We start from the raw sequence: 57671 nt of genomic DNA, 5'->3' as shown, positions 1-57671 counted from the left end.
GGCAGGATCTTGAAATTCTGGCCGTAGATAAGCTGAACTCTGGTGAGCAGATCGCTACCACCGATGACCGAGACAAGTGAACTCGCCTTCAGCATGCCAATGAATTGATTGCCGGTCGGCGGGATGATCACCCTGATGCTCTGCGGCAAAACGATCCGCCGCAATGCCTGGCCGCGTGTCAGCCCCATGCTCATGGCTGCATCGGTCTGCCCCGCCGGTACCGACATGAGGCCTGCACGGATGATCTCGGCCATATAGCCTGACTCAGCCAGGGAAAGGGCTATGAGGCCGGCCGTGAAACCGGAAATGAGCTTGTTGGTGTCGTATCCAAAGATCGTCGGGAAAAGGATGGCGAGATTGTACCAGAGCAGCACCTGCACCAGCATGGGCACGCCGCGGAAGAACCAGACGTATACGCGCCCGAGAACGCTTGCAACTTTGTTCTGGCTCTGGATCATCAAGGCGACGGCGAATGCGAGCACGATGGAGCAGAGCATCGCGATTATCGATAGCTGGATCGTCACGCCGATCCCGCCCATGACCACAGGGTGGAAGATATATTGAGCGGTAACGCCCCATTCTATCCGCGGGTTGTTCGCCTGCGATATGACGAACATCGACAGCAACGCGACAAAGGCAAGCGCAGTGACGATCTGACTATAACTTGTCCGCCGTTTCGCGCGGATCGGCGCCTCTTGTTTTGCTGGCTCCTCTCCTGGCCGCCGCACATAATGAGCGGCGGCCAGCTGGGGCCGGCGGGGATCTATCCCATCGCCGTGTAAGTCCGTCATGGGAGTCAGTCCTTCGCCAGATTGACGCCATAGGCATCGAGCTTGATGACCTTGACATCCCACTTGGCGAGAATCTTGTCATAGGTACCGTCTTCGTGGATTGCCTTCAGCGCAGCAACAAAGGCATCGCGAAGAGCCGGCTCATCCTTGCTGAACGTCATCCCCAGATACACTTTCGGTTCAAAATCGATCGGTGTGGAGTCGAGCACATCTCCGACCTGACGCTTGAGGACAGACATTGCCAGGTCCGGCCATATCATTGCGTCGGTGCGACCGGAGGTGAGAGCGAGAATCTTGTCGCCGCCCGTCGGGTATAAGACCAGCTTAGTGGGCTCCTTGCCTTTGGCGGTACAGGCTGCAACCATCTGGTCGACCAATCGCTGCGCGTCGCTACCCTTGACGTCGCCAACGGTTATGCCGCAGCCTCCATCCGGTGCGCCAGTTATCCCTTTTGGATTACCCTTGGCGACCATGAAGACCGAACCGGCCAGCTGATAGTCGATGAAGTCAACCTGCGCCTGGCGCGACTTACGATCCGTCATGCCCGCTATGGCGGCATCGAACTTCTTGCTCTGCATGCCGATCAGGATCTGATCGAAGGGTACTTTCTCCCATTGGACCGGCAGGCCGAGCTTCGCTGCCATAGCCTCCATGAGATCGACGTTGTAACCCTTGATGCCGGTCTCGCCGATCGGCGTGAAATTGGCCGGCTCGAAATCAGGCTGGGTGGCAACAGTGAGCACGCCCTTTTTTTGATATGGGTCCGGCACCAGCTTGGCGAGCGGAGCGGCACTGTTGAACCCGGCATTTGCCGCCTCACCGGAACCTGCCGCTGAACCGGCCTCCACCCTATACGTGCCGCCGCAAAATAGGGTCAAACCTGCCAGCATCGTACCAACTGCCATGTAAATCCGACGCTTGCCGGGATATTGCGATGACATCTTCTTCCTCCTCCTGAAGTGTCCCGGTTCGGCGAAGCGCGACCGAACCGTATGTTCATTGACAATTGGGGTTGCGCCTGCTCCCGCGGCGACCGATCGGGGATCGACGCAGCAAAGCATCGCATCGCTTTCCTGCTCCCACAGGTCAGCTGATCCATTGCCTTCGATCATAATCATCGATAATTGATCAGATCGTATATGATAAATAGCAGTTTCCTAAACGGTACGCAACAATTATATATACCCACATGGATCATATACGATTTGGAGGACGATATGGATACGAAGAGCGACTTGCCCGGCAAAGACACTGCGTCAACATCGAAGATGGAAGAGGCGTTCGCGCGCCTCAGGCGTGATATCCTCGACGCCCATCTTGCGCCCGAGCTGCCGTTGACCATTCCATCGCTTCGTGAGCGCTATGGCCTCGGAATGACGCCGCTTCGCGAGGCATTGTCTCGGCTTGAAGCGGAACGGCTCGTAACATTCTCGCACAACCGCGGTTATCGCGTTGCCAGCGTCTCACATGCCGAACTGCTCGACCTGCAGAAGGCTCGTGCGACGGTAGAGACCGATCTGTTGCGCGAAGCGATCCGACTTGGCGATGATAGCTGGGAGCAGCAGCTGGTCGCTGCTCATTATGGTTTTGCACAGGCAGAACCCCTACGCGCAAACATATCGGAAAAGGAACTTGCGCGATGGGAAGAACGGCATGACGCGTTTCATCTTGCGCTCTTGAACGGAAGCCCTTCGATCTGGCTGAAGCGCTTCCTCGTGCAGATCTACGTTCAGTTGCATCGCCATCAGCGGAATCTCTTTTTCTCGCCGAGCCTCGCTGGAAGAGGCCCCAAGCATCTCGACGAACAACAATATTCCGCGCTGCTCGAAAAAGCTTCGGACCTGGCACATCACACGTCCCTGATGGAGGCCGCCCTTGCCCGCGACGAAAGAAAGGCGATCGCTCTCCTTGTGGAGGACATAGGCCTGACGGTGAGCACCTATGAGACGGTACAACTAGAGACAGGGTTATAGACCCCACATTTCCTGCCTCCCAAGCGCAGGAACAGCCACCCGCTACGCCGATCACCGCACAGAACGACGAAGAAACAGAGATGCGGCCGGAAGCCTCAAGCTGACTTAATTGCCACCGACCAACGCATCTCGTTCCACAAGAACCGGGATGAACGCACCTGAGAACATTACAGCGCCTCGCCGCGCAACGCATTTTTTCGACGCGACTAGGCGTTTGCTGCCGGTAGCGACGAAAGTCGTCTGGGCGATTCCGAATATATATAAAGTCGGCATACAGCACTTAATATATATAGATCGATTGAAATCTAAATATTATATATTTTTATTTGACGATCGACTGACTGGAGCTATGATCTCTCTGCGACTGCCCCTTTGGAGATGGGGGCGACGCCTTTCGCACAAGGGAGGAAACCAAAGACCATGATCACATTACCCGATCTTGCAGCCATCGAAGCTATGGACGCGGGCGACCCATTGCGTGCTTTCCGGGCGCGTTTCGTCCTGCCGGAAGGAGTGACGTATCTCGACGGAAACTCGCTGGGCGCCGCAGCGCCTGCAGTCTTTTCCGAGTTGAGGAAGGCTGCGGAGGACGAGTGGGCACACGGCCTTATCCGGAGCTGGAACACCGCCGGTTGGTACGATTTGCCAACCAAGCTCGGCGACCGCATCGGACGCCTGATCGGTGCAGCGCCAGGTCAGACTGTGGTAACCGACACCACCTCCATCAACATATACAAAACGTTGCGTGCAGCGATTGCCATGCGTCCAGGCCGCAACGTTGTCGTCGCGGAAGGCTCCAGCTTTCCGACTGACCTCTATATGGCCGAAGGCGCAATTTCTTCGATCCCAGGTGCCAAGCTGCGTCTTGAAGGCATTGACGCAGCATCGATCGAAGACCTCATCGACACCGAGGTCGCGGTCGTTCTCGTCAACCATGTCAACTACAAGTCGGGTGAGATGCGCGACATGGCCGCGCTGACGAAGAAGGTCCAGGACGCCGGCGCGCTCGTGGTTTGGGATCTCTGCCATTCAGCAGGTGCGCTGGCGGTATCTCTTGATGAAGCGAACGCCGATTTCGCCGTCGGCTGCACTTACAAATATCTGAATGGCGGCCCAGGTTCGCCGGCTTTCGTCTATGCGGCAGCACGGCATCACGACACCATGAACCAGCCACTGAGCGGCTGGTTTGGCCATGCGCGACCTTTTGCTTTCGAGCACAGCTACGCGCCTGGTCAGGGGATCCGCCGCTTCTTGTGCGGCACACAGTCGGCATTGGCATTGCGGGCATTGAGCGGCGCCCTGACCATTTGGGACGACGTCGATATGCACGCCGTGCGCGCAAAAAGCGTCCGCCTGACGGAACTCTTCATTCAACTGGTGGAAGCGAAGTGCGGTCGTTACGGTGTCGTCTTGGAGGGACCACGAGATCCGGCGCGCCGCGGTAGCCAAGTATCCTTCACCCACGCTCACTCCTATGAGATCATGCAGGCACTGATCGAGCACGGCGTCATCGGCGATTTTCGCGCGCCGGCAACCATCCGCTTCGGGTTCACGCCGCTCTATGTTGGCTTCAAGGATGTCTTGATGGCGGCTGACATCCTGGAAGATGTGTTGCGAACGGAAGCCTTTCGAGAGCCACGTTTCGCACTGCGGACCGCCGTGACCTGATGGGGAATTACAGCTTAGAAAACAAGCATACTTCGCTTCCATGAGGGAAAACGGATTTAAGGATCGCGATTCTCGAAGAGTTGGGCGTCACTGCCCAATTCGGCACCATCGGGGCCAAACTGAACGATACATACACCCCCCGGTCAGCCATCTGCATTGGATCAGCGTAGAGGCATGTGCCCCTGGCACCAAATGGGGCATAAAATGCATGACCCTGTCTCTCTAGGCCTGGTAAGCGAGCTGGGCCTCGCGATCTTGATACTGCGCGGAACCAACGCGCTAAACTCAGGTCGAATTTGTCATTTGAGTTTCGAACGCACACCAGGTCCATACGTCTCGGCACAATAGATCCTGGTAGATCACCAGATACGCACATTAGATGCTTGTTTCACTCAAAAAGATCCCGGCAGGCACAAGCGATAATAACGCATACCCGATGACGACCGAGCTGTGCATCATGCATCGCGGTGAGGACGCATGCGCAAAAATCAATCGAGTAGCTTATAGGCGCTCATGCGGCCCACGGATCATAGCGGAATGAGTATCAGTAGCCATGCCCGCGCTTGGCGACAAAGCAGGTGTTTGGAATTCAATCATATCCTTGCGTTCTTTTTCCCGCTGGAATGTACGATTGGGTCGACGTGTCTGACCAGATTCGTATCGCCACAGTGTCGGGCCAGCGCAAGTACGCGGCTGTCAGCCAAAAGTCACGACATATGCATATGCGCTGTATACGCTATATTGTTTATATTTACCGAGCGACCAAGCAAACGGAAACCCAGCCGGCGTGCTTCGCTGTACAAATCCCCACAGGCGAATCTCCCCTGGCAGATAGTCGTTATATGTTTGTTTTATATATCGCTTTTCTGTTCTCCAACGACACCAACCCGAATAGGCGTCACTAGATTGCCGACATATAGGGACTAAGATCACCGAAATTCAAATCAAACTTGCTCATTGACTTATTGAAAGTACGCAGTACTGTTTGTTTATCGGCAATCAACAAGAGGGGAGAATGATGATGCCAATTCGCCTGAACAAACCGAAAGCAGCAAGGCGCCTCGCTGTCGTGCTCGGTCTTTCGACGCTCATGGCAGCGACCGCCCAAGCTGAAGACTTTCGGATGCCAGCCGAAAACACCGCACTTCATGCGCAGCTGCCCGAGGCGATACGAAACCGCAAGGTAATCCGTGTCGTCTCAACATTCGGCTACGCACCGCAGCAATTCTACGGCGAAGATGGGGTCACGCCTGAGGGCTTCTCGGTTGATTTGGCCAGAGCGCTGGGCGCGGTCACTGGCATTCAGGTCGAATTCACCAATGCCTCTTTCGATGCGCTGATCCCGGGGCTGGATGCCGGTCGCTTCGACATGGCCATCGCCGCCATGAGCGCCACGGCAGAACGTGGCGCCAAGGTCAATTTCGTCATCTACGAAAAGGCAGGCGCACGGCTTCTGGTTTCGGGTGGGAACCCCAAGAAGATCAACGGACTTCAAGATCTCTGCGGATTGACTGTGGCGTCGCTGAAAGGATCGCTCCACAACGACGTGATCGAACAGGTGTCTGCCAAGTGCGCCGCACTGGGTAAGAAACCCGTACGGCTCGACACCTACGACAACTCCGACTCGGTCTACCAATCTTTGCTGACCGGACGCACGGATGCGAATTATCGCGATGGCTCACCGCTCATATATGTCGCGAAAATGTCCGAAGGGCGGCTCGAGGTGGTCGGCCCAGAATATCCTGATCACCCTTATGGCATCGCCATTGCTGGCGAAAACAAGGATTTCGCCAAGGTGATCGCTGCGGCATTGGATGTCATTATCAGAAGCGGCACCTACCAGGCCATTCTGAATAAATGGGGTTTAGGCACTCTCAACGTCGATTCAGCAGTTCTGACACCAATCGGTTCACCTGCCTCCGCCTTTCCACAACCACCCTCACCTATCGGACTTGCATTCGGCAAGTAGATCAAATTCTCCGATCGGCGCGATGCGGAGTCCTAATACCAAGACATCGCATCGCAACCGATCTATCGGCATTTGAGAGTATCGGCCATGACTGGTATCGGAACAAGGACACGGCATGTCGACTGGGAGGCCATCACCGATGGATCTGCCATTTACGCCGCTGATCTTCATCTCCAAGGCGAACTTGCGGCCGCGGTCCTTCGAAGCCCGCATCCTCACGCAAGGATCATCTCTATCGATACATCCCGCGCCCGTGCCCTGCCAGGCGTTCACGCGGTGCTCACCGCGGCGGATCTTCCGGAGAGTCTCTACCTGGACTATCGTGTTCCCGACCGTGATCGCAGGATTTTGGCCGATGGCCTCGTTCGTCATGTTGGCGAGCCTGTTGCATTGATCGCGGCCGACGATGTGGCGATCGCGCGACATGCGCTTGAACTGATCGACATCCGCTATCAACATCTTCCTGTTGCGGACACGGTAACCAAGGCCCTCTCGCCCTTAGCACCTGCCATCCACCCCCATACCGATACAACCAATATTGCGTCCCACGTGCGCCGCACGTTCGGCCTGCCGATACAAGACATCCCCACTCCATCCCATTCTGTCACAGCGTCGTTCACCTCCGCGCGGCAAACCCACGCGACAATGGAGCCGCATACCGTAAAGGCGCATTGGATCGCCGAAGAAGGCTGCCTGCACGTTTGGGCGCCGTCACAGAATCCTCGACTGATACAGCGTGATCTCGCACAACTTTTCGGACTAGAACCGGCATCGGTGCGCTTGCATGAACTGGCCATAGGAGGCGACTTCGGCGGTCGAACCCAAATTTCCAGCACCGAAGCCCTCGTCTGCGCGCTCAGTTTAGCGACGGCGCGGCCAGTGGCGCTCCATCAATCACGGCCCGAGGAGTTCGCATTTACTAAATGGCGACTTTCCTGGGAAATCGATCTTGAGCTTGGCTGCGATGCCGCAGGAAAAGTCACTACACTCGCTGCGAAGTTCGATGTGGACAATGGCGCCTACAATCAAGCCGGACCGGGTGAGATGGCCTACGGCTCGATCGCGCTCGGATCATCCTATCGCTGGCTTGGCTATCAAGCCGAAGGACGATGCGTCTACACCAACAAGGTCCCGGCGTCCTCATTTCGTGGCGCGGGCGGCTACGCAATCAATTGGGCACTCGAATGTGCAATCGACGAATTAGCAGGAAAGGCCGGCATCGACCCCATAGATTTTCGGCTGGCCAATGCTGTCGGCGACGAAGACGAGATCTCCGTTACCGGTTGGCAGATCAAATCCTCCGGCCTGCGCCGGTGCCTTGAGGCCGTCCGCAAGGGAATAGACTGGGACGAGAAGCGCCAGCAGGGCGGCAAGGGTCGTGGTGTAGGTGTCGCCTGCACAATTCACGTCACAGCATTATCGCGCGACTATATGTTGCGTTCCTCCTGCGCGCTCGACATCGATAGGAATGGCCATGTGACGATCCGTTCGGGCTGTGGCGATTCCGGAACCGGGCAGAAGACGCTCATCTGCCAGACGGTTGCCACCATCCTCAATCTGCCGATGGACCAGATCTCCATCATCACAACCGACACTTTGGTAACCCCGCACGATGCGGGTGCGGGAGCCTCGCGCGGCAGCTTCGTCGCGGTCAATGCCGCACAGACACTTGCAGGCAAAGTTCGCTCCGATCTATCCGCTCTCGCCTCAGCCCATTTTGGCGGCGGCGAAGTCGAATGGACAAACGGCGAGATCCGCAAGGGAAACCATGTCATCCAGCTTGGGGAACTGGCACTGCTCGCCGGCGGGGCGGCCGAACTCTATTCAATGAAGACCGACTATGCCGGACAGTTCCACGACGCCGATCCTCACGGCTACGAGGATATCTCGCCGACCTATTCCTTTGCTGCTCATGCGGTTGAAGTCGAGGTCGATGAAAAGACGGGTTTGGTGAGAGTGTTGAAGGTGGTGGCGGCCCATGATTCCGGCACGATCCTGAACCCCATCAGCGCAAGGGGACAGGTTGAGGGCGGCGTCGTCATGGGGCTTGGCGCCGTGCTCGGTGAAAGTCTGATCTTCGAAGAGGGACGGGTCGTCAACTCTAGTTATGTCGACTACATGTTGCCTCGCTTCATCGAAGCGCCAGCGGTCGAGACTATTTTTGTCGATGTCACCGACAAGGTGGGGCCATATGGATCGAAAGGATTGGGGGAGATCCCATTAATCACGATCGGGCCGGCGGTCAGCAATGCGATCGCGCACGCGACGGGGCTTCGGCTTCGAAGCGCACCACATACGCCCGACCAGATCGTGATGGCAGCGCGGCAGCGCGACGGCAAGCCGTTGCGTGCGGGCTCGATTGCCACCCGACCTGGTCGGTGGTGGGTCGAGGGTGTACGGACGGCCTATCCGCGAGGCTTGCACAAAAGCCTGCGTCGGCTTGCAGAAAGGCTCGGTGGCCCCCGAGCCGCGCTTGCAATCGAGGGCGTCCGATCGGCTGACACGTTAGGCCAGGCGTTGGACCTGTTGAATCTCGAAGGTAATTCTGCGCCGATTGCCGGCGGGACCGATCTGCTCGCGCTCGAAACGCAGGGCTTGCCGTTGCCGGGAGAGCTACTCGTCGATGTATGCGGGCTCAGCGAATTAAGAGGGATTGAACTGCGAACCGAGGGCTCGCTGCGCATCGGATCTATGGTAACGCTTGCCGACCTTGCAACAAGCAAGTCCTGTGGCGCAGCACTAAACAGCACGGCGGCCTTGATCGCCACGCCGCAGATCCGCCGGATTGCGACAGTCGGCGGCAATTTGTGTCAGACAAAGCGCTGCTGGTTCTTTCGAAACGGCTTCGACTGTTACAAGCGAGGCGGCGCGACACGTCCCTGTTATGCCGTGATGGGCGACCATCGCTATTATCATGCCGTTCAGGATGCGCATCGGTGTCAGGCGGTTACACCGTCGGACCTTGCGACGACGTTGGTCGCGCTCGATGCAAGATTGGAAATCCGGCGAGCCGGCGAGATACGTCCTCTCGACGTTGATCGTCTCTATCGCGGACCGGGTGAAACCCGCCTGAAGCCGGGAGAATTGATTAGCGCCATCGAGATTCCGGCGGAGGCACTTCGCCGCCGTTCGGTCTATCGCAAGCTGGCTCTCGCGCAGGGTGCTTTTGCCGTCGCGACGGCCTGCGTTTCGGCAAACGTCGGCACCGAGGACCGCCTGTCGGATCTTCGAGTGGTGTTGGGCGGCGTGTCCTCGGTGCCTCAGCGTGTCCGCAGCATCGAGCGCAGCCTGAACGGACGTCGCCCGACCCGCGCGTTGATCAAAGAGAGCATCTGCAGGTGGCTCGGGAGCACGCATCCGTTGTCAGACAATCACTGGAAGGCGTTCGCTGTGGGCGACATGCTTGAGGATCTTCTGTCCAGAGACTTGGTCGGAATGGAGCTGGCATGATCATGCATTTGACGGTCAATGGACAGAACCGGGAGGTGGCCGTGACGGGCGCGACGCGCCTGATCGACGTCCTGCGCAACCAGCTTGCTCTAACCGGCACTAAACAAGGCTGCGGCGTCGGCGAATGTGGCTCTTGCACAGTCCTGGTCGGCGGTCAGCCGATGCAAGCCTGCATTCTGCTGGCAAGCCGGGTTCAGGCCCCGGTATGCACAATCGAGGGGCTGGACGACCGCTTTACCCCCCTTAGACAGGCATTCGCAGACCACGGCGGTTTCCAATGCGGCTTCTGCACGCCCGGACAAATAATGCGCGCCGCCGGCCTCCTGATCGAAGCACCGTTGGATAGGCTGAACGACGAGCATTGGCTGCGAGAGCAGATGAACGGAAACATATGCCGGTGCACTGGATACTGCGGCATCGCCGGCGCGCTGATGAGCGACGCGGTGCAGGCCCTTGCTCGAAGGCTCCGCCAAGCGCCGAGCGCGGTGATGACGGCGATGAGCGAGATTGAGAATTGAGTGCATCGTGGAGTTGGAGGTCCAAATTGATCGGGAGTGACGAGCCAATTCGATGATCCGGCGCTCCAGAAGACCTTACAAGACGCGCCGGAGCCAGCTCGCGACAGGGAAGAAATTCGGCAAGGAATGAGCTCGCTGCGGGGATTTCAGCACGACCCAAAGGAGCACTCGCAGACACGCGCCGCCGCAGCGGGGCGGATGATCAGCATATTCGTACGGTAGCGGTTTTCGGACCGCACGAGACAACCAAGCAGAGAAGGACAGTCAGCCTATGCTCGACGATACCAAAGCCGTCCGATACCTAGTGGCAACGGATGTAGGAGGCACATGCACGGATACCATCGTGTTCGGCAGCGATGGCGTCATTCATATCGGAAAGGCGCTATCGACCCCGCCTGATTTTGCGGATGGCGTGATGAACTCCATCGCAACCGCAGCCAAGCCCATGGGCCTGACGCTCGAACAACTTCTCGCGCAAACGCATCTTTTCATTCATGGCTCGACCGTTGTCGACAACGCGGTACTGACGCGAGACGGTTCGAAAACCGGCCTGCTCATCACCGAGGGTTTCGAGGACACGCTGCATGTCACTCGCGGCGCTTACGGCCGCTGGGCAGGCCTGACGGAAGAGAAGATAAAGCACCCGGTCAAGACCGAACGCGCCGATCCTCTGGTCTCGCGCGATGCGGTGGTAGGCATCCGGGAGCGTGTCGACAGCAGTGGCGACGTCGTGCTGCCTCTGGACGAAGCCGCCGTCGAGGCCGGCATCCGCAGCCTCGTCCAAGAAAAGGGCGTCGAGGCGATTGCAGTTGCTTTGCTGTGGTCCTTCCTTCATCCAGAGCACGAGACTCGCATCCGGGAGATCGCCGAGCGCGTAGCGCCAGGCACCTATGTGACCTTGTCCTCGGACATCGCGCCGGTTCCAGGCGAATACGAACGCTCGTCCACGGCCGTGATCAACGCTTATTCCGGCAAGATCGCCCATGCCTATCTGACGGATCTGCAGACCTTGTTGGGTAGCAAGGGCTACAACGGCCAAATCATGGTGATGCAGGGCTATGGCGGTCTACTCCCCGCCAGCGAGGCAGCCAATCGCGCCGTTGGGCTTGTTGAATCCGGCCCGGCCGCCGGCGTGATCGGCGCCCGCTTCCTGGGCGACCTGATGGGCGACGGCGACGTGATCGCCGCCGACATGGGTGGCACCACCTTCAAGGTCGGCGTCATCCAGAACGGTCAGCTGGAATATGCTCGCGAGCCAATGGTGGATCGCTTCCACTATGTGGCGCCGAAGATCGAGGTGGTTTCGATCGGCGCAGGCGGCGGCTCGATCATCTCGGTCGACCCGGCAACCCGGCTGCCGATGGTCGGTCCCCAAAGTGCCGGCTCACGCCCTGGCCCAATTTGCTATGGACTAGGCGGTGAGGAGCCAACGCTGACCGATGTCATGCTGCTGATCGGTTACATGGACCCTGGCCAGTTTTTAAGCGGCTCGATCACCTTGGACGGGGAAAAGGCCGAGCGGTTGTTCCGTCAAAAGGTCGCCGATCCATTGCGCATGTCGATTGATGAGGCTGCCATCGGCATCTACCGCATCGCCAGCGCACAGATCACCGACCTGATCCGCGAGATAACCGTGGAGCGGGGTCTCGATCCGCGTGACTTTGTACTACATTCCTTTGGCGGCACCTGCGGTATGCTGGCGGCAGCCTTCGGCGAAGAGCTTTCGGTCCGCAAGGTGGTGATCCCCTATACCGCTTCCGTCAACTGCGCCTTCGGGCTGGTGTCGGCAGACATCGCTCATGAATATACGGTGACGCAGACACTCGCCGGAAATGCCACGGCGGCCGAGATCAACACGATCTTCGCTCCGATGGAGGAACGGGCCTTCGCACAGCTCACTTCGGAAGGGGTACGGAAGGACCGCGTACAGCTCGATTGGGCGGTCGACCTGCGCTACAGCCGCCAGGTCCATCAGGTGACGACTCCGGTTTCAGCGCAAACGCCTCTGGATGACGCCGGCGTTGCCCGTCTGATTAATGACTTCGAGGCGCTTTACGAGCGCAAGTTCGGAAAGGGTTCGGCCTTCCGCGAAGCTGGGATCGAGATGACCCAGTTCCGGCTGACAGCACGCGGGCTGATGCCGCGCCCGACCTTGCCACGAGAGGAGGAAGGCCCCGCCGATCCTTCTAAGGCATTGATGGGCGAACGACGTATCTTCGACGCCACCTCGGGCCGGATGACCACCGGTCGGATTTATCGGTTCACCGAACTTAAGCCCGGCAACGAGCTTTTCGGTCCTGCCGTCATCCACACGCCAATCACCACCATTGCGCTGCACAAGGGTCACAAGGCGCGAATGGATTGCTGGCGAAACATCGTGGTGACCTATGAAGCCTGACGCAATCGCAATTTACGCTGAACATAAGGGAGGGATCTCGATGGATCCGATGACTTTCTCGATCATTCGGCACCGGCTGTTCCGGATCATCGACGAGGCGGTGATCACGCTGAAACACGTGTCGGGCACCGCTATCACCAACGAGGGCCATGACCTCATGGTCTCGCTCTACCGTGCGGACGGCACGCTCCTGATGGGGGGCGTTGGCTTCCTGCACCATCTGACTAGCGCCGCCGAGGCCTGCAAGGCGGTCATCCGCCGCTTCAAAGCAGACATCCATGAGGGCGACGTCTTCCTGCTGAACGACCCCTATACGGCGGCGTTGCATACCTCGGACGTCTACCTGGTCTCTCCCATCCACCACGCGGGCAAGCTGGTGGCCTGGTCGGCCTGCTTTGTCCATGTCAGCGACATCGGGGCAATGAACCCGGGCGGCTTCAGTCCGGACTCACGCGATATCTATACCGAAGGTTTCTCCAGCCCCGGCATCCGGCTGGTCAGCCGCGGCGAGATACAGCAGGACGTGCTGGACACAATCCTGAATATGGTCCGCTCTCCCGAAATGGTATCGCTCGACCTGCGTTCGATGATTGCCTGCAACAACGTCGCCCGCGAAAGGATGGGGGCGTTGATCGCCAAGTATGGTGCAGATCTGGTCGACGAGGCCGGTGCCGAATTGATCGAGCAGTCCGAGCGCCAGTTTCGCGCCCGCCTTACCGAATTGCCCGATGGCAGCTGGCAGTCGCGCCAATACATCGACGTCAATGGCGAAACGGCCTGCGTCCGGCTGACCATGACCAAGACGGGCGACGAGTTGCTATTCGATTTCTCCGGCTCCGACCCGCAAAGCCGCAACGCGATCAATTGCACGAAATGGGCTTCCCTTGGTGGCCTCTTCGCGCCGCTCTTTCCGCTGCTGTGCCATGATATAACGTGGAACGAGGGTGCGATCCGCCCGGTCAAGATGATCGCGCCCGAGGGCACGATCGTGAACTGCATCCGGCCTGCGCCTGTTTCCGTTGCCACGGTCGGGGCGATACAATCGGTCAACAATGCCGCCTGCGCCACCATCGGGAAGATGCTGTCGGCCTCTGAAAAATATCGTAGCGAGGCCAGCGCCATCTGGCATGCCAATCACTTTGCAATCTTCATGTTCGGCCGTAACCGCAAGGGCCAGTATGCCATCGACATCCTGACCGAAACTTTCGCCGGCTCAGGCGGCGCACGCAGCTTCGCCGATGGTGTGGATATCGGCGGCGAGATGCCGAACCCGATCTCACGCATGGCCAATGTCGAAACGACGGAAGGCTCCTTCCCGATCCTCTATCTGTTTCGCCGGCGCGCAAAAGACAGCGGCGGTCCGGGCGAATATCGCGGCGGGACCGGAGGCGAGATGGCGTTCGTTCCGCATCGTTCGCTCGACGGTGGCATGGGCTTCGTCATTTCCGGCAAGGGAGCGAGGCATCCGATGTCGGACGGTCTTGCCGGCGGCTATCCGGGGGTACCCAACCGCTACATTCGCATTGGCAAAGCTGAGCCCGGCGCGGCGGCGCATCTGACCGCGCGCAGTCTGGAAGAAATGGCAGGCGAGCGGCAGCCAATCTCCTGGGGCTTATCCCAGCTGAATGAAGGCGAAGCGATGTATCTGCGCTGGAATGGCGGCGGCGGCTATGGCGATCCGTTGCGACGCGACCCGTCCCTGGTCCATCGGGATGTCGAGACCGGCCAAATCAGCGACGAAGCTGCTCGCGACATCTACGGCGTGGTCAGTGCCGCTTCCGGTGTCGATTTGGTCGCCACCACGGCGCGGCGCTCGGAGCTCCGCAAAATCCGGTTGAGCAGTGGAGTTGCAAAATGAGCAGGAAATACAATAGTTTCATTCTGCCTACAGTGGCGATCGAGGCGTCGGGCGGGATCGGACAGGCATATTGCGTGGCATGTGACACTCCGCTCGGAGCGGCAGGCGCGCATTGGAAAACAGGCACTATCGTTGCCGAGGTGGCCTTAGCCGACATTCCTGGCGGTGGCTATGATACAGCGCTTCCTGGCGTGTTCCTCAGACATTTCTGCTGTCCAAACTGCGCCGAGCTGCTGGATACGGAAACAAGCGAGCGCGGCGAACAGATGCTGGTGGACGCGCTGGTCCTATCGTGAGCCATTCGGGGAAAACTCAGGCAGTCCCTTCGGCTTCAGCTGGACTAAGGCAAACCGCTCACGGCGCCCTCACGATTGCAAAGCTCGCTGCCTGGATATTCCCGGAAACGCAGTTCTTCAACACTCAGAGCTGCCTTTGTAGCAACCCCGTTAAATCAAATGCGCCGATCTGCCCTTCAGTGGACCTCACGAAAAGAGAAAACCACACACTACAGGCGTTCTCGGATGCTTTGGGTTTCTGATCTAATACCAAGGAGATAACATATGCACAGTGTCGGCATTCGTCAGGAGATCATAGATCGCGTCATAAAACGCCGCGGCAAGCTGCATGTATTCCAACATATGGTGCCATCGGAAACCGCGGTCGTCGTGATCGATATGCAGGGTACCTTCTGCGACGAAGGTGCACCCGCCGAAGTGCCGCTATCGCGCGGCATCATAGAGCCGATCAATCGCTTGAACGCCGGAATGCGCAAACTTGGAGGCGAGGTAATCTGGGTCACCCACGCCATCCGCAAATGGAACGGCGGCAGCGAATGGTCGAATTTCATCGACCATTTCGTTGCCGATCAAATCCAGATTCGTACGCTTGAATCCATGGCACCCGATGCTCCCGGCCAGCGCGTTGCGCAAGGGCTGATTGTCGAACCAGCAGACATACAGATGATCAAGAACCGCTATTCGGCTTTCACCCCCGGTAGCTCGCACCTGGAGCGAGTGCTGCGCAGCATCGGTATCCGCAACTTGCTGATCGTCGGCACGAAAACCAATATTTGCTGCGAGTCGACTGCTCGCGATGCGATGATGCTGGATTTCCGACCGGTGATTATTTCCGACGGCACCGCAGCGCTGTCGGATCGAGAACATCAGTCAGCACTGGAAAACATGATCCAGCAATTCGGCGACGTGTACAGCGTTGACGAGGTTTTGGCGCTGATTGAGGCGTCGAAGAGCGTCGCCTGAGGCTTGCCGTCCTCAAGTACGTGATCTTGGCACCGAAATTCCGAACTCGCTCCGTTTGGAGAGGCGCCAAGGTCGGATTCATTCACAGCGCCCAGCGCAATGACCGCCTGCGGTCCTGTCCCGGGCAACGCAGTTGTTGAAGCTGTTGGCACACGCCCCCATCCAATAAGCGTCGTATAATTTATATTAACTCAGATATACCCCTTCAAAATAAACATAATATTTGTATTTTGCGATGCGTACTACATATATTCAATACAGAAACATCATTTCCTTATTGACATGAAAACACAGGTGCAACACAATCTGATCAACAGACGGAGGCCGTTCCTTGACCATCCACCATCTCGCCGCAAGTCCAGAAACAATCCGCCGCGGCACGCTCGATGGCCGCTTCCCGCCCGTACTCACCGTTAGATCGGGAGATACGGTGAAGATCCAAACCCTCTCCGGTCATGAGATTATCAATCCGCCAGCTGAGCTGGGGTACCAAATTCCGCCGGCAGTGAGGTCAGTGCTTGGCGCCGTCGCACCTGGATTGGGACCGCATATGATCAGTGGCCCCGTTGCCATCGAGGGCGCCGAGCCGGGTGACATGTTGGAGATCCGCATCGATAGAATCGAACCCAGCATGGACTGGGGATTCTGTCTATTCAGTCCACTGGGCGGCACGTTGCCTGGAAAGTTTCAGTCTGGTGACCTTCGCTTCATTCCGATCGACATCGAAAAGCGAACCTGCGCATTGCCATGGGGACCGGAACTGCCGCTCTCCCCGTTCTTCGGAATAATGGCAACCGGCCCCCGTACAAACTACGGCGTATTGTCGACAAAAGAGCCGCGAGACTTTGGCGGTAACATGGACAACCGAGAACTGGTCGAGGGAAGCACGTTATTTCTGCCGGTCTGGGTTCCAGGGGCAAATTTTATGGTCGGCGACGGGCACGGCATACAGGGCGACGGCGAGGTTTGCGGAACAGCGCTGGAGACGTCTCTCGACGGTACCTTTACCTTCATCCTGCACAAGGGCGGTGGCATCGATGCTCCAAAACTGAAATTCCCGCGCGCCGAAACACCGACGCATTATCTGACAATGGGTATGCAGGAAGATCTCGACGCTGCAATGCGAGATGCATTGGACGATATGATCGACTTCATTTGCGAACGAACTGGCTGGGCACCCGCCGAGGCCTATATGAGTTGCTCCTTCGCCGTTGATTTCCGCGTGACCCAGACCGTCAACGGCCAAAAGGGTGTGCACGGCATGCTTCGCAAAGGGCTGCTTTTCTAACCCGAACGACGCGCTGGAAGCCTGTGCCTCCGCGCCATGAAATAGTTCTTCTCGCTACCCGATTTTTTTGCGATGGAGGAGGCTCAAGCGCCTCCTGCACGTTCAATCTGCCTCGACCTCATAAGACGTAGTCGCGTTGAATCTTCAGTGAATACGGTGTGCTCATTAACAAGGAGGAGGAAAGTCATGACCATTCATTTCGGAATACCCAAACTGGCGCAGGGGATTGCCGGCGCGCTAAGCATTGCTGTGCTGGTTGCCGTACCAGCTCGAGCGGAGGATATCCCCACGCCCGCCAAAGATGAGAGCCTGCATGCTCAATTGCCTCAGGCTGTCAGGGATCGTGGCGTACTCAGGGTGGTTTCGACCTTTGGTTATGCGCCGCAGCAGTTCTATGGTGATGACGGAAAGACGCCGCAAGGCCTCTCGGTCGATCTCGGCAACGCGCTTGGCGCCGTCGTTGGCGAACGGGTTGAATTCACCAACACCGCTTTCGACTCGATTATTCCAGGCCTGGAAGCCGGGCGCTTCGACATGGCCATTGCAGCGATGAGCGTTACTTTCGAGCGTGGCGCCAAGGTCAACTTCATCGTCTACGAGAACACGGGCGCCCAGCTTCTCGTGCGGGCCGGAAACCCAAAAAACATCAATAGCCTTACCGATATCTGCGGGATCAACATGATCGAGCTGAAAGGCTCACTCTACAATCAGGTGATCGAGCATGTATCGGACAGATGTGTCAAACAGGGTAAGAATGCCATCCACATCGACACGATCGATAATTCCGATTCTGTCTTCCAGGCAGTGACGACCGGCCGCGCCGACGCAACCTATGCCGACTCCTCGCCGCTCGTCTATATGGCGAAATTGTCCGAAGGGCGGCTCCAGGTAACGGGCCCACAATATCCCGACATACCGTACGGCATTGCTATTGCCGGTGAGAACACCGGTTTTGCAAAGGTAATGGGCGCAGCCCTGGACAAGCTTATCAAAGACGGGACCTACAAGGCGATCCTCGCCAAGTGGGGACTGGGTTTCCGCGCGGCTGATGCAGCAGCTGTGACGCCTGTAGGCTCACCTGCCTCAGCCTATCCGCCGCCACCTTCCGCTGTTGATATCGCTTTCGGCAAGTAATCGCGCACGTGGACGACGCATTTTGGTGCCTTCCCGGCGCTCGGAATGCGTCTCCATCTCGGGATTTTTGCAATTTTTGAGCGGCTTGCTCCAACAGTTTCAGATAGTCTTCTCGATATTGTTGTAGTTCTGTTGGTCGCCGAATTATCTCGACAAACCTGCGAGCGGGCCAACTTGCAGCTGGATAGTTGATCAAGGGATCATCCTCATTATTTCAATGATTTGCAGCGTCATGCAGTGCAAGCACTGTATAGCCACGCTCGTGGTTCTGTTCGAAAGCAACACGCCGAGAAGCCCTGAGATAGTATCGTCCTTTGCAACGATGCCGACCGCCGCGGTCATTTGCCTGATTTCTCCATATGATCACCCAATCACGCTACTACTGCGAAACTCTGTCTCGTCCTCCTTGGCAATAGCCAAGCCGGCAAGGACATCTTCCTCGGCAGCACCCACGAGAGCAGCGAACCTCCGCGCTTTCGACGCGATCTGATCGGCTGCGGTGCACAACTTTTCGACGACGGCTTCGAGCGGGTTCTGGGCAAAGCTCATCACTACGGAAGTCTGACACCGCGCAGCAGCCACTCCTGCAGGTATGAGCGTGGGCATTGCGCGCAACGTGAAAGCTGCAACCTAGCCTGCGGTGGAAAGCGCCTCAGAAACCGCCCAGATGCCTTCCTGCGGATCGCAAATAGTGAGCTCACCCAGACCGTGCCGCGTAAGCTCCCGCAGAAACTCCATCTGGAGCTGCGACGTCGATACCGAGAACTGTTGGTTGCCTGCGGTTGCGGGTGGAACAATAAGCTCTCTCCGGAAACACATGCGCAGTGGTTCGCTAGCTGAAATGTCCCCGAATTGTCCGCGATACCGAAGTCCGTGGAACATGTACGAAAAACCCGACAACCGTCATAACAAAACGCATACCCGAAGGTATGCGTGATGCTGAATGGATCCAGTTCGGCGCCGTTACCGCAACTGGCGGGCGGTCAAGTTGCCCTAAGCCTGCAGCAATCGGTCCAGTCCAAGCTCAAGTTGCTTGGCTGTTGTTGCGAGCGATAGGCGCACATAACCTTCCCCATTGGTTCCAAACGCGGTGCCTGGCGTAACCACCACATTGCACTGTTCAAGCAGACGCAAGGCGAAAGCCTCGGATGTCTGACCGAAATCAGACACATCCAGCCAGACGTAGAAACCTCCGTCGGGTGTCATCGCCGAATATCGTGACCCGGCGATACGCTTAAGCACAAGATCGCGATTGCAGCGGTAGCCGTCCCGCCAGGATGTTAGGTAATCCTGAGATCCTTCGAGCGCTGCGAGCGCACCGTATTGAGAAGGCGTATTCACGCACATGACGCTGGGTTGCAGAAGCCCCAGCATCGGGTTCACGACTTGCTTTGGCAGCGCCGCATAACCGACGCGCCAGCCGGTCATCGCGTAGACCTTGGAGAAACTGAACACGGAGATCACGCGTTCGGGACTGGCCTCGAGCGATCCGATGCTGACATGTCGACCGGAAAAGTCGATTTGGTCGTAGCATTCATCCGAGATGATCCAAAGATCGTGCTTTTCGGCAAACGCAAAGAGTTCCTCGGCCTGCTTGCGATCCATCACGGTACCGAGCGGGTTGGAAGGCGAGTTCAGCATCAGCGCCCGCGTGGAGGAGTCGACCAATGCCTCAAGCTGATCCATGTCGGGCTGGTAGCGGTTGTCAATTTTGAGATCGTAATAGCGCGGGTTTGCACCGAATGCCTTCGCCATCATGGTGAAGTTGGACCAGCCCGGGTTCGGCAACAGAACAGAATCGCCGGTGCCAAGCACGGTACCCAAAACTGCGAAAAGGGCGTTTGCTCCACCGTTCGAGACCAACACCTCGGACGTCTGGCAGTTTATGCCGTTGACCGTGCGGATCTTTGCAGCCGCCGCCTCCCGCAATTCCGGCAGACCGGGTGTTGGGGAATATTTCGTCTTGCCGTCCCGTGCTGCCTTAGCTGCAGCGGCTATGACATGATCGGGCGTATCGAAGCCCGGCTCCCCGACCTCCAGATGGACCACATCGGTCCGCCCCCAGGTCATTTCCATCATCTTTCGCACGCCCGATTGTGGACGCGTTCGAGCCACCAACGGTAATTCCATTTCCGTTCCTCCCATATACTTTGATGAACTGCTCGGCTTTTTCAGATGCCCGCGTCGTCCGCCCACTTCGTTCTGCTTTGGGTCTCGACAGTGAGCCCAATCAGCAACGAGAGCATTTTGATGAAGAGCTCGTGGTACTCCCGGGGCAACGGCTCCAGCACCTGGGCTTGCAAGGCCGAGGTTTGCGCGATCACAAGATCCACCAGCTCCGCCCCTTCCCTCGTCAGATAGAGCGCCATTGCACGGCCATCGTCTTTGGCTAGCCTTTTTTCCAACAGGCCGCGCTTCATCAACCGAGGCACCATTTCGGAGAGAGTCCCTCGGTCCATGCCGGTCAACGACGTCAAGTCACTGATGCTTCCACCTTCGCAGCGTCTGACACCATAGAGGACCGCAGCCTGACGCGGAGTGATACCGACATTCTGCATGGCCTGGTCGAACAGCCGATCCGCACGCGTGTGGGCGCGCCGCAACAGGTAGTTGACATTCCTTGTCAGCTCAAAGGACTGCTCCCCGGTGCCATCATCGACGGGCATGTTTATCTTATCCTCGGCCATAATGCTCCTTGTAACTCTTTTGATACGTGGCCAAGGCTGGACGTGCTAGCTTGCGCGGGCATCGCTCGTACCCCGCACACTTTGCAGGAACTTTCTCGTTCGCTCATTTCTGGGATTCCCCAACACCTCGGCCGGCGGCCCACTCTCGACGACGCATCCGCCATCCATGAAAACGACAATGTCTGCAATGTCTCGGGCAAATGCAATCTCGTGGGTGACGATAACCATGGTCATGCCGCTGTGCGCGAGCTTGCGCATGACGTCAAGCACTTCGCCCACAAGTTCAGGATCCAGCGCCGAGGTTGGCTCATCGAAAAGAATAAGTTTGGGGCGCATAGCGAGTGCCCGCGCAATCGCGACGCGCTGTTGTTGCCCTCCCGACAGCTCTGCGGGAAATGCATTTGCCTTATGCGCCAAGCCTACCTTCTTCAGGAGATCCATCGCATGATCTCGCGCGGCGGCCTTGCTTTCCTTCAATACCCCGACCGGCCCCTCAATAATGTTCTCAAGCGCGGTCATATGTTGAAACAGGTTGAAACGTTGAAAGACCATGCCGATATTGCGTCGTTGCCGGCAAACCTCCGTCTCGTTCAACGCGCATAGCCGACCCTGCTTGCCGATGCGATAACCGACATGCTCTCCATCGACCGCGAGCAGGCCCCGATCGATATTCTCCAGCATGTTGATGCAGCGCAAAAAGGTGGTCTTGCCCGAACCAGACGGCCCAATCAGACAGACCGCTTGGCCTGGCATGACGTCTAGATCGATACCGTGCAGGACCTTAAGCGCTCCAAACGATTTCTCAACCCCACGAGCGATCACCATCGGGGTAAGGTCCATTATAGTGGCTGCGGATTCCGTTATTACGTTCACAGACCATTCTCCTTAGAGGCACGTCCGCTTTTCAACAGCAACCAGATTAGACGCGGCAATCGAAGGCCGTTCGCGTCTTTTGTGCCGCGGGCGTAATGTCGTTCAAGTTGAATTTGCAGGATTGTTAACGCGGTGGTGCAGACCAGATACCAAAAGCAGGCGACAGCCAGGAGCGGTATCTGTTGGAAATTGCGAGCATAGATCAATTGGACGGATGTCAGCAGATCGGGCAAACCGATTATAAGCACGACTGACGTAGTCTTGAGCATCGAGATCGTCGCATTGCCGGTGGGCGGTATGATAAATCGCATTGCCTGCGGGATGATGATCCGGCGCATCAGTCGGCCGCGGGACATTCCCACGGACTGCGCGGCCTCAGTCTGCCCGCCATCGACCGACAGGATGCCAGCGCGATAGATCTCAGCCATGTATGCGCCCTCGTTCAATCCAAGGCCAAGTATGGCTGCCCCAAACTGGTCGATCAGACTGTTGGTATCAACTGCAAACAAAGTTGGTCCAAAGGGTACCGACAGGCTGATCATCGGGAATAGTGAAGCGAGGAAATACCAGAACAGTAGCTGCACCAGTAGCGGCGTACCACGGAGGAACCAGACCGTAGCGCCACTCACCCATTGCAACACCGGGTTTTGTGAGAGCCGCATGGATCCAAGCACGCCGCCGGTCACGATCGCCAGCGCCATAGAGGCCACTGTGAGTTGGATTGTTAGCCATAGCCCGTTCATAACAGCCGGATGAAATAGATAGGCGTATGTCACGTCCCAGCGCATGTTTCTGCTGGTCGCCAAGAGATAAAGATATCCCCCGCCCAGAAACACGACGAGGGCGGCGGACACCCAGCGTCCGATGTGTCGAACGGGAACAACGCTTTCCGATCCGTCGAGACGAGGTAGAGAGGCGGCCAATGTGGCTGTGTCCGATCCATGCATCAAATGCACTCTCCCTTTGCTGGCTGCCTGCACAACTACCTCCAAGATCTGACGACAGCGCTCCGCAAAACAGCAAAGCCGAATGACGAAGCGAAGTTCACGCCCAACTTGACCGACCAATTCCTGTAGGGTCGCATGACACTCGCTAGTTCGGCCTAGATCGTTATGATTAGTACATTGCATTTTCACAAAGTCAACGAATATTCCTCTTTGAAACATTCATTGCAAACACCCCGGCATGGCAGGTTGCCAGAACAACGTCGTGCGAAGGGATTTTTCATCTAATGAGCAATAATCGCGAGAGATTCAGCTAAATTGTGGTCAAAGCCTACCCCCTGGATCTGAGGAGCAGAAAACGCATGACCGTTGATCGCGACTACCAATGATTAGGAATGCTATTCGTCCAATCGAGATATTTACGCAGTATACTTTGCAAGGCGTAGAATCCCGCTTAGAAAGACAGCCCGTCCGAGAACACCCAAATGACGGTGGCCCCCTGCTCGGAAACACACTTCCAGGAATGCGGCGATTCCGACTTCAGTTGAATATAGTCATTGGCGGATAGAAGATATTCACGCCCATTGACATTGTAGCGAACACGGCCCGCTATGACATAACAAAGCTCTTCGCCAACATGGCGCATGGGCTTGCTTCCGGACCTTGCGCCTGGCTCGAGAATGCCGACACGTGCTTCAAGCACACCCGCGGGGAAAGCTCCATTTAAGTCCTGAAGGACGACACGCATTTCCCCATAGGCAATCGTTTGGCGATCCGAAGCCCGCACTACCACCTCAACCTGTTCCGGATCGCGATAGCGCCCTATAAGAAACCCCAGGTTCTCGTTCAAAGACTGCGCAAGATTAATGGCATTGACGAGGCTCGGATTTAACCGACCATTCTCGATCTTGCTGATCGTGCTTGCAGGAACGCCAGACAGTTCCGCGAGCCCGGCAATGGTCAATCCATGACGGTTGCGCATAGTCCGCAGTCGCCGCCCAACTTTCATCATCTCATCGTCTGACACATCATCGCTGAACGGAGCGCTTTCGGGGCCCTTGCCCGCCATTCCCTTTTTCGGCGTCAACGTCATCACTCAAGCCCCTTGTCCGACACAAGGAGCACTACCACCGCACTCTCCCCAGCTCTTTCAAGCCGAAGAGGTAGCTCCTCACGCAAGTGGATGGCGTCGTGGGCGTCCAGCCGCACCACCCGTCCGCTTTGGAAACGGGCAGTGACCTGCCCTTGCAAGACATACATAAACGATGGTGGCAATATATCAGTGAGTTCGAAATCGCGCTCGGTTCCAAGCGCGATGACCAGGGACTGAAGACGACGCTCGCTCAAATCTTCCGTAAGGTCGGTCAACCCGTGCGCAGTCGCAGCGGCTGTTCCAGTCACGACGTCGATGGATGTCTTCACTGCACAAGCAGCCGTGACCAGATCCGTCAACTCTTGACCGAGTGCCTCGCAGAGGTTGACAGCCGTCTGCAAGTTCGGGCTGCTTGTGGTGCCGCTCTCAATTTTCTGTATCCCGGCTACACTAACACCACTCTCGGCCGCCATTCGTTGGAGCGACCAGCCGCGATCGATCCGCAACCGCCGCAGCTCACGACCGAAAGCCGCCATCTGTTCTTGACCAAACGTGGTCGCTTGCGAAGACCCGTCGCCCTGATCGGACCTAGATTGGTTCAATTTACTACCTTACCAAATTCGTCCACTGCCTTAGTTTCTCTACCTGAGGCACTAAAACTAGACAAGGTCGGTCTTCATTCCGATGGCTGACGTCACAACCTGTGAAAGAATTTTCACCACGAACAATTCCTGGGATGCAGATGGATAATCGCCGTTGGGCTCCACGCGATCTACATGTCATCGTTTGTGCTCGGTGGCGGTCATGCCGAAGGCCGCCCTGCGCATTGGATCAAGATGCTCGTCGCATGATGTCAATGAACCTCCAAGACCAAAGCGGCTCATGCGGACCGGCGCCGAAACGAACTAGGGGCATCACCACATCTTACGGTGAGCGTGCCCCGTTTTCCTTTCAGCGCCGGCTTGTTTCAATTCAAGTTATGCGCCCACAGGGAGCCATGCAGCTCGCAAGCGGGATGGCTTCTAGTTCGATGATGGCAGGACCTGGTTCTGCAAACGACCGATACCTTCGATCTCGACGGCGATGGTATCTCCCGCATTCAGCAATCGAGCCTTGCCTGCATACATATGCTCGAAGACTTTATGCATCTCGTTCCAGCCGACTTTGATCCCGTGCGCCATGCCTGCGCCGGCACCCGTACCACATGCAATCACATCCCCGGGATTGAGGGTCGTAACAGAGCTTGCAGTCTCGACCAGGCGTGGAATATCGAAGATGATATCCTTCGTCGAGAAGCTCTGCACCACATCACCATTGTGGGTGCATTTGATGTTGATGTCCGATGTGTCAGGCATGAATTTACGGGGCAGAATATACGGGCCGATCGGACCGAACGTATCGTTCCCTTTGTTTGAGAACCAATCATAGTCGAACGTCTCGTTCGAACGCCGCATGCGATCACGTGCTGACACATCGTTGTAGCAGGTATAGCCCGCGATGTAGTTGTAAGCATCCTTGCGATCGACGCGCTTTGCCTTCCGGCCGATCACGACGGCGAGTTCGGCCTCCCAGTCGACATAGCCCGAACGAGGCGTCAGACGGATGTTGTCTCCATGACCGATAAGGGTGTCCTTACGTCCCTTGTAGAAGAAGTATGGCTCCTGTGTTGTTGTGTCGGGCGGTGCAGCGCCCATCTCCTTGGAGTGATCATAGAAATTGGAACCGGCATTCAGAACCTTGTCCGGATAGTGAATCGGCGGCAAGAATGAAACTTCATTTTCGGCATAGGCGTAAGCTCGGCTATCAGTGCCGGGCTCGACCAAAAAGGACGCAACCTCGTCAAGAACCGCGTCAAACAAGTCCCATTCCTCCAAGAGGTCGAGCATGGTGTAATTGTGACGGGCCTTGAAGAAATCATGACGACCCTTGGCCGCCTTGAATGCCTCATAACCAAGGGCGAGTTCATACAGCGTGCCGTTGACCTCGATTGCCAGAAACTCCCTCGACCTATGCGATACGGTCGCAAGACGATAAATTAAACTCATGGATACCTCCCTTTCAATGAGTATTGGATTCTGATGGATGTTTGCGCCACGCGCCTCCGCCGACGGGCGCTATACGGCCCAAATCGGCGGCACCAGACCTCGATCTTCGAGTGTGCGGCGGAAGCGGATGCTTGATTCGACAATATCGAAGGGCATCGCTGCCGATTTACCGACCGCGCGCATGTCCTCCTGCGCGATCGAGGCAACGATGAAGAATGGTCCCTTCCCGGAGGCAGCCCGCGCCATCACCCGGTCAAGTTCGACGGGATCTTCCGCTTGATGCGCCTCGGCGATGCCAGACCCCTTGGCAATGGCGACGAGATCGGTTCCCGTCGATGTCGCGGAGGCGATCGAACCGGTCGTGACATAGGCACGGTTGTCGATCACCAGAATGACGAGATTCTCAGGCCGGAAGCGGCCGACTGTGGTCAGTGTCGCCAGACCCGCCAGCATGGACCCATCGCCTTCGACCGCATAGATCCTCTCGCCCGGAAGCGATAGCGCAAGTCCAAGGCAGACCGCCGTCGGATAGCCCAATTCCATGTTGTAGATAGTCGCCGGTCGATGATCGATGGCGTAGAGCACTCTTCCGCCAAAACTGGGACCCGTCACCGCAGGACTGTCGCCTCGATGTTTGGCCAGGATTTCCAGAGCTTCAACTCGGTTCATGTCCGATCTTCCTCAAGTTCATGCATAGAGTGGCGTGGCAGCAGGATCGCCACGGGACGTCTGTCGCCTTGAACCGTCATCTGCGCCTCACGGACCAGCATCGGGATATCACTACCCCGCATGGCAACGACATAGGGAATGGTCAGCGCTTGCAGCAGCGGCTCGGTCACGCGTCGCGTCGCCGATCCGTAGTCATGCCTCTCACCAAGTGCACTGTTATGGCTGGCAAGGATGAGCATCGGCGTGCGCTGCACCACTGCCCTGGCGAGGGCCAATCCAGCCAGCCCCAGTCCTGAACCCTCGGTTAGAAGGATCGGCCAATGACCGCCCAGGTAGGCTCCCATGGCAATAGCAACAGCCTCATCCTCACGCGAACAATTGATCGAGATCACATCCGGATCAGCATCCAGTGCTCGGATCAGCGGATAGTTAATTGTATCAGGCAGGTGGACGGCAAAATCTATGCCGGCTTTGCGGATAGCCGCATAGGTTGCAGCAACGACTTGGTCATCGTGTCGATAGCCGGCCCGCACCGGCGCCGCCTCAGAGATTTGTGCCATAGATCCCCTCTTCTCTCCCGCAACCCATTCCCTTCGATATGCCGGCACGATGACTGCCTGCCGCGGATTTGTCAATTACGATTATCATTTATTCTGACTGAATTTATGATTAGTACATCGCTTATTGATGAATCAATCCCCGTCTAATAACTACATTTTTCTCATATTATGGCGTACACATCTAATTTGATTGGCCACTTCGGGGGGAGTGATCCTTCTGGGAGCATGACTTATGAGCCTCAGAAGGACATTGAATTGGCTGCGCAAAACTCAAAAGTGACGAGACTGGTACGCGGCTTCTTTCCCAATTCTGAGGCAAGAAGGCGTTTATGGGCAAAGGCAATTGCAGCGACGATCTCAATCAACACGTGAAGAGCCAAGTTGTCGGGCGAAGTCATCCGGTTGCAGATGTTTCGCAACAGCTGCCGTTACGACAGTGCGGTCCACGGCGCCAAGGCGCACAGGTCTACCCGCGGCCGCTGATTACGATCTTCGATCCGCCGCGGGCGCTTGACATTCAAGGAAGTGGATTGGGTGTTGAGAAATAATCCCACCAGCATTTGCGTCTACAAATGGTTAGGGTGCCTTTCGGCCTTGAGACCAGATGCCGATTTCCGCGTGAGGGAACCTTGACTTACCATGAGGCATGTTTTGGCAAATTCTCAGTCGGTCGCCTATTCTCGCGGGTGTCGGCGACGCAGCCGGAGCCGTGATCGGCGCCTACCAGGGAAACCATCCCCGATCGAGACGAGCAGAACCTCTGGGCCAACCCAGCATAAAAGCTCAATTCGGTCGGCGCGTTGCCGCGGAATCCGAAGATCGCGCCACGACCCGGCGCTTCCTTTATGATCGCTTCGACGAGCGCCGACAGACCGCCAATGCCGCGCCGCATGTCAGTCTCCCGCAGGCCAAATAAATCCGCACATTTCCTGAAAGCCCGATCATGCCGCCACACAGGCGACTAAGGATGCCAGCATCTGTCGCTCGATGTCTGCTGGAACTTTCAAACCGCGACCGTTTCGGAGCAAGATCTTGATAAACACCGGCGCCAGCAAAACGCTAGGCTTCTGCTCGAGGCCTAGGTCGTCCATCAGTTGCACCGAAAAACGATGGCGACGCACTAAAGTGGCTCATTGTCTTTCGCAATATTCGGATCTGACCCGGATGGATATAATGCCGACGAGCTATATCCCCAATGCGCACGCCGAGCTGATCTGCCTCCGCCAATATATCCAACTTAGCCTCTTTCGATCATCGCCGCCCACGCTCAACGCCGGAAATAATCTCCATGCGGGCCATGCCAACCTCCCCGATCTGTTATCAATGCTAGCACCAATGCTGGCTCTAGTCCCAGAACATCGCCGAACTGGCCCGTTCAGCAAAATCCGCTCACCGGACGCTCATCGCCCAAGGCGCCTGCAATCTGGCGGTCGCCCCCCTCCACCACGGTCATGTTGTCGCAATGTTCATGACCGACAAGACAATGACGGTGGAGGTGACAGAGCGATGCGACTTTTGCTGGTCGAAGATGAGACGGAGCTCGCTGTTGGGCTATCAGCGGTCTTAAGCAAGCATGGTGTCGTCACTGACCACACCACGCATCTTCGCGACGCGCGCGAGTTGACACTTCAAATAGAGTACGATGCGATTCTTCTCGATCGACGCTTGCCTGATGGAGATGGATTGACGTTTATTCCCCAACTAAGGCGATCGGGGATCGAGACGCCGATCATTGTGTTGACGGCGAGAAACGAGCCGCTGGAGCGCGTTGAAGGTCTGGACCTTGGTGCGGACGACTATCTCGGTAAGCCCTTCTTGGCAGAAGAGCTGATGGCGCGGCTGCGCGCTGTGCTGCGGCGCCCCGTCAAGATTGCCGAGCCCAGCATTAGCATCGGTCGAATGGTCATTGATCCGTTGAATTTTAACGTAACGATTGACGCCATTTCGCTTGACCTTCCTCGGCGCATACTTTCCGTTCTTGTAACGCTTGCCAAAAGGAAAAATATGACGGTCCGCCGATCGACGCTTGAAGCGGCCGTCTACAATTACGAGGAAGAGATCCAGTCCAACACCCTTGATGCGCACATTTCTCGCCTGCGTAAACGATTGGCAGATGCGAATGCAGGCGTGACAATCCACAATATCCGCGGTGTCGGATATCTCATGAAGGAAGAATGAGATAGGTGTCCGACAGCTCAAGAAACAGAACAACGCAGCTCCCCCGGTGGCAGTACGGCCGGCAATTCAGCTTGATCATCATCGCGCTTCTAGCGTCAATCATCATCGGTCTCTGCATCTGGTCTATCGCAATGATGTCGCCGAACATCGTCATGAAGAACAGAATTATTTCGTCAATCTCCCAAGCCATCACACGCGATGACAAACGGCGGCTGATTCTAATCGCAACGCCGGAACTGGAGGAGCTCAAGAAACAGAATAGCCGATTATGGTTTGTCGCCGCCACTGCGGACGGCGCCTCCACATCTTATGGTTCGCCTCCAGCTATATATGCTGCGCTTACTCATTTTGTGCACTACTTCGATGCTGCCGATATCCAAAATTCTCTCCTCACAAACGAAGTCGCGATGATCGAGAACATTGAAACGTCGGAGGGCGGCCTACGGATCATGTTCGGCGGCGTTTCCGGCAAGAACTGGCCGCTTCTGGCACTATTTTTCAGACTATTCCCGGTCTACGTTTCTTTGATTGCGATTGCCTGTCTGGCCGTTTGTCTGACCGTTCCCAGAATTGTGAGACATTCTCTGGCACGAGTGAGTGCGGTTGCGCAAGAGGCGGCGGAGATTGATCTCACTCATCATAGAGCGCGCCTCCCCATCGAAGGAATACCCGATGAAGTTGCTCCACTTGTTGTCGGCTTCAATGAAGCACTTGAACGCCTGGAAAATGAAGTAAGGAAGCGCCAACGTTTCCTGATCGACGCCGCGCATGAGCTGAGAACCCCGATTGCAATCATGCTGACAAGGATCGACGGCATGAATGACGGTCCGGAACGGCGGCGATTATTGGACGATATGGCTCGTTTGGCCGAGACCGCGGAACAGCTTCTCAATTTTGAACGCCACGATCAAATGATCGACAGCAAGGAGACGGTTGATCTGGTTGAGATAGCGCGCACTGTCGTTGCGGATCTCGCACCGCTAGCAATTTCCGCAGGTTACCAGATTTCGCTTGAGGCCGACGTGGAGAGCCTTTCCTACGAGGGTAGCCCTTCCGCCTTGCCTAGAGCGATCACTAACCTCGTTCGCAATGCTGTCGATCATGGCGGCAATGCAGGAATGATCACCGTCTCCGTGTCGGCGGACAGACGAATTGTCGTGTCAGACGAAGGGCCGGGAATTCCGGTAGAACATCAGGAACTGGTTTTTGAACCATTTTATCGCGCCGCACCGAAAAGTACCGGCGCTGGGCTTGGCCTGAGCGTCGTAAGGCAGATCATCACCAATCATCACGGCAAAGTGAGCCTTGAAAGTGGCCCCGAGGGCACGCGGATCGTCATTCAGCTCTGATGGGAATGGCGGCGAGATCAAGCGTAGCGATGTCCGGGCATTGCGACCAACAGGGACCGGAACCCAAGACAGCATGTTTGAGGCCCTCCAGACCCACGCCGCTGCAGAGAAGGGCCTTCATAGCTAAAGATTTGGCAGTCGCCAGTGACGATCGCGTGGAAGCCAATGAAACTAGGAGCCAGTTCCGCAAAATTGGTGAACCGAGCTCGCTGACGCACGTCTACCGTGGAACACCCGCTGAAGCGTTCATCCCAACACTGGCAGCCCGAGCTATGGCTCCATCGCTCCCCGTCGCAAGACTGCTGACTTTGCTGGTCACCGTGCCGTCCCCGAGACGGCCCGCATCATCCCTATTGAGGTCAATGCCGAGTAACTTCACCATGGTCGGGTTTTCGGCGAAAATGGAATGATTGAGGCCGTCGTTCCCTTTGATATCGGACATGTTCACCACCACCACGCCGTAGTCGGCGATATCCTTTGTGTCGAGATAGTCGCCGAGCCGCGGCTTACTGCCGGCGAGCCAGCTCGACATGTCTAGGACACGGTCCCGGTTCGACGCCAGCACAATGAACGGCCGGCTCGGCTTGCCATAGCGCCGCATTTGGCTCTTGAACACGTCGACATCGATGTCAGGAGCCGCCAACACCACATTGCCGAGCTTGCCCGAGAGATCACGATCATTGGTCATGGCGAGTTGGCGCAGCGCCTCCATCGTCAGCCAATTGCCGAGCGAGTGAGCCACAATATCAACGCGAGTGGCGCCGGAGCTGACCACCAAGCGCAGTGTGTCCTCCAGCGCATCGCGCGCGGCCATGGCACTGTTGGTGTCATAGACATAGTCGAACGGCTTGCCGGCTGAAGCCCAGGTAAACAGCACCGGCACGCCTTTATAGTTGGCATCCTGACTGATCTGCGTGATGCGATAAACAGCGTCGTCAAACTGAGTATTGAAGCCGTGTATATAAACCAACACCCGCCCGCCCCGCGCTTTAATCTCGCTGCGCAAAGCGCTCGAGAACATCTTGCTGTTGCCATAGCGGGCGACACCAGTCGCGGTGAAATATTTGGCGGGATTGGCCAAGCTATCGCTCGGACGCTCGATGTAGCCCACCTTGTGGATGGTTGGCACGGTGACATTGGTCATGGCGTAGAACGGCGTTGGTGCGCGTGCGCCGGAAAAGACTTCGTGCAGATCATTGACGTGGGCGCGGGTGGTGACAATAAAAACCTCGTGGCTGGCGAGAATCGCCTCATCTGGCGCCCTGATGCCAACCTCGCCGATCAGTTGGTGACGCTCTTGCTTCGCGCATCCCGCCAACCAGAAGGCGCTCGCAAGAACCAGCCCTCGCAGCATCAAAGATATTATCCGTCGAAGAACGGCGTAGCTCATTGCGTGCTGCTCCATTGTCCTCGTCGACTTACCTGGTGTGGTCCAGCACGCCAACTGTCACCATCATTTAATTATGAGGGTAAAGCCCAAAAGATCATGACGTCCGGATTCAGCAATGGCTCTCCCAGGCTCTGCCCGGATATGACGGCCAAATATCCAAGAGCCAGTGATATCGCAATTATCAGCAACCACTTAAACGGGCGCGATGCATTTTCAGGCCTGCTGCCTGTACAGATGATACCAATCAACAGGCATAGTTGACCGGCTGCGGTCGTAGCAATGAGAAGGAAAGCAGATGTCCACCTATCGACTTCGAGAAGATAGAAGTCGAAAAACACAGAGATAACGACAGTGAACAAAACAAAGAGGCAGAGGATTATGCTGCAGACCGACAATCCGCCACCTTCCAATTTCTGTCGCTGATGTCTGAAATTTTTAATGCAGATACGGTTCATATTTTACAGAATCCTAACAAAAAATCCGCTTCGATTTTGACATGATATTCAGCTATAAATCACTCACAGCCTATGGCCTCTCCATCAGACAAATGAGATCCAGCAGAATGATAATTCTCCATATTTACGTACAGAGATGAATATAGAGGCGTTATCACCTGATGATATTTCAATATGAACATGAAGATCGGTCCACTTAGAAGTGATGTCATCATTACGGTGACCGTAATAGATACAAGAATGAACGATTTTAGCCTGTTAGGCATATCGCCTCGCTTGATACAGCAACCTTCTGAGAAGATGGCTTATACGCGCATGCAATTTTGCGCCGATATCTTGACAATTGAGTAGAGACCTTTTTGAAAGTCGTCACCTGCGGTGTGGCGATGCTACTGAATGTTGGGCACTTTCGTTGGGGCAACGCCTGCGCGATCCGTCCAGGATGGTGGTGCCCCTAACCCACCGGCGACTACACCGATGAGTCCCTTCGTGCCGCCGAATGCCTCGCAGGCGGCATATTTAGGCCGCCCACCCAGCGTAGCTTTAATCTGATCCGTTGATGGCAAGGAGATCTTGAAGTCACCGGGCGGCCTTCCATCCTTGAGCATCGCTGCAAATTGATCACCGAAGCTGGATGCGAGACTATATGCATCTCCAACGTCCGATAGACGCGCGCCGGTCGTGAAAGAGTTGGCTCCTCGCGACCAAATTATTGCAGCGCGTTGAACGCCATAGGCATCGATCGCCTCGCCTTCTACAGCTAGCCCTCCAAACCCGATAGGAAGACGCGGTATTCCAAACCCTATGGCGGCGCTGGATCCGAGAGAGGCCACTTTCGATATTCCCGCGACCGCCTTGTTTGTTGGAACGACATCGCTGATAACCGCCTTGATGGTCAGATCTGCCGGCTGGTCAATTGGGACGATCTGATATTTGCTACTGAGCGCGATACAGAGAGATCGATTGATTGCATTCGAAACGAGTGCCCGATCTTGCGGGGCCTTGATTTGCGCACCGGCGTCAAACCCATAGCCTGTCGGAGAAATATTGACAGTGCGAACGTTGATCAACTCATTCTTATCGACAAAGGTTCGCGATTTGCTCGTATTTCCTGTCGCGGGGCCAAGATTCCTATATGTTGACAATGTGCCTGCGTCCTTAAGAGGAACACTGCTGCACCCGGCCATCGCAATTGCCACGGGCGGGATAAGAAGGAAAGCTGCCTTGAAGTTCATCATCGGCCCCACTTGCGCCGAGGATGGTAAACAGGTCCAAATATAGTCAAATTCAGCTCCATTCGGTTCGCCACGACTGTCGAATGATGGAAACAATTTAACCTCTGACCATTGTGATAGTCTGACCTTGCGTCTCAGTCGCGTTCTCCCGCGGCGGGCGCATGTATTGCAGCGCTTTCAGTCGTATTTCATGGCCCAGCTTCGTCATCGCGCGCCCTGCAATGAGCACTCGCACCAGCCTCCATCACGACGATCGAAGCGTCTTGCTCGGCCGTAAAGCTGAGAAAATGCCGCCTGAATAGCTTCGGCCGGAAGTTGATCTCTTCGGAAAGCAAAACTCTAAGGACCTGGAAGACGTTTTGCCAGATCGACCCCAAACATCATAAGGTGGCCCGACGGTTGATCTCGATCCAATGTGAATCTCGGGCGAAGTGCGCCAATACCGGATATTCAGTGGGAGCGCCTCCACGACCGCATGGGAACCCGCGTCGCTTGAGATGTCAGTTCCGAGCGAGGCGGTGAGCTTGCGCGCGCCGAACGCCTCGGCATCGCTGCAGGAGTTCGGCGGCCTCCTCCACCACGCCTTCATCGGGCTACCGCTATCGGCGTGTCATGACCGCAACTTCCCCCGTTTTACAAGTGTAACCATCGCCATGCACTTGATGTTACGTACGGATCTCAATTCGTTGGTGCACTGACTCCTTTGGATCGCGGATGCCCGTTTCACTAACACTCAGACAGACCGTCGTGATCAAGCTTCACCCATCTGGTTAGCACTTACCGATTTTGCTTTCGCCGTCGGTGCTGAAGCGGTCGAGAATGACGTGGGTTATTCATGCTCGCAGCACATGAGCCACTCACGCCTTGTGCAAATTCTATCGCGCACTGTGCGAAGTTTTCGAATTCGCGCGCAGCACCATCACTCCTACTAATCCGTCTGAAGCAGGCTGCTGGGTGTTCAAACTTTCCTCGGACACCGAGACCACGTCAGCTAGTCCACAGCGAACGCCGACGGAGAGAGACATGTCGAGACCGGCCACCCCACTTCTGATCCTCGTTGCCGTCCTTTTGGCAGCAAACGGCATTCTCGCAACCTCCCTGCCGCTTGGCTGGGCGAGAGACGGACTCTCGTCGCGGACAATTGCGCTATTTGGAGCTTGCCTTTATACGGGTGTACTTCTCGGAGGACTGGCCGGGCAATCGCTCGTCACGCGCATGGGGTGCCGACGCAGCTTCATAATTTTCATTGCCGTCTTCGCTGCGATGAACGCGTCATTTCTACTTCCGGGGCATCCTGTCCTTTTCGCCGCTGCTCGCATCGGAGCCGGCGCTGCGATAGCGGGACTGTATTTGCTCATTGAAAGCAGAATGAACACGATTGCCGCGCCGGCCCATCGGCAGCGGTTGCTGGCACTGTACATGATCATCGTCTATGCCGCTCAGGCAACCGGCTCGGCTGTTGCCGGCCTGATCCCCACGATTTCATTGTTGAGTGCGCTGGCGCTGATTGTCTCCTGCATGTTTTGGTGGAGCAGCTTCCCATCAAAACCTGCCATGATGGCAACGGCGCCGGTTGGTGCTACCCGCGATCTTGTTGCGTTGCTCAAGAGTTCGTCGGCGGCATTGGTCGTCGGACTGGCGGCCGGCATCAGCCTTAGTTGTTTCTACGGGATGGGTCCGCTCTTTGCGACAGCAGCCCTGAAAGATGGTTCTCTTGCCGGAATATTCATGGCGATGGCGATGATCGGCGGGATGCTGGGCCTCGCGGTGACCGGTGGCGTCTCCGATCGCCTTGGTACCGGAACCAGCCTTTCGACCGCCTTGTTGGCGACGGCAATGACTTCCTTCATGCTTGCCGCGAGCATAGATCGCAGCACCAGTTGTATCATGATCATTGCCATGCTGTTCGGCGCTTCAGCGTTCAGTCTCTATCCGCTCGGTTCCGCGGCAATGAACGCAGCTGCGCCTGCAGCACAGCGGATCACTGCCAACTCGGTGTTCATTGTCACAACGGGATTGGGAGGCATGGCCGGGCCGCTGGTCGCAAATGCCCTTCCACGCGCTGTGGCCACACAGGCCCCGTTTCTGGTCATTGGTGCTGCGACACTTATCGGAAGCCTGTTCGTTTTGGTTCGCCTGTTCGTTACACCTGCCGGCACGTCGAGGTCTTGTCACAACTGAACAATGGGGGCGCCAATGCTATGGCGACCTCTGCCGACCCATTACGGCATCTGGTTTCTTGTACTGCGCTCGAACATATCGATGAGATGATCCGCAACCAACCGAACTCTGGGAATCCGAGCAATATCAGGCCGCATGATTAACCACAGCTCGCGTGGCGGCGGAGCCTCTCCCATGTCGAGAACAACGAGATCTTGCCTGGAGTGCGCCAGCCAATCGGGTAGCAGCGCTACGCCATATCCACTGGCCGCCGCCGCAGCCTGTGCCGTCTGGCTATTACTGCGCAGTGCGAACCGTCGCCCGGAAAACCTGCGCTTGACCCAGGCTGCTTCAGGCACGGCTTCGCTGTCGACATCGAAGCCGATGAAAATCGGCGTCTCGCCCGCAGCGACGCGGGCGGCATAGGCATGCGAAGCGTAGAATCCATACTCGAGCGTCGCGACGCGGCGGGTTAGCAACTCCCCCTTGGCAGGTCGTCCCAAGCGGAGAGCCAAATCTGCTTCGCGCCGGGCAAGGCTCAGGTTTCGGGAATCTGCAATCAGTTCGATGTCGAGCTGCGGGTGTGCCCTCAGCAATTGCCCCAGACGTTCGGCGATAAAGCCGTCAGCTAGGCTTCGAACAACGGTTATGCGAACGAGCCCGGCGGTTGCCGTGCCGGCTTCAAGGCGCCTGAATGCCGCAGACGCCGCCTCTTCCATGACAATGGTTTCGTCAAGCACGGCGCGACCGGCCTCGTTCAGAACAAAGCCCTCTGGACGGCGTTCGAATAGTGGCTGTCCGAACACGCTTTCCAGACTTGCCAGACGGCGCGACACCGTTGCGTGGTTGACACGCAAGGCTCGAGCCGTCGCGCTCAATGTGCCGTGACGGACGAGCGCCACAAAATACCGGACGTCTTCCCAATCGAGCGATGCTGTGCGTTTTTTGTCGGCCATTGAGAATAGATACTGAATTATCGCACGAAATGGAACGGGCTATTTAAACGGGGCATTCAAACCGATGGAGACCCCAATGATGACCCTTCCAAAGACCCTGCTTCAGATTGCCGGAGCGCCCCTCACCCCGAGCGCTCTTGATCGCTCGGCTCTTATTTTGATCGACCACCAGCTCGAATATGTCACCGGCGCCATTCCCTTGTCCGGGATAGAAGCCGCCGTCGCCGAAGCGGCAAAGCTGCTCGATCTGGCACGAACCCACAGTGTCCCGGTCTTTCATGTCGTCCATCATGGGCGGCCTGGAGCTGCAGCCTTCTCCCCGCAAGGACCTTATGCGGCAATTATGCCCGAGCTGTTGCCGATCGAGAATGAGAAGGTGGTGATCAAGTCGCTCCCGAATGCCTTTGCCGGCACCAATCTGCATCATCTAATTCAAGAGGTCGGCCGCAAGGAGCTGATTATCGCGGGCTTCGCGACACATATGTGTGTAAGCACCACGACGCGGGCAGCCCTTGATCTCGGTTACCGTAGTACGGTCGTCGCCAATGCAACCGCTTCACGCGACCTGCCGCTCGTTGATGGAAAGGGCGTGATCCCGGCCGAGATCGTTCGCCAGACAGCTCTGGCCGAACTCGCCGACCGCTTCGCCATCATCGTGCCGGACACCGCCATCCTGTCGAGCAGCGGCGTGTGATCGATTGTAGCTGGCAGCGCTCGGCGCTTTCCTGCGCTGCCAGCGACTTAGTCCATTTCATCGGTCCGTGCAGTTCTGCCGCGCGACATATGTCGTCGGCCGAAAGCAGGGTTTAGGCAGCTGTACGCTGGTATCACCCATAGGGATGTTGATCACTAATCAAGGCATGAAATACCTTTATCATGTTCAGCGCCCACCGAAAGAGTGGCACGTGGACTGCCACCGCAGCCGGTACCGATGCAAAGGAATGGGCATTGGATCGGGTATGTCATCTGCCGGCCTCTAGGTCGGCGGTGCTGCTGGTCCGGCAGCATTGGTTGCGATTGCAAGTGCGTTGTTTGACGGGCGGCCGGAGGCAGGCGCCACTTCGATATCGCAGAAGAGATGCAAACGCGTCTGCAGCGCGGCGGTTGGTTTACGCGTTGTGCTGGCTGTCGCACTATCGGTTCGGCGGACTGCCCGCTAGCATAAATTATCGCCGAGTTCCGGGGTGTTGCTCAACTGCCTGTTCAACCTTAAGGCAGAGCGAGTGCAGAAAGCGCCGGAGGCTGAAACGAGCCACGAGGCACACTGATCGCGATCGCAAGCTGTTCCCGGCAATTGACTAGTCGCTCTCCAAGACCCTAGCTATGCGCGCTTGAGGGCGCCACATAGCATAATCTTTCATTGCGCGATCTACGATTAAAAGGTCATTGCTCGAATCAATATTCAATTAAATCTACAGATTATAGATATTAATAACGCCACTAAGCCGGATGCGAACAAATGTCCTACGCTCGAGCTTCCTCAACAAGCGCCCGATTGATGCGCGCGAGAAAGAATTGCGATGCTGCGTAACCATTGCCCAACGCGCAAAGGAGCTGGGGTGCCGGCGCTTCTGGTGACGGAGCATCACAGCTCCCCAGTGCTCGCGGGCCCCTCTCCTGAGGTATTAACCCGTGATCTACCGGTACGCACAAACCACATCCGCATACCTCGAAAAGCATAGCCCACACCACCGGCTCCGCCTGGCGCTTACCGCCACCAAGGAAATTCGCCATGACCCACAATCGTACCCGACGCCTGAAGACACTCACCGGAGCAAGCAGCGTCATTGCTGCTGGAAACGACACAAGCTCCCTTGCGGGCATCACACGTGCTGTCGAACTCGCCCGCAAGGCTGAGGCGGAAAAGATCACCGGGCTGTTCACTGCAGACCTGCTCCAGATTGATCCAGCCGGACTTGCGGGAACCGCCGGAATTCAGGAACCGATCGTTGCGCTTGCTGCTTTGAGCCAAGTTACCTCTCACATCGGGCTGGTCGCCACGGTCTCCACGACGTTTCACTATCCTTACAATCTGGCCCGCCAGATCGGTACGCTCGACCATGTGAGCGGCGGGCGGGCAGGCTGGAACGCAGTAACCTCCTCGGTCGGCGAAGAGAATTTTGGCGAGACATTGCCAAGCCCGGAGGAACGTTATGAACGAGCGGCAGAATTCATCGAAATCGTGAACGCACTTTATGATGCCAATGAACGCAACGCGGCCGAGCGAAGAGTTTCCGGCGCAATCGGTATCGACCCCGCGAAATTCCATCCCATCGACTATCGTGGTAGGCACTTCAAGGTCGACGGCCCGCTCAATGTGCCGCCGTTGCCACAGGGGCGCCCCGTACAGTTCCAGGCAGGACAGTCGGAGGCAGGCGTAACCGTCGGCGCGCGATACGCCGAAGTGGTTTACACCTCGCAACCCAAACTGGAGGATGCCATCGCTTTTGCCACAGAACTGCGGCGGCGGGCGACAAGCTTTGGACGCGCGGTGGGACTGCCTTTGATTATGAACTCCTTCCACTCGGTCATTGGCGAGTCGGATGCGGATGTCGCAAGGCGCTTGAAGGAGAGACACGAGCAGATTGACTACGAGCAAGGGCGCCTGAAATTAGCGGATATGCTTGGCGGTGATCTTGACCTTTCCGAACTGTCGCTCGACAAGCCTTTGCCGGAGGCTCTGCTGCCCGAAATTACCAGTATCAACCGACGGCGCGGACGCGTGGAAGTCTTCCGACGCTATGCGCGAGAGGGGCTAACCTTGCGGCAACTCATCATCCAGGCACAGGAGACCGGCCATTGGTCGGCGGCTGGCACGCCGGAGCAGCTTGCCGATGCGATCGAAAAGCGCTTCCGGGCCGGAATTCTCGACGTAGTTTCTCTGCATGGCTTCGGCAATCCCGACCAGGAGGACTTGTTGGTGAACGGGTTGCTGCCCGAATTGCGGCGGCGTGCAATTGTCGACACCGACTATGTGGGCGATGACTTTCGCTCGAATCTGGAACTACCTGCCTACCCTGCCGCAGGCAACGCGTTGAGTTCCGCCCGACGCGCCTGATCTAACCTTACCCTGTTGAGATAATCCATTTTGAAATAGGTTATGGCGCAACGGCAGATCGAATATCTTAACAACGTCGTTGAAGCCTGTCGTGAAGCGCTGAAACAATTGATCAAATCAGTGAGATGATTCAAGCATAGAAAACAGCCTACGCGATAATCGAAGGTTTCGAGATCATACGCACCTGAGGCAAGGGCCAGGCGGCAATCTTCAACCTGACGGGCAATGTCCATCGAGAAGCACGCATTGTTGCGCAAGCTTTCGATATCGGATCGGCGCGTTGGCGGAAGCGGTCGCTTTACTCGTCCGGCATCTTGAAGATGCGGGATGCGCGACAACGGAAATCAACGTATCGCCCTAGCCTCGCGGAATTTTTGCAACAGAACCGCCAATCTCGGAATTTGCAGCAGAGGTCGCCGCGGCGTTGCAACCACGGTGCTATCCAAGCGCCAGCAGTTCACGGCACAGCTTGGAACCGTGCCATCGAATTATCGTAGCGACTTTCATTGGAATCGCTGAGGCTGAGCTAGCGGCCCATCCGAAAATTGGCGCTGGGCCGCGACGGATCTGCTGCTCCAGCGCTTCGTCTGGCATCAACCAGGGATGGAGGGGGTGCGATATCAGCCCAGGGCTTCTGCGAGCCATTGGCTGACATTACGTGGCGTTAGCCCCAGAAGACGCTGCGCGCTGGTCTCTTCGGCGATGACATTTGCGGGGGCTTCCCACAATGCCGTGTAGAGACCGACGACATTGGCGGCAGCAGGGCCGAACATCGGCTCGATCAGCTTGCCAAATTCGTCGGGCGCCAGCGATTCGAAGGAGACGGCCGTGCTGAATTGCTCTGCAAAGCTGGTGGCCAGATCAGCGCCCTTTACCCCCGGCAACTGGCCGACGCCAACGATGCCGCTCACTGCATGATCGGCCAGTAGCTTCTCGGCCGCCTCTGAGATGTCGAGGTGCGAGCACCAAGAGACGGGAAAATCAGCGCGGATGGGATAGCGTAGCCTGCCTTCAGCTTTGATGGCTTCGAAAACCACCGGCAACATCAGGTTTTCGAGATAAAGGCGCGGTGCAAGGATTGCATGAGAGACGCTGCTTTGACGGATACCGTTTACGAGAATCATGACGGCGCTGTCATCGGGCGCCTGAAGCGCGGTGCCGGGTTGATCAATGATGACGCCGCTGGTCGAGGCGACGACGCGCTTCGGCTTTGCCGCCTCGATGGCAGCAACGATATTCTGGGCGTATTGGACGCGCACCGGCTCCGGTGCTTGCGGCAGGTGAACGAAAACGCCATCGGCATCGCGATAGGCAGCAGTCAGGGTGTCAACCGACCCATTATCTATGGCAACGGCCGACGAACCTTTTAGCTTCGCGGGATTGCGCACTGCGCCGACGACGGCCTTACAGGCGGCAAGCAGGCGTGCAAACAGCGGCTCGCCCTGAGCGCCGGTGGCGCCGTGAATAACGTAAGACATCAGATTCTCCTTCTTGGCTATGGAAATTGGATGTCCATTGGTGCATTCTATGCATCGGTTACGTCAAATGCACTAATAGAAGAAAATCCGATGAACGAGAGAATTCTGCCGCAATGCGGCGTCGAGCGGTTCTTGATCCTTCTCGACGGACCCTGGGCTACGCTGATCATACGCGAACTGTTGCGCGGGCCGCAGCGATTTACCGAGCTGCGTGGGGCTTTGACGGGCATTAGCGCGCACACGCTTACTCACCGTCTGCGCAGGTTCGAGCAGCACGGACTGGTGAAGCGTACGGCCTATGCCGAAATCCCACCAAGGGTAGTATACGAACTCACCCCGCTCGGCGCTTCACTTCAGGATGTGCTCTCTGCGATGAACGATTGGGGCACTACTGTTCCCGAGGCCGCGTTGACAGCGAGTTAAGCGAAAAGACGATAGATCCTGCGGCGTCCTTCAGCGCATCAGACACATGCTACCGCGGAGTGCTTACTCCGATTGGCCGCTGCTCCATAAACAGCTTTCCGCCGTCCCGCCAAACGTTGCCGGTATTCGCACAGCGAGTCCAAATATGGGATTGCCGATGACCACATCGAGCGTCTTGATATCACTCGCTGACCCCGTCATCACATCTCTCGAGCCCCATTCTAACGAGCTTGAGGGATTCCCCTTGGCTTCCCTTGCGATACAGTTCGGTGCTTTCGAAGTTGGTCCAGGGCGGGACAAAAATGCCAGAGGCCGACACCTTCTTGTATTTGAGCGCCAGAGCCAGTCACTATCAGCAACAGCTTAGTCGTACCGTGCAATCTACTACGCTCGATCGCTGGGTATATGCCTTGACCAACGCAGCCAGTCCGGCAGTTCTGACGAGGAGCAACACTTCAAGAGACCTGGCCTAGCCGATGAAATTGCTAGTTGCCTGTAGCCGGATTGCACAAAGGTTTAGCTCTTGATGAGATTAGCACTGCGGGCCGCGCAATTAAATCTCATAGGGTACAGCGATTTAAATAATGGCAAATAGTCTGACACACGTCACGGCCCCGCTTTTAGGCCTCTGATACAACGATGATTATTCGTCCGCTCAGCAAGGCCTAAACGGAACCGCAGACCCAGTCTGCATGTCCATGGCCTATTCGGATCAAGAAAATTGTTCTGCCCTCATCAATCCGATAGACAATAAGACGGGCTTTGAAAGGGTGAATTCTGACCGGCGGCGAGATCTCTTTTCGATCACGAGCCATTCGCGGGCTGGCAGCGATCAGATCAAGCACAGCGAACAAGTCATCATGATACCGTCCAGCCCGGGTGGTTTCGAACATGCGCACACCTAGTTCGGCGATCGCAATGATATCCTCTTCCGTTTCGACTGAAAGCTAAAATGCATTGGCGATTGCCGCGCGTTGTCTCTCCGCGCGCGACAGCCGCAGCGAACAGTTCATTCTTCGATCGGCTACCGACGCCGCTTTTGAGACCGACATCAACAAAACGATGCATGGCGGCAATCTTATCGCTGCGAGCTTGGTCCCTACGAATCAAGTCGCGGCCATAATCACCAGCATTCGAATACCGCCCAGTCTTTGCTTGCGCCTCGACCCAATCTTTCACAGCGCCGGCAAGAGATGCATTCATCGTTGCCATTCGAGCCTCCGCAGTGTGAGCAGGTTAATCAATGTTGGCAAAGTTTGCCAAATAGATCACTGCGAGTCAGGCGCGCAGTTCGGCTAGGCGCCATCTGTTGGTTCCACGCGGAACTGAGCCGGTTATGCAGAGGGTGAAAGAATGAAAACGCTAGCGAATAAATCGCGGGCCGAAGTGTTCACTCCTCGCAGCCTAAATGTTTTTAGGAGAAAACACCATGAAACATCTCGTCACGCCGACAATGCTTGGCCTATCCTTGCTCATAGGTTCCACCGGCTTGGCTTTGGCCGGCAACGTCCACACCGTAACAGGGACGACGGGTCAGCCCAGTCAAACGATTGGCACCACTCAAACCGGAAGTGCCACGCCGGGCCACGCCAGCACTGCCCCGGGTTCGGCCTTCAACCCAGATGGGAACGCGGGAACACACTACGCCGGCAACGCGCCGCAGAACTCCACGAATCCGAAGAGCGTATCTCAGTATGATGTGGCCGGCTTCCAGCAGTCCCATAATCATTAAGTGACGAAATCGCGCATAGCAGAGCGATCCGTACCTCATTGATACGCTGCGACCTCAAATTGGAGGTCGCAGCAGCAGCAGCCTCTCGCCGTTCAATACACCAGTCCGGATCACCTCCAATTTCGGCCTTATGCCCAAACGTCAAGAATGCACCTAAATCATCCGACAGGCGATCCATCAGAATGAGAACCAGCGCGAATCTAACCAAAGCCGGTAAATTTTCGGCAAGGTGATTGCCCAACCGGCACTAGTAATTCGTATCCACTCTAGCATAGTTACCGGTCTCATGAGGCAGCACTGGAGGTACTTCGCCTTTCGACGCAGTCGGCATCCGCGTGATGACGGCGAGGCACGCTGCGGCCACGACAAGGCCACAAACCATGAAGGCGAAGCCTGCCGCAAAACTGCCCGTGACATCGACCAAGAACCCCACAGCAAAGGGGGCCACCGCGCCACCGATCTGGCCTGCAGTGTTGACCACGCCAGAATAGGCCGCGCGACACGCGGCGGGAGCAAGATCCAGAACAATTGCGCCAAATGGGCTCAAGCCGCCATAGAGAAAAAAAGCAGCGCCGGACAGACCGATCAGTGCCATCGGCAACGTTTCGGCCTGATAGGTCAGGTAGAGCGCGAGAGCCGTGGCCAAATGGCAGGTTAGCAGCAGTTGCGGTCGATGGCGGTGGCATGGTCCCGCTGCGAGCCATCCGCTCAGCAGCAACCCGACGAAGGCGCAGGCATAGGGAATGCCGCCAAGAAGCCCAAATGCCTTGACATCAATGTGATGAGCGCCAGCGAGGTAACTCGGCATCCAGCCGAGATACCCCCAATAACCAATGTTGAACGCAAAATAGGCCAGCGAAATGACCCAGAGAGCAGGCTGGCGCAAAGCCGGACCAAAGCTACGGCTCGAATGATGCTGGGCAGGTCCTGCCTGGGATGGCGTACGTGTAGGAATGAAGCTGGCGTTGATAAGTGCTGCGAACAATGCAGGCACTGCCAGCATGCCGAACACGAAGCGCCATCCATATGCATGAATCATTGTGCCAACCAGTGGACCAGCTACAGCCGGGCCGACCGCGAAGGCTGTCAGCCAGACAGAGATCGTTCGTGCACGACGTCTAGGATCAAAATGATCACCTATAAGCTTGTAGCAGGCCGAATTTGATATTCCTTCCGAGAGGCCAAAGCAGAGACGTGCCGTCATCACGCCGGCCACGCTTGCCATTAAGCCGGTGGCCCCAGTGAAGGCGGCCCAGCAAATTGGAGCGATGATGAGCAATGGTCTTGCGCCCCAACGGTCGGCGAGCATTCCGCCTGGAACCTGAGCCAGAAAATAGCCGATGCCAAACGACGACAACACCAGGCCGAACGCGGTGTGATCCAGAGCAAGATCAGCCATGATGAACGGGCCAGCGAAGCTTATGGCCACCCGATCGAGATAATTGACAAACTGGAATAACCAGAGCGCAACAATGATTTTCGCCTTCTTCTCCAAGAGCCTTCCTCCCGTTCCGCGCTTTGGCGCTGTTTTTGACAATCAAGTGTTTCGTCAGGCGAATGCGTTGTCCAATAGATTGATTTGGCCAAATTGATAAGTTATGCAGATCGATATGGAACTTCGTCATCTTCGCTATTTCTGTGCCGTCGCCGAAGACGGTCACGTGACCCGGGCAGCCGAGCGGCTTCATGTGTCGCAATCGGCGCTGACCCAGCAGATCAAAGCGCTGGAGGATGAACTCGGAACCGCTCTATTGCGCCGGGTTGGTCGTGGCATCGAGTTGACTGAAGCCGGGGCTGTTTTTTGGCACGAGGCTCAGTCCATTCTCGATCGTGTTCCGATCGCAACCTTCGCGGCGCAAGAGGCTGCGCGCGGCTTGACGGGGCGACTGGCCATCGGCATGACGGAAACTGTTTCTTTCGCGTCGCGGCTGACTTTGGTCATGAGAGAGGCGCGTGAACGCTGGCCGCGTGTCGAATTCAGTCTTATTCAGGCACGATCCAACGACCTTGTCCTCGCGTTGGAGGAACGGCTTATCGACATCGCACTCATGCGTGCGCCCGCACCGATGACTGAAAAACTGCGATCCTGGCCGTTCCTCAGCGAAGGACTGGTCGGCGCCATACCGGACACCCATCCCCTTGCCACCCGCCAAGCCATCACGCTGGCCGATCTTACTGATGAACCGCTCGTCCTGCCGCATGGCCGATCCGGCCCCGGAGCGATGCGGACGCGCATCGCTACAGCTTTTGCTCGTCTCGGCGCAACGGCCAAAATCGCGCAGGAAACGCCTGAATATGTGATGGCCATTAACCTCGCTGCCGCAGGTTTCGGCATCGCTCTGGTGCCAGCCGTCCTGTCAGGCGTGCGCCGTGACGGTGTCGTCTACTGTCCCCTCGCAGAACCCGATCTGCTGACCGAGATCATTGTCGTGGCGCGTGCGGGCGATCCGGCGCCCGTCCTCGGGAATTTTGTGGCCTTGTGCCTTGAGCACGATGCGACCAGGGCGCCGGGTTCCGGCACCAAGGCTTCATGAGGCGAGCCAGCGCTGGCTTTTGGTGATTTCGGTACGACGCTGATCAATCGCGCCGCGCAGCCCACCGAGCAAGTCGTCTTCTGTCTGGCCTGTGGTCAGCAGGGTTCTGTAGAACGGATCGAGGATAAATGGGATCGTTCCGGCTTGCTCTCGCGCTCCACCGATCCAGAGTTCGCTATCCAGGAGATCGACAGACATGCCGAGTGCTGGATCGGCGGTCACCTGCTGCGACAAGCGTTCGATGTCGTCTCGCGGCAAGATCAGCGGTGCCAGACCATTGACGACGCAATTTCGTTTGAATGTCTCATTGAAGCTGGCGGCAACGACAATGCGAATGCCGAAGTCGCGCAAGGCCCATACCGCACTCTCGCGCGAGCTGCCGCATCCAAGATTGGCACCCGCCAGCAAGATTTCGGCCCGGTAATAGGGCGGCTTGTTGAGGATGAACGAGGGATCCGGCGTATGGCCCAGTCCGTCTAGATAACGCTTGGCGGCAAATAATCCGTCGCCCCAACCTTTTGTGCTGGTCCGCGTGTTCTCAGCGATCGGAATCAGCTCGTCGGTATCAATGTTGTCACGCGGCATCGGCAGTGCGATGCCCTTCAGACGAAGGAAGGGATGAGCCATGCTACAGGTCACCTAACAAGGCGCGCGGATCCGTGATCCGGCCGGTCACGGCCGAAGCGGCGACAGTTGCGGGGCTGGCCAGATGCGTCCGCGTGCCGGGCCCCTGGCGGTTTTCGAAATTTCGGTTTGTCGAACTAATCACGCGGAGATCCCGCCAGATCGGTCCTTCACGACCTCCACAATTCGAACAACCTGATTTGCGCCACTCGAATCCGGCATCGATGAAGATGCGGTCGAGCCCTTCGGCCTCGGCCTCGGCCCGCACGGCCATCGAGCCGGGTGTGCACATGGCACGGATACCAGGAGAGATCTTGCGACCCTTCAGGATAGCAGCGGCAGCACGCAAATCGCTGATGCGGGCATTGGTGCACGAGCCGATAAAGGCTGCGTCAATGGGAACGGAACTGATAGGCTGCCCCGGCTCAAGTCGCATATAGTTGAGTGCTTGTTTCGCAGCGGCTTGGGCGGCGGCATCGCCCGCTTCGCTCGGATCCGGTACGCTGTCCGGTATGCCTACCGAGTGCATGGGAGTGGTGCCCCATGTGACTTGTGGAACCAAATTCGACACATCGAGTGCCAATTCACGCTCGAAGACCGCGTCATGATCTGATTTCAGAGTCCGCCAGTGAGAGATTGCCGCTTCGATCTGCTCTGGCCTTGCGGGCACAGAGCGGCGCAACGCGTCAAACGTCGTCTCATCAGGTGCGATCAGCGCATAACGCGTTCCCATTTCGGCAGCCATGTTGCAGAGCGTCATGCGCCCTTCCATGGACAAGCTACCAACGAGGGGTCCTGAGAATTCAATCACATAGCCAAGCGCCAGCTTCACGCCGTGCAGGGCAAGAAGGCGCAGGGCGACATCTTTGGCCGAAACCTGCGCCGACAGGTGGCCCGTCAGATCGATCCGCAATGTCTTGGGGCGTTCGACAATAAGGGCACTGTGCCTCAATACCGTCGTCACTTCGCTGCTGCCGACGGCGAAAGCCAGGGCTCCGAACGCGCCGAGCGTGCAGGTATGACTGTCGCCGCAGACCAGGGTGATTCCGGGAAGGACAAACCCTTGTTCCGGCGCGGCAACATGGACGATGCCATGCGCCTTCTCCTGCGGGCGGACATAGCGATAGCGGAGTGCGGCGCAACTCTCCTCCAGCGAAGCGATCATTTGCGAACCCGCAGGGCTAATGGAATCGTGCGACCCACGATCCGGCGCGGTGCTGATCGCGTGATCGGCGACCGCCAAAACCTGATCCGGCTGAAGGGACGGCATTTCTCCTGCGGCTCGCATGTCGCGCAAGGCGTATCCGCCGCTCAGTTCATGCAATGTCATGCGGTCGATCAGCAATGCGGCCCGATCTCCTGGAAGGTCAGCCACCTGATGACGCTTCCAGATCTTTGCGAAGAGCGTCTCCCCCCTCATGCCGCGAACTCCTGTTCACGCGCCCGTTCGCCAGGAAGACCAACCAGTGCCGTCACCTGGTCGAAGGGCATCACATCTTGTGCGATGCGTCCAATATCGCCATCCCGTATCAGGGCCTCGAGCGCGCGCTGCATGGCTGCTCCGGCGCTGGATAGGGTGAGACCCGGAAACGAAACGCGGGCGACGCCCAAACGCCGCAGGTCCGTCAGGTTGACTGAAGGCGTTTTACCGCCTGGCGCCCCAACCATATTGATGCTGACCAGTCCCCGGACCTGCGCCACGATTGTCGCTATATCGTCATAGCTGCCCGGTGCCTCGACGAAAACCAGCGTTGCACCTGCTTCGAGATAGATGTTCGCGCGTTTGATCGCCGCGCCGAGGCCATCGGTTGCGAATGCGTCAGTGCGAGCGTTGATCACGAAGTGGGGATCTTTCCGTGCTGCAACGGCAGCGCGGATCTTTTGTACCATCTCGGAGGTCGGAATAACCGATTTGTCGTTCATATGGCCGCAGCGCTTGGGGAAGGTCTGGTCTTCGATGTTGATGCCAGCGGCACCCGCTGCCTCCATCAACCGGACGGTGTGATAGGTGTTGAGCGCATTGCCGAAGCCCGTGTCGCCGTCTGCCATCACTGGAATGGAAACTGCATTGGCGATGGCCTGCACCGCGCTGATCTGATCGCGCATCGACAGGATGCCGATATCCGGCAGGCCAAGCGCGGCCGCGGCCACGCCGAAACCGCTCACCTGACAGGCCTCAAAACCAGCCTGTTCGACCAGCAATGCACTGAAGGCGTCATAGACGCCCGGAACCGGCAAGGCTGTCCGCTGCTGAATCAGGTCGTGCAGAATATGGCACTTCGACACTGTTTATCCTCCCATTATCTTGTGCGTTAGGGCTGTAGTTTGGCGCCCAAGAAACGTTCGGTCCAATAGATTGATTGATGGAATTCAATCTGTTTTGCTAATTACATAGCTGAGCTCCACTTTATGCAGCACGTGGCTGTTGGTCTCTGTGTCTGGACGTTGAACGATGAAGCGTTGATCCGCTCCTGGCTCGAGCGCGGTATCGGTTACCTGACTTCGGATCAGCCCGACCTTACTTTGAGCCTTCCTAGCGAAATCGGGGGTGATCTTCACGAGACGATCCGCACCTTCATCAATACCTTTCCAACGCAACAGTTTCACGCGCTGAACGAAGAGTGCATCAAAGAGATGCTCGCTGCAAAGGTAGCTTGAGGAGGACGGCGCGACGGTGCGCGTGACATCGCCCGTGAGAAATGATGTCGCGTCTGCACATATTTTGGATTCTCGCGACAAATGGTTGTCGAGGTCGTGTGAAACCTACCCAGAAGCCAGACTTGGACTTCAGCAATCGCGCGCGAGGCCTTTCGTCAGCATCTGGTCAGACGAACGTCTGAGAGCGAGACGGACCGAAGCCCAATTGCATGATTTCGTTATTGAAAGCAAGTTCCTCCGGCCGATATGACTGCCGACATTCCAGGGGCTTGCCGAGACAAATGCGATTGTCGCGCAACCAGCAATGTCCGCAGAATCAGCGGATGTAACGTATGAATGCTCATTCGATCGAACCGATAGAAGGGGTACCGTAATGACCCAACACTGGAGGAGGTTTCTGGCACGCTCCACTCCGCCTGGTGCAGTATTGAATTTCTCGGTCGACGAATTCGTGCTCGAGGTCGCCATCAATTTGCGGTATTGCCTCAACCTCGTCCACCCGACATCGGAATGCGTCGACCTGGCCGAACTCGTCTTGCTGCGTGCAAGGCATTACAGCGAAGCGAGGATGGGCGATAAATCACGACTGTTCGCGGAGACAGAAGATGCACTTGCCCAGGCAACGAGGCTGCTTGAGATCGAGCTTGAATACTGCTCGACACGAGGCGTGAAAAGCAACGGCAATCAAGTCGTCTGAAATTTCCACCAAACTATCCGCCGTGGCAATCATTGATGCATCAAAGGACCAGCCGAACGAGGACGAGAGTTTAAGCGAAAGAGGGAAATGCGATGCCAACGAGCCGTGTGAGATCTTTCATTGAAGATAAAGTCGTGATTCGACATTGATAAATAGCCCCACCAGTATTTGGGACGACAAAAGGTCACTGTGCCTATCGGCGTCGAGACCCCATGCTGATTTACAGGCTAAAATGCAGAGCCTTTGACGGGTCGAGCCCCATGTCTCATCACCTCTCCCTCATCGCTTCGGAAGCGATCTTGGCAAGCGGTGAAATCAGGTAATCAATGACGCGCCAATTGTCGGTCTTGATCTCCACCGTCACTGTCATGCCGGGCGTGAGCGGGATCTTTGAACTGCCGACGGTCATGGCCAGTTCCTCAGGAGCAATGGTCACCGGGAAGACAAACTTCGTTGGTTGTCCCGGCTGGCTGTCCAAAGCTAGTCCCGGGGCGTTGGCTGCCGCGGGTGCATTGGCGAGCGCGCGCTTGGCCTCCTGTTCATCGACGGCAGCAGTCGCAATGTGAGTGACCGTGCCATGCAGCACGCCAAATTGTGTGAAGGGGAATGCGTCAACCTTGATCACCGCGGCTTGGCCAGTCTTTACGAAGCCGATGTCGAGATTGGCGACCAACGCCTCGATCTGCAGAACGCCTTCTGTCGGCGCTACGATCAACAGCTGCTGCCCCGTCGTTACGACCTGGCCAATTGTGGTCACCGCGATCTGCTGTGCCACGCCATCGATCGGCGAATAGAGCTTGGTGCGTGCCAGGCGCACCCCAGCTTTGACAAGAGCTTGTTTGGCCTCGTCGGCCTTGCGCTCGGCGTCCGCGGTCTTGTTCTCGTAATCCGCAATAAATTGCGAGAGCGTCTTGATTTTCTCGCTTTCGAGTTCGCGTAGCGCTGCACTGGTCTCGATCAATTCGCCCTTGTCGGAGGCAAGCGAAGATTGCGATTTTTCCAGTTCCTCCTTGGCGGTGTAGAGCGTGATCTTCGTCCCGACGGCCAGATTGACTGCTTGTTCGTGCAGGTTGACCAACTGAGTCAGTGTTTGGATGAGGCTGTTCTGGGTCTCGATACCCATTTCGAGACGCTGGCGCGTCGCATCCTTCTGGGCCATCTGCGTATCGAGGCTCTGCAAAGCGCCTATGAGCTGGTTGAGGTCTGCCGAAAGTACCGAGGACTCTCGCGAACGGAATGTCTTCGGCAAATCGGCGCCCCAGTCAATCTGCGGCTCCGGATCTGTGGCGGCTTGCGTCAGCGGCGCAAGAATGGCTGCAGGCGCACTTGCTTCATCCGATTTGGCGGCGGCTTCAAGCGCAGCCTCGGCCGTTTTGACGGCAAAATGCCGGCGCGTGATTTCCGTAAGGCTTGAATCGAGCGCGTCACGCTGTGTCTGCTCCTCCGCCGATGCTTCCGCGGGGTCGAGCTCCAGCAACAGGTCTCCCGCCTTCAGATGCTGCCCATTCTCGACATGAATGGCTGCGATTTTGCCTGGATCGAGTGGCTGGATCACCTTCGTACGACCGGCAGTCTCGATCTCACCCGTGGCCACCGCATGCACGTCGAGACGACTGTAAAAGGACCAGACAATTGCAGCTGCGAAGAAGGCGCAGATCGTCAACATGATCACAACAGAGAGCGGCGGCGGTGGCGTTTCCAAGATCTCGAGTGCCGCCGGCAGAAATTCGCGGTCGCGGCCGGTAATTTCCGCCGCATCCTTGGAGATGGGCCTGAGGGGCCGCGGAGATGGAGGTGTGGTTCGCTCGTTCATTCCGCTGCCCTCACCAAAACAGGGCTGCGCGCCTGATCAGACTGCAGCGCCCACAGTCTCGCATAGAGCCCGCCATTGCGCGCGACGAGCTCATCATGGCTGCCCATCTCGACGATCTCGCCCCGGTTCAAACCGACGATGCGCGTGCACGGCCGCACCGCCGCCAGACGATGGGCGATGATCAGCACCGTGCGGCCGCGGACAATCGCGCGCATATTATCCTGGATGATCCGCTCGCTCTCATAGTCGAGCGCCGAGGTTGCCTCGTCGAAAATCAGGATGCGCGGATTGGTGACGAGCGCTCGAGCGATCGCAATGCGCTGACGTTGCCCCCCCGAAAGATTGGTACCGCGCTCCTCGATAATCGTGTCATAGCCCTGTGGCATTTGCGCGATGAACTCGTCCGCACCGGCAAGCCTTGCCGCCTGGATCACCAATGCCCGCGGTGCTGCCGGGTCAGCGAGGGCGATGTTCTCGTGAATCGACCGATTAAACAGGGTGTTCTCCTGCAGAACGACACCGATCTGACGACGCAGCCAGCCGGGATCTAGCTGGGAAATATCGACGCCATCGATGAGAACCTGTCCTGCCTGCGGCGCATAGAGCCGCTGCACGACTTTGACCAGCGTCGATTTGCCGGATCCGGAAGCGCCGACGAAACCGATAACCTCGCCGGCGCCGATCGACAGCGTCACATTGCGCAGCACCTCTGCTGCGTCGGGTCTGTAACGCAGCGATACCCCTCGCAGCTCAATCGCACCCTGTATCGGCGGCAAAGTCAGCAGGTTCTGTGGTGTCGGCTCTGGCATTTGATTGAGGATGTCGCCAAGTCGGGCGACGGAAACCTGGACCTGCTGAAAATCCTGCCAGAGCTGCGAGAGCCGCAGGATTGGCGCGACGACCTGGCCAGCGATCATGTTGAAGGCGATGAGCTCGCCGACCGTCATCTCGCCATCCATCACCGCATAGGCGCCAAACAGCAGGATGAGCGCCGTCGTCACCTTACTCACATACTGCATGAAGTTCTGGCCAAGCGCGCCGGTAATGCCCGCATCGAAGGACTTGGAGACGTAAGATGCAAGCCGCTCCTCCCATTGCGCCTGCATCATCGGCTCGACGCTCGCCGCCTTCAGGGTTGGCGCTCCGAGGATCGACTCGACGAGGAACTGCTGCGAACGCGCACCGCGATTGAACCGTTCGCTGATTTGCTCGCGCAGGACCGGGCGGATCAGGGCGGCGATGATGATATACACGGGGATCGCGCCCGCCACGACCAGCGTGAGCTTGGCGGAATAGATGAACATCACGGCGAAAAACGCGATCGTGAAGATGAGATCGAGGAGTGAGGTCAGCCCCTGCCCGGTCAGGAAATTCCTGATCGTCTCGAGCTCACGCACGCGTGCCACCGTCTGCCCCGCCGCCCGCGTCTCGAAATATGTCAGCGGCAGACGGAAGAGATGATAGAACAGGCGCCGGCCAAGTTCGACATCCATCCGGTTCGTGGTGTGGCTCAGTGTATAGGCGCGCAGGAACTGTAGGATCGTTTCGAAAAGACCGAGCGTCACCATGCCGACGATCAGCGCCGTCAATGTCGACACGCCCTTATGCACCAGCGCCTTATCGACGATGAGCTGAAAGAAGATCGGCGTGATGAGTGCAAACAGCTGCACGAACAGCGACGCGACCATGACCTGGGCAAGAGATCGCCGGTAGCGCCAGATCGATGGCAGGAACCAGCGGAGGCCAAAGGTTTTGGGGTTGGTGCCCGTCCCCCCCAGCCGGCGGGTGATGAGCACGACCTCGCCGGAGGACAGAGCTGCAATGTCCTCAATCGCCATCTCCTGGCCGATCTGGGCGGCCGGATCGATGAGCCTGACGATGCCCTTGGCGGAGCCGACCGCCAGCACGCCGAAGGCGCCACCCTTAAGCCCAATCAGCGCAGGATAGGGAATGTTGGCGAGGCGCTTGGCTTTGACGCGGCGCAGGATACGAGAGCGCAAGCCTAAAATGTTGGAAGCCCGGACGATATCGGTCGCCTGGGCAGGTCGCCCGGTTAGTGCGAGTTGATGGCTAAGCTGCGCCGGCTCGGCGGCTATGCGGTAGTAACCGGCTATCATAGCCAGTCCAGCAAGCCCGGCATCGATTGCCCGATATGTTGACGGCAGCTCCGGCTCGGCTGCGGGTGGTTTGGTCTCTACAAGCAACTCGTCCACAACACCCTCCACACACATTAGAACTCAGGAGCCGAGCCGGCCGCCCTTTTCGCAGGGGCCGCCGGCCAAAGGCTATCCTCTATCGCCCGTCATACAGTCGGCTTCGGCGTCAGCGTCACGTTCAGAGTACCTGTCCCTGCTTCGGTCAGGTTGCCGTTAAGACCACTGTTGAACGCATCATAGTCCTGCAATGCGAGATTGAAGGCCATATTGACGTTGGAGCCTGTTGTAACGATCGGGGCGGACACTGCGCCCATATCGAACGTGTCCTTGTTATTGTAAACGGTGCCGATATTGGTCGCGAGCAACCGGTCGAAACCGTTGGCAGAGCCGGCGAGGATGTACACGCCGGGCATTTGCTTTAGACCGGTTACATCCACCCCGTTGGCGTCGCCGGATGGTCCGAAGCCGACCGTCACGGTCTCTGTGACGCCACCAGAGGTGATTGTTTTAGTCCCGTTGGACGTGAAGTCAGCAAGTGTGCCGGTTATGTTGCCATTGCTGTCTTCTGTCACGATCTTGATGTCATTGATCTTCTGCTGGTTAGTATCGGTCGTCTGCAAGGTCGTTGCCGTCGTCGGCACATTGTAGGCGTCGAGACGAACATCAACCGTCTTGCCTGTCGGGTTGATCTGGCTGATCGTGAATCCGGCTTCTGTGACATCGTAGTGATCTTTGAAGTGGAGAGCAGTCAAGTTTGCCATGGCCGTCTTGGCGCTGATCGAGCCGACGTTGTCGACGAAATCGAGCCGGATCGCCTTGCCGGGCGCCACCGCCTGCTTGTCCGTGCCAACGCCAATATTGCTCGGGTTTACCGTATCGACGCCGGTCTTCAGCCCAGTGAACACAACCGAATGCGTGTTCTGCACCGGTCCAGGCGGTATACTGTTCGGTGCCGGGGTAAAGGGCAGCGCGAACCACGCGTAATTGCCGGCCGGAACGTCGGAGAAGTCGGAGAAATGCAATTCCGCACCGTTTCCGATCGGCTGAAGCATATTGAAGGTGTACTGATCACTCGCCGGGTTGGTGGTGATTGTAAACACCTCGTCAGCTGTGATTGCGGTTCCGCTTGCACCTCCCGGTAGCCCCTGGCCGGTTGCATCGGTGGTCGCAGTCAACAGGCCCGTTCCGAAGCCGAACAGGTATATGTTGTGCCCGCTCGCTTGCAGATCCTGGCTTGCACTACCTCCGATCTGGCCCATCAGCAAGGAACCATTCTGGCCGGTGAAAGTCAAAGCTCCAAAGCCGTCGCCGCCCGCGTGCTGCTCTATGTTGAGCAGCGGATAGGGATCGGCAGGTTCTCCGGGTCCGGAGAGCGCCGCGTCGGTCGTCAGATCTCCAATGAAGGAAGAGCCGGCGACGTCCTGAACATTGTCGCTGCTGACGATCGCTTCCGGGACAAAGTTCGCCGGCACGTCGTCGATGATCTTGACGCTCCACGCGTTGGCCGGGGCGGTTGCCTTGCTGCCGTCATCGTCGGTCACCTGGAGGAGGCTGCCGAAGTTCAGCACGTCATTGCTTGCATCATTGGCGCCAGGCGCCTGATCGACGGGCGCATCGAGCGTGAACGTCCACGCACCGGTACTTTCGGTCAGCGCCAGCGTGAACACCGTCGTCGCACCGGCCTTAGCCGTCAGCGTATCGATGCCGCCAGCGCTGGTGACCGCATAGGTCACCGCCACCCCATGCGACGTTAGCGCCGGCAGCCCGGAGGTGGTGGTGGACATGGTGTAGGTGGGCGGCGTATCGGCTCCAGTTTTGAATAGGCTGGCCACCGAGCCGGAGGCCGTCGCGCTTCCTGCATCGCCGAGGAGATTGGCCGAAAGACCATCCTCATCCACGCTTCCGGACGTCGACGCGTTGGCGACGAATGTCGGTTGGTCGTCGATGATGGTCAGCTTCAGCGCATTGGCCGCAGCCGCCGTCGTGCTGCCGTCATCATCGGTGACATGCAGCAGGTTGCTGACATCGAAGGAGAACGTCCCCTCCGGCGAGCCATTCTGCGGGCTCTCATTGTCGATCGCTGCAGACAATGTGAAGCTGTATGCGCCGCTCGCTTCGGTCAATGCCAGGGTAAAGACAGTCGTTGCCCCGGCCGAAGCGGTCAGCGTATCGACGCCACCGCTGCTGGTGATCGCATAGGTCACGGCRACACCATGCGAGGTCAGTGCCGGCAGGCCAGARGTCGAGCCGGACAGGCTATAGGTCGCAGGTGTATCCGCCCCCGTATTGAACAGATTGGAGACATTACCGGTGGCAGTGCCACCAAAGCCGGTCTCGCCGGTGGCTTCACCGACCAGCGCGTCTTCATCGACCGTCGCCGTCTGGGTGTTGGCCGTCACCGTCGGTTGGTCGTCGATGATGGTCAGCTTCAGCGCATTGGCGGCAGCCGCCGTCGTGCTGCCGTCATCATCGGTGACATGCAGCAGGTTGCTGACATCGAAGGAGAAGGTCCCCTCCGGTGAGCCGTTCTGCGGGCTCTCATTGTCGATCGCKGCAAGGAGCTTGAATGTGTAGGCGCCGCTCGCCTCGGTCAGCGATAGCGTGAACACCGTGGTCGCTCCAGCGGACGCCGTCAGCGTGTCGACGCCRCCGCTGCTGSTGATCGCATAGGTCACSGCRACACCATGCGAGGTCAGTGCCGGCAGGCCAGARGTCGAGCCGGACAGGCTATAGGTCGCAGGTGTGTCTGCTCCCGTATTGAACAGGTTGGAGATATTACCGGTGGCGGTGCCACCAAAGCCGGTCTCGCCGGTGGCTTCACCGACCAGCGCGTCTTCGTCGACCGTCGCCGTCTGGGTATTGGCCGTCACCGTCGGCTGATCATCGATGATGGTCAGCTTCAGCGCATTGGCGGCAGCCGCCGTCGTGCTGCCGTCATCATCGGTGACATGCAGCAGGTTGCTGACATCGAAGGAGAAGGTCCCCTCCGGTGAGCCGTTCTGCGGGCTCTCATTGTCGATCGCTGCAAGGAGCTTGAATGTGTAGGCGCCGCTCGCCTCGGTCAGCGATAGCGTGAACACCGTGGTCGCTCCAGCGGACGCCGTCAGCGTRTCGACGCCACCGCTGCTGGTGATCGCATAGGTCACGGCAACACCATGCGAGGTCAGTGCCGGCAGGCCAGAAGTCGAGCCGGACAGGCTATAGGTCGCAGGTGTATCCGCCCCCGTATTGAACAGATTGGAGATATTACCGGTGGCAGTGCCACCAAAGCCGGTCTCGCCGGTGGCTTCACCGACCAGCGCGTCTTCGTCGACCGTCGCCGTCTGGGTGTTGGCCGTCACCGTCGGTTGGTCGTCGATGATGGTCAGCTTCAGGGCATTGGCCGCAGCCGCTGTCGTGCTGCCATCGTCATCGGTGACATGCAGCAGATTGCTGACATCGAAGGAGAACGTCCCCTCCGGCGAGCCGTTCTGCGGGCTCTCATTGTCGATCGCTGCAAGGAGCTTGAATGTGTAGGCGCCGCTCGCCTCGGTCAGCGATAGCGTGAACACCGTGGTCGCTCCAGCGGACGCCGTCAGCGTGTCGACGCCACCGCTCT

The 57671-nt window shown here is 57.4% G+C and carries 45 protein-coding genes and 3 pseudogenes (1 of these 48 running past the window's edge); 22 read left to right on the top strand and 26 right to left on the bottom strand.

Features of this window, described 5'->3' with window-relative positions; all coding sequences use genetic code 11:
- Both QD461_RS31345 and QD461_RS31340 read right to left on the bottom strand, forming a co-directional pair.
- Positions 1 to 791: the 5' portion of an amino acid ABC transporter permease gene (locus QD461_RS31345; protein ID WP_414091024.1), read on the bottom strand. The gene continues 178 nt to the left of window position 1, outside the view; the window shows 791 of its 969 coding nt (coding positions 1–791); it begins with the start codon at positions 789 to 791; its stop codon lies beyond the left edge, outside the window.
- A gap of 5 nt (positions 792 to 796) precedes the next feature.
- Entirely contained in the window at positions 797 to 1732 is a 936-nt protein-coding gene (locus QD461_RS31340; protein ID WP_414091023.1) for an ABC transporter substrate-binding protein, read from the bottom strand.
- 276 nt (positions 1733 to 2008) lie between these two features.
- Here QD461_RS31340 and QD461_RS31335 point away from each other — a divergent pair, with 276 nt between their 5' ends.
- The 11 genes from QD461_RS31335 to QD461_RS31285 all read left to right on the top strand — a co-directional run bounded on the left by QD461_RS31335 (position 2009) and on the right by QD461_RS31285 (position 18306).
- Positions 2009 to 2764 carry a GntR family transcriptional regulator gene (locus QD461_RS31335; RefSeq protein ID WP_414091022.1) on the top strand — a complete coding sequence of 252 codons (756 nt, stop codon included), beginning with the start codon at positions 2009 to 2011 and terminating at the stop codon, positions 2762 to 2764.
- A 420-nt stretch (positions 2765 to 3184) separates the two neighbouring features.
- Complete coding sequence (gene kynU, locus QD461_RS31330; RefSeq protein WP_414091021.1) at positions 3185 to 4432, top strand: kynureninase; 1248 nt, start codon at positions 3185 to 3187, stop codon at positions 4430 to 4432.
- Positions 4433 to 5417: 985 nt separating this feature from the next.
- Positions 5418 to 6401: an ABC transporter substrate-binding protein gene (locus QD461_RS31325; RefSeq protein WP_414091020.1), complete on the top strand. Its 984-nt coding sequence runs from the start codon at positions 5418 to 5420 to the stop codon at positions 6399 to 6401.
- A gap of 87 nt (positions 6402 to 6488) precedes the next feature.
- Positions 6489 to 9851 (top strand): molybdopterin cofactor-binding domain-containing protein, encoded by a 3363-nt coding sequence (locus tag QD461_RS31320; RefSeq protein WP_414091019.1) that lies wholly within the window; start codon positions 6489 to 6491, stop codon positions 9849 to 9851.
- Entirely contained in the window at positions 9848 to 10369 is a 522-nt protein-coding gene (locus QD461_RS31315; RefSeq protein ID WP_414091018.1) for a (2Fe-2S)-binding protein, read from the top strand. The genes QD461_RS31320 and QD461_RS31315 overlap by 4 nt, the downstream gene beginning before the upstream one ends.
- A 271-nt stretch (positions 10370 to 10640) precedes the next feature.
- On the top strand, positions 10641 to 12767 hold the full coding sequence (locus QD461_RS31310; protein ID WP_414091017.1) for a hydantoinase/oxoprolinase family protein: 2127 nt from the start codon (positions 10641 to 10643) through the stop codon (positions 12765 to 12767).
- A 40-nt stretch (positions 12768 to 12807) separates the two neighbouring features.
- Positions 12808 to 14625: a hydantoinase B/oxoprolinase family protein gene (locus QD461_RS31305; protein ID WP_414091016.1), complete on the top strand. Its 1818-nt coding sequence runs from the start codon at positions 12808 to 12810 to the stop codon at positions 14623 to 14625.
- Positions 14622 to 14921 (top strand): hypothetical protein, encoded by a 300-nt coding sequence (locus tag QD461_RS31300; RefSeq protein ID WP_414091015.1) that lies wholly within the window; start codon positions 14622 to 14624, stop codon positions 14919 to 14921. The genes QD461_RS31305 and QD461_RS31300 overlap by 4 nt, the downstream gene beginning before the upstream one ends.
- 264 nt (positions 14922 to 15185) lie before the next feature.
- Entirely contained in the window at positions 15186 to 15884 is a 699-nt protein-coding gene (locus QD461_RS31295) for an isochorismatase family protein (RefSeq protein ID WP_414091014.1), read from the top strand.
- Positions 15885 to 16434: 550 nt separating this feature from the next.
- Positions 16435 to 17172 (top strand): acetamidase/formamidase family protein, encoded by a 738-nt coding sequence (locus tag QD461_RS31290; RefSeq protein ID WP_414091035.1) that lies wholly within the window; start codon positions 16435 to 16437, stop codon positions 17170 to 17172.
- A 186-nt stretch (positions 17173 to 17358) separates the two neighbouring features.
- A complete protein-coding gene (locus tag QD461_RS31285; RefSeq protein ID WP_414091013.1) occupies positions 17359 to 18306 on the top strand; it encodes an ABC transporter substrate-binding protein in 948 nt (315 codons plus the stop codon).
- Positions 18307 to 18669: 363 nt separating this feature from the next.
- Here the strand turns inward: QD461_RS31285 and QD461_RS31280 are convergent, their stop codons facing one another.
- The 11 genes from QD461_RS31280 to QD461_RS31230 all read right to left on the bottom strand — a co-directional run bounded on the left by QD461_RS31280 (position 18670) and on the right by QD461_RS31230 (position 28069).
- Positions 18670 to 18855, bottom strand: a complete 186-nt coding sequence (locus QD461_RS31280) for a hypothetical protein (RefSeq protein ID WP_414091012.1) — start codon at positions 18853 to 18855, stop codon at positions 18670 to 18672.
- A 444-nt stretch (positions 18856 to 19299) separates the two neighbouring features.
- Positions 19300 to 20436, bottom strand: coding sequence for a pyridoxal phosphate-dependent aminotransferase (locus QD461_RS31275; RefSeq protein WP_414091011.1), 1137 nt, complete (start codon positions 20434 to 20436; stop codon positions 19300 to 19302).
- Between the two features lie 41 nt (positions 20437 to 20477).
- Positions 20478 to 20993: a MarR family winged helix-turn-helix transcriptional regulator gene (locus tag QD461_RS31270; RefSeq protein ID WP_414091010.1), complete on the bottom strand. Its 516-nt coding sequence runs from the start codon at positions 20991 to 20993 to the stop codon at positions 20478 to 20480.
- 45 nt (positions 20994 to 21038) lie between these two features.
- Complete coding sequence (locus tag QD461_RS31265; RefSeq protein WP_414091034.1) at positions 21039 to 21833, bottom strand: amino acid ABC transporter ATP-binding protein; 795 nt, start codon at positions 21831 to 21833, stop codon at positions 21039 to 21041.
- 29 nt (positions 21834 to 21862) lie between these two features.
- The gene (locus QD461_RS31260; RefSeq protein ID WP_414091009.1) at positions 21863 to 22846 is read right to left on the bottom strand and encodes an amino acid ABC transporter permease; all 984 of its coding nucleotides are present in this window, start codon (positions 22844 to 22846) and stop codon (positions 21863 to 21865) included.
- 418 nt (positions 22847 to 23264) lie between these two features.
- Positions 23265 to 23903 carry a cupin domain-containing protein gene (locus QD461_RS31255; protein WP_414091008.1) on the bottom strand — a complete coding sequence of 213 codons (639 nt, stop codon included), beginning with the start codon at positions 23901 to 23903 and terminating at the stop codon, positions 23265 to 23267.
- Complete coding sequence (locus tag QD461_RS31250) at positions 23903 to 24439, bottom strand: helix-turn-helix domain-containing protein (RefSeq protein ID WP_414091007.1); 537 nt, start codon at positions 24437 to 24439, stop codon at positions 23903 to 23905. Before QD461_RS31250 ends, QD461_RS31255 begins: the two co-directional genes overlap by 1 nt.
- A 486-nt stretch (positions 24440 to 24925) precedes the next feature.
- A complete protein-coding gene (locus QD461_RS31245; protein WP_414091006.1) occupies positions 24926 to 25948 on the bottom strand; it encodes a fumarylacetoacetate hydrolase family protein in 1023 nt (340 codons plus the stop codon).
- Positions 25949 to 26017: 69 nt separating this feature from the next.
- Positions 26018 to 26617, bottom strand: coding sequence for a thiamine pyrophosphate-dependent enzyme (locus tag QD461_RS31240; RefSeq protein ID WP_414091005.1), 600 nt, complete (start codon positions 26615 to 26617; stop codon positions 26018 to 26020).
- A complete protein-coding gene (locus QD461_RS31235) occupies positions 26614 to 27177 on the bottom strand; it encodes a thiamine pyrophosphate-binding protein (RefSeq protein ID WP_414091004.1) in 564 nt (187 codons plus the stop codon). Before QD461_RS31235 ends, QD461_RS31240 begins: the two co-directional genes overlap by 4 nt.
- Positions 27178 to 27811: 634 nt before the next feature.
- Positions 27812 to 28069: a hypothetical protein gene (locus tag QD461_RS31230; RefSeq protein WP_414091003.1), complete on the bottom strand. Its 258-nt coding sequence runs from the start codon at positions 28067 to 28069 to the stop codon at positions 27812 to 27814.
- Between the two features lie 614 nt (positions 28070 to 28683).
- On the opposite strand from QD461_RS31230, the gene QD461_RS31225 reads away from it, so the two are divergent.
- Positions 28684 to 29355 carry a response regulator transcription factor gene (locus tag QD461_RS31225; RefSeq protein WP_414091002.1) on the top strand — a complete coding sequence of 224 codons (672 nt, stop codon included), beginning with the start codon at positions 28684 to 28686 and terminating at the stop codon, positions 29353 to 29355.
- Between the two features lie 71 nt (positions 29356 to 29426).
- The gene (locus QD461_RS31220) at positions 29427 to 30704 is read left to right on the top strand and encodes a sensor histidine kinase (RefSeq protein WP_414091001.1); all 1278 of its coding nucleotides are present in this window, start codon (positions 29427 to 29429) and stop codon (positions 30702 to 30704) included.
- Between the two features lie 220 nt (positions 30705 to 30924).
- Here the strand turns inward: QD461_RS31220 and QD461_RS31215 are convergent, their stop codons facing one another.
- Positions 30925 to 32094, bottom strand: a complete 1170-nt coding sequence (locus QD461_RS31215) for an alpha/beta hydrolase (protein WP_414091000.1) — start codon at positions 32092 to 32094, stop codon at positions 30925 to 30927.
- A 257-nt stretch (positions 32095 to 32351) separates the two neighbouring features.
- On the opposite strand from QD461_RS31215, the gene QD461_RS31210 reads away from it, so the two are divergent.
- Positions 32352 to 32594, top strand: a complete 243-nt coding sequence (locus tag QD461_RS31210) for a hypothetical protein (protein ID WP_414090999.1) — start codon at positions 32352 to 32354, stop codon at positions 32592 to 32594.
- A 344-nt stretch (positions 32595 to 32938) separates the two neighbouring features.
- On the opposite strand, the gene QD461_RS31205 is transcribed toward QD461_RS31210, so the two are convergent.
- Positions 32939 to 33787, bottom strand: a complete 849-nt coding sequence (locus QD461_RS31205) for a DUF3313 domain-containing protein (RefSeq protein WP_414091033.1) — start codon at positions 33785 to 33787, stop codon at positions 32939 to 32941.
- Between the two features lie 1020 nt (positions 33788 to 34807).
- Between QD461_RS31205 and QD461_RS31200 the strand changes: the two genes are divergently transcribed.
- Entirely contained in the window at positions 34808 to 35965 is a 1158-nt protein-coding gene (locus tag QD461_RS31200) for an MFS transporter (RefSeq protein WP_414090998.1), read from the top strand.
- Positions 35966 to 36006: 41 nt separating this feature from the next.
- Here QD461_RS31200 and QD461_RS31195 read toward each other — a convergent pair whose 3' ends face one another.
- The gene (locus tag QD461_RS31195; protein WP_414090997.1) at positions 36007 to 36900 is read right to left on the bottom strand and encodes a LysR family transcriptional regulator; all 894 of its coding nucleotides are present in this window, start codon (positions 36898 to 36900) and stop codon (positions 36007 to 36009) included.
- Between the two features lie 76 nt (positions 36901 to 36976).
- Here QD461_RS31195 and QD461_RS31190 point away from each other — a divergent pair, with 76 nt between their 5' ends.
- Complete coding sequence (locus QD461_RS31190; RefSeq protein WP_414090996.1) at positions 36977 to 37594, top strand: cysteine hydrolase family protein; 618 nt, start codon at positions 36977 to 36979, stop codon at positions 37592 to 37594.
- Between the two features lie 1038 nt (positions 37595 to 38632).
- Positions 38633 to 39958: an NtaA/DmoA family FMN-dependent monooxygenase gene (locus QD461_RS31185; RefSeq protein ID WP_414090995.1), complete on the top strand. Its 1326-nt coding sequence runs from the start codon at positions 38633 to 38635 to the stop codon at positions 39956 to 39958.
- A 620-nt stretch (positions 39959 to 40578) separates the two neighbouring features.
- Here the strand turns inward: QD461_RS31185 and QD461_RS31180 are convergent.
- Positions 40579 to 41436, bottom strand: a complete 858-nt coding sequence (locus tag QD461_RS31180) for an SDR family oxidoreductase (RefSeq protein ID WP_414090994.1) — start codon at positions 41434 to 41436, stop codon at positions 40579 to 40581.
- 90 nt (positions 41437 to 41526) lie between these two features.
- On the opposite strand from QD461_RS31180, the gene QD461_RS31175 reads away from it, so the two are divergent.
- Positions 41527 to 41859, top strand: coding sequence for a winged helix-turn-helix transcriptional regulator (locus QD461_RS31175; RefSeq protein ID WP_414090993.1), 333 nt, complete (start codon positions 41527 to 41529; stop codon positions 41857 to 41859).
- Positions 41860 to 42524: 665 nt separating this feature from the next.
- Here the strand turns inward: QD461_RS31175 and QD461_RS31170 are convergent.
- Both QD461_RS31170 and QD461_RS31165 read right to left on the bottom strand, forming a co-directional pair.
- Positions 42525 to 42806 (bottom strand): annotated as a pseudogene (locus tag QD461_RS31170) (type II toxin-antitoxin system RelE/ParE family toxin); the annotation flags it as partial.
- Positions 42807 to 42822: 16 nt separating this feature from the next.
- Positions 42823 to 43071, bottom strand: a pseudogene (locus QD461_RS31165) (ribbon-helix-helix domain-containing protein); the annotation flags it as partial.
- Positions 43072 to 43288: 217 nt separating this feature from the next.
- Between QD461_RS31165 and QD461_RS31160 the strand changes: the two are divergent.
- Positions 43289 to 43591, top strand: coding sequence for an adenylate cyclase (locus tag QD461_RS31160; RefSeq protein WP_210325668.1), 303 nt, complete (start codon positions 43289 to 43291; stop codon positions 43589 to 43591).
- A 247-nt stretch (positions 43592 to 43838) separates the two neighbouring features.
- Here the strand turns inward: QD461_RS31160 and QD461_RS31155 are convergent, their stop codons facing one another.
- The gene (locus QD461_RS31155; RefSeq protein WP_414090992.1) at positions 43839 to 45086 is read right to left on the bottom strand and encodes an MFS transporter; all 1248 of its coding nucleotides are present in this window, start codon (positions 45084 to 45086) and stop codon (positions 43839 to 43841) included.
- 115 nt (positions 45087 to 45201) lie between these two features.
- Here QD461_RS31155 and QD461_RS31150 point away from each other — a divergent pair, with 115 nt between their 5' ends.
- Entirely contained in the window at positions 45202 to 46125 is a 924-nt protein-coding gene (locus tag QD461_RS31150) for a LysR family transcriptional regulator (RefSeq protein ID WP_414090991.1), read from the top strand.
- On the opposite strand, the gene leuD is transcribed toward QD461_RS31150, so the two are convergent.
- The 3 genes from leuD to QD461_RS31135 are packed head-to-tail and all read right to left on the bottom strand — an operon-like array spanning position 46120 to position 49035.
- Positions 46120 to 46752 (bottom strand): 3-isopropylmalate dehydratase small subunit, encoded by a 633-nt coding sequence (gene leuD / locus QD461_RS31145; protein ID WP_414090990.1) that lies wholly within the window; start codon positions 46750 to 46752, stop codon positions 46120 to 46122. The genes QD461_RS31150 and leuD overlap by 6 nt on opposite strands.
- 1 nt (position 46753) lies before the next feature.
- Positions 46754 to 48169, bottom strand: a complete 1416-nt coding sequence (locus QD461_RS31140) for a 3-isopropylmalate dehydratase large subunit (RefSeq protein ID WP_414090989.1) — start codon at positions 48167 to 48169, stop codon at positions 46754 to 46756.
- On the bottom strand, positions 48166 to 49035 hold the full coding sequence (locus QD461_RS31135) for an isocitrate lyase/PEP mutase family protein (protein ID WP_414090988.1): 870 nt from the start codon (positions 49033 to 49035) through the stop codon (positions 48166 to 48168). Before QD461_RS31135 ends, QD461_RS31140 begins: the two co-directional genes overlap by 4 nt.
- 144 nt (positions 49036 to 49179) lie before the next feature.
- On the opposite strand from QD461_RS31135, the pseudogene QD461_RS31130 reads away from it, so the two are divergent.
- Both QD461_RS31130 and QD461_RS31125 read left to right on the top strand, forming a co-directional pair.
- Positions 49180 to 49275, top strand: a pseudogene (locus tag QD461_RS31130) (glycerophosphodiester phosphodiesterase); the annotation flags it as partial.
- A gap of 505 nt (positions 49276 to 49780) precedes the next feature.
- A complete protein-coding gene (locus QD461_RS31125) occupies positions 49781 to 50104 on the top strand; it encodes a hypothetical protein (protein ID WP_414090987.1) in 324 nt (107 codons plus the stop codon).
- Between the two features lie 268 nt (positions 50105 to 50372).
- On the opposite strand, the gene QD461_RS31120 is transcribed toward QD461_RS31125, so the two are convergent.
- The 3 genes from QD461_RS31120 to QD461_RS31110 all read right to left on the bottom strand — a co-directional run.
- Positions 50373 to 51917: an HlyD family type I secretion periplasmic adaptor subunit gene (locus QD461_RS31120; protein ID WP_414090986.1), complete on the bottom strand. Its 1545-nt coding sequence runs from the start codon at positions 51915 to 51917 to the stop codon at positions 50373 to 50375.
- The gene (locus tag QD461_RS31115) at positions 51914 to 54121 is read right to left on the bottom strand and encodes a type I secretion system permease/ATPase (RefSeq protein ID WP_414091032.1); all 2208 of its coding nucleotides are present in this window, start codon (positions 54119 to 54121) and stop codon (positions 51914 to 51916) included. Before QD461_RS31115 ends, QD461_RS31120 begins: the two co-directional genes overlap by 4 nt.
- Positions 54122 to 54219: 98 nt before the next feature.
- Positions 54220 to 57671 (bottom strand): hypothetical protein (locus QD461_RS31110; protein ID WP_414090985.1); only part of this gene is annotated, 3452 nt, incomplete at its 5' end.

Origin of the sequence: Rhizobium sp. BR 314, from assembly GCF_047445805.1 — a bacterium.
GTDB classification, from domain to species: Bacteria; Pseudomonadota; Alphaproteobacteria; order Rhizobiales; family Rhizobiaceae; genus Rhizobium; species Rhizobium lusitanum_B.
The sequence above is the reverse complement of the archived record's forward strand: the minus strand, read 5'-3'. Positions and strand labels throughout refer to the sequence as shown.

Bases quoted from the DNA above. Each gene is read 5' to 3' on its own strand.
- QD461_RS31185 (WP_414090995.1), top strand. From the start codon at position 38,633: ATGACCCACAATCGTACCCGACGCCTGAAGACACTCACCGGAGCAAGC.
- QD461_RS31160 (WP_210325668.1), top strand. From the start codon at position 43,289: ATGAAACATCTCGTCACGCCGACAATGCTTGGCCTATCCTTGCTCATA.
- QD461_RS31285 (WP_414091013.1), top strand. From the start codon at position 17,359: ATGACCATTCATTTCGGAATACCCAAACTGGCGCAGGGGATTGCCGGC.
- QD461_RS31315 (WP_414091018.1), top strand. From the start codon at position 9,848: ATGATCATGCATTTGACGGTCAATGGACAGAACCGGGAGGTGGCCGTG.
- QD461_RS31270 (WP_414091010.1), bottom strand. From the start codon at position 20,993: ATGGCCGAGGATAAGATAAACATGCCCGTCGATGATGGCACCGGGGAG.
- QD461_RS31295 (WP_414091014.1), top strand. From the start codon at position 15,186: ATGCACAGTGTCGGCATTCGTCAGGAGATCATAGATCGCGTCATAAAA.
- QD461_RS31235 (WP_414091004.1), bottom strand. From the start codon at position 27,177: ATGGCACAAATCTCTGAGGCGGCGCCGGTGCGGGCCGGCTATCGACAC.
- leuD (WP_414090990.1), bottom strand. From the start codon at position 46,752: ATGGCTCATCCCTTCCTTCGTCTGAAGGGCATCGCACTGCCGATGCCG.
- QD461_RS31195 (WP_414090997.1), bottom strand. From the start codon at position 36,900: ATGGCCGACAAAAAACGCACAGCATCGCTCGATTGGGAAGACGTCCGG.
- QD461_RS31245 (WP_414091006.1), bottom strand. From the start codon at position 25,948: ATGAGTTTAATTTATCGTCTTGCGACCGTATCGCATAGGTCGAGGGAG.
- QD461_RS31120 (WP_414090986.1), bottom strand. From the start codon at position 51,917: ATGAACGAGCGAACCACACCTCCATCTCCGCGGCCCCTCAGGCCCATC.
- QD461_RS31205 (WP_414091033.1), bottom strand. From the start codon at position 33,787: ATGATGAACTTCAAGGCAGCTTTCCTTCTTATCCCGCCCGTGGCAATT.
- QD461_RS31250 (WP_414091007.1), bottom strand. From the start codon at position 24,439: ATGGCGGCTTTCGGTCGTGAGCTGCGGCGGTTGCGGATCGATCGCGGC.
- QD461_RS31300 (WP_414091015.1), top strand. From the start codon at position 14,622: ATGAGCAGGAAATACAATAGTTTCATTCTGCCTACAGTGGCGATCGAG.
- QD461_RS31290 (WP_414091035.1), top strand. From the start codon at position 16,435: ATGATCAGTGGCCCCGTTGCCATCGAGGGCGCCGAGCCGGGTGACATG.
- QD461_RS31275 (WP_414091011.1), bottom strand. From the start codon at position 20,436: ATGGAATTACCGTTGGTGGCTCGAACGCGTCCACAATCGGGCGTGCGA.
- QD461_RS31240 (WP_414091005.1), bottom strand. From the start codon at position 26,617: ATGAACCGAGTTGAAGCTCTGGAAATCCTGGCCAAACATCGAGGCGAC.
- QD461_RS31200 (WP_414090998.1), top strand. From the start codon at position 34,808: ATGTCGAGACCGGCCACCCCACTTCTGATCCTCGTTGCCGTCCTTTTG.
- QD461_RS31180 (WP_414090994.1), bottom strand. From the start codon at position 41,436: ATGTCTTACGTTATTCACGGCGCCACCGGCGCTCAGGGCGAGCCGCTG.
- QD461_RS31335 (WP_414091022.1), top strand. From the start codon at position 2,009: ATGGATACGAAGAGCGACTTGCCCGGCAAAGACACTGCGTCAACATCG.
- QD461_RS31140 (WP_414090989.1), bottom strand. From the start codon at position 48,169: ATGAGGGGGGAGACGCTCTTCGCAAAGATCTGGAAGCGTCATCAGGTG.
- QD461_RS31125 (WP_414090987.1), top strand. From the start codon at position 49,781: ATGACCCAACACTGGAGGAGGTTTCTGGCACGCTCCACTCCGCCTGGT.
- QD461_RS31265 (WP_414091034.1), bottom strand. From the start codon at position 21,833: ATGGACCTTACCCCGATGGTGATCGCTCGTGGGGTTGAGAAATCGTTT.
- QD461_RS31150 (WP_414090991.1), top strand. From the start codon at position 45,202: ATGGAACTTCGTCATCTTCGCTATTTCTGTGCCGTCGCCGAAGACGGT.
- QD461_RS31190 (WP_414090996.1), top strand. From the start codon at position 36,977: ATGATGACCCTTCCAAAGACCCTGCTTCAGATTGCCGGAGCGCCCCTC.
- kynU (WP_414091021.1), top strand. From the start codon at position 3,185: ATGATCACATTACCCGATCTTGCAGCCATCGAAGCTATGGACGCGGGC.
- QD461_RS31280 (WP_414091012.1), bottom strand. From the start codon at position 18,855: ATGAGCTTTGCCCAGAACCCGCTCGAAGCCGTCGTCGAAAAGTTGTGC.
- QD461_RS31320 (WP_414091019.1), top strand. From the start codon at position 6,489: ATGACTGGTATCGGAACAAGGACACGGCATGTCGACTGGGAGGCCATC.
- QD461_RS31305 (WP_414091016.1), top strand. From the start codon at position 12,808: ATGGATCCGATGACTTTCTCGATCATTCGGCACCGGCTGTTCCGGATC.
- QD461_RS31255 (WP_414091008.1), bottom strand. From the start codon at position 23,903: ATGACGTTGACGCCGAAAAAGGGAATGGCGGGCAAGGGCCCCGAAAGC.
- QD461_RS31175 (WP_414090993.1), top strand. From the start codon at position 41,527: ATGAACGAGAGAATTCTGCCGCAATGCGGCGTCGAGCGGTTCTTGATC.
- QD461_RS31230 (WP_414091003.1), bottom strand. From the start codon at position 28,069: ATGCGGCGCGGCATTGGCGGTCTGTCGGCGCTCGTCGAAGCGATCATA.
- QD461_RS31225 (WP_414091002.1), top strand. From the start codon at position 28,684: ATGCGACTTTTGCTGGTCGAAGATGAGACGGAGCTCGCTGTTGGGCTA.
- QD461_RS31215 (WP_414091000.1), bottom strand. From the start codon at position 32,094: ATGAGCTACGCCGTTCTTCGACGGATAATATCTTTGATGCTGCGAGGG.
- QD461_RS31310 (WP_414091017.1), top strand. From the start codon at position 10,641: ATGCTCGACGATACCAAAGCCGTCCGATACCTAGTGGCAACGGATGTA.
- QD461_RS31340 (WP_414091023.1), bottom strand. From the start codon at position 1,732: ATGTCATCGCAATATCCCGGCAAGCGTCGGATTTACATGGCAGTTGGT.